The 57671-nt window shown below is 62.9% G+C and carries 52 protein-coding genes and 2 tRNA genes (1 of these 54 running past the window's edge); 16 read left to right on the plus strand and 38 right to left on the minus strand.

Annotated elements, in window-relative coordinates; all coding sequences use genetic code 11:
- Window positions 1–142: 142 nt before the first annotated feature.
- Window positions 143–1402, minus strand: coding sequence for a UDP-N-acetylglucosamine 1-carboxyvinyltransferase (gene murA, locus DBV08_RS27095; RefSeq protein ID WP_095971611.1), 1260 nt, complete (start codon window positions 1400–1402; stop codon window positions 143–145).
- Between the two features lie 54 nt (window positions 1403–1456).
- On the opposite strand from murA, the gene DBV08_RS27100 reads away from it, so the two are divergent.
- A complete protein-coding gene (locus DBV08_RS27100; protein WP_095971610.1) occupies window positions 1457–2029 on the plus strand; it encodes a cob(I)yrinic acid a,c-diamide adenosyltransferase in 573 nt (190 codons plus the stop codon).
- 10 nt (window positions 2030–2039) lie between these two features.
- On the opposite strand, the gene DBV08_RS27105 is transcribed toward DBV08_RS27100, so the two are convergent.
- The 22 genes from DBV08_RS27105 to argS form a co-directional block, all read right to left on the minus strand.
- A complete protein-coding gene (locus DBV08_RS27105) occupies window positions 2040–2462 on the minus strand; it encodes a DUF2550 domain-containing protein (protein WP_166812995.1) in 423 nt (140 codons plus the stop codon).
- A 49-nt stretch (window positions 2463–2511) separates the two neighbouring features.
- The gene (locus tag DBV08_RS27110; protein ID WP_003941287.1) at window positions 2512–2880 is read right to left on the minus strand and encodes a F0F1 ATP synthase subunit epsilon; all 369 of its coding nucleotides are present in this window, start codon (window positions 2878–2880) and stop codon (window positions 2512–2514) included.
- 6 nt (window positions 2881–2886) lie between these two features.
- Window positions 2887–4338, minus strand: coding sequence for a F0F1 ATP synthase subunit beta (gene atpD, locus DBV08_RS27115; RefSeq protein ID WP_003941349.1), 1452 nt, complete (start codon window positions 4336–4338; stop codon window positions 2887–2889).
- 3 nt (window positions 4339–4341) lie between these two features.
- The gene (locus tag DBV08_RS27120; protein WP_003941320.1) at window positions 4342–5325 is read right to left on the minus strand and encodes a F0F1 ATP synthase subunit gamma; all 984 of its coding nucleotides are present in this window, start codon (window positions 5323–5325) and stop codon (window positions 4342–4344) included.
- 48 nt (window positions 5326–5373) lie between these two features.
- Window positions 5374–7017 (minus strand): F0F1 ATP synthase subunit alpha, encoded by a 1644-nt coding sequence (gene atpA / locus DBV08_RS27125; protein ID WP_007726218.1) that lies wholly within the window; start codon window positions 7015–7017, stop codon window positions 5374–5376.
- 62 nt (window positions 7018–7079) lie between these two features.
- Entirely contained in the window at window positions 7080–7904 is an 825-nt protein-coding gene (locus DBV08_RS27130; protein ID WP_003941304.1) for a F0F1 ATP synthase subunit delta, read from the minus strand.
- Between the two features lie 5 nt (window positions 7905–7909).
- On the minus strand, window positions 7910–8467 hold the full coding sequence (locus DBV08_RS27135; protein WP_019749173.1) for a F0F1 ATP synthase subunit B: 558 nt from the start codon (window positions 8465–8467) through the stop codon (window positions 7910–7912).
- A 7-nt stretch (window positions 8468–8474) separates the two neighbouring features.
- Window positions 8475–8717 carry an ATP synthase F0 subunit C gene (locus DBV08_RS27140; protein ID WP_003941327.1) on the minus strand — a complete coding sequence of 81 codons (243 nt, stop codon included), beginning with the start codon at window positions 8715–8717 and terminating at the stop codon, window positions 8475–8477.
- 82 nt (window positions 8718–8799) lie between these two features.
- Window positions 8800–9627, minus strand: a complete 828-nt coding sequence (gene atpB, locus DBV08_RS27145; RefSeq protein WP_030537337.1) for a F0F1 ATP synthase subunit A — start codon at window positions 9625–9627, stop codon at window positions 8800–8802.
- 280 nt (window positions 9628–9907) lie between these two features.
- Window positions 9908–10378: a glycine zipper family protein gene (locus DBV08_RS27150; protein WP_019749175.1), complete on the minus strand. Its 471-nt coding sequence runs from the start codon at window positions 10376–10378 to the stop codon at window positions 9908–9910.
- Between the two features lie 32 nt (window positions 10379–10410).
- A complete protein-coding gene (locus DBV08_RS27155) occupies window positions 10411–11598 on the minus strand; it encodes a glycosyltransferase family 4 protein (RefSeq protein ID WP_080726516.1) in 1188 nt (395 codons plus the stop codon).
- Window positions 11595–12920 carry a serine hydroxymethyltransferase gene (gene glyA, locus DBV08_RS27160; protein WP_124569466.1) on the minus strand — a complete coding sequence of 442 codons (1326 nt, stop codon included), beginning with the start codon at window positions 12918–12920 and terminating at the stop codon, window positions 11595–11597. Before glyA ends, DBV08_RS27155 begins: the two co-directional genes overlap by 4 nt.
- 2 nt (window positions 12921–12922) lie before the next feature.
- Window positions 12923–13585, minus strand: coding sequence for an L-threonylcarbamoyladenylate synthase (locus DBV08_RS27165; protein ID WP_124569467.1), 663 nt, complete (start codon window positions 13583–13585; stop codon window positions 12923–12925).
- Window positions 13582–14514, minus strand: coding sequence for a peptide chain release factor N(5)-glutamine methyltransferase (gene prmC, locus DBV08_RS27170; protein ID WP_095971607.1), 933 nt, complete (start codon window positions 14512–14514; stop codon window positions 13582–13584). Before prmC ends, DBV08_RS27165 begins: the two co-directional genes overlap by 4 nt.
- A 77-nt stretch (window positions 14515–14591) precedes the next feature.
- Window positions 14592–15671, minus strand: coding sequence for a peptide chain release factor 1 (gene prfA, locus DBV08_RS27175; protein ID WP_003941341.1), 1080 nt, complete (start codon window positions 15669–15671; stop codon window positions 14592–14594).
- Between the two features lie 146 nt (window positions 15672–15817).
- Window positions 15818–16054: a 50S ribosomal protein L31 gene (gene rpmE, locus DBV08_RS27180; protein WP_003941310.1), complete on the minus strand. Its 237-nt coding sequence runs from the start codon at window positions 16052–16054 to the stop codon at window positions 15818–15820.
- Window positions 16055–16280: 226 nt separating this feature from the next.
- Window positions 16281–18428 carry a transcription termination factor Rho gene (gene rho / locus DBV08_RS27185; RefSeq protein WP_124569468.1) on the minus strand — a complete coding sequence of 716 codons (2148 nt, stop codon included), beginning with the start codon at window positions 18426–18428 and terminating at the stop codon, window positions 16281–16283.
- A gap of 488 nt (window positions 18429–18916) precedes the next feature.
- Window positions 18917–19861, minus strand: a complete 945-nt coding sequence (thrB, locus tag DBV08_RS27190; protein WP_124569469.1) for a homoserine kinase — start codon at window positions 19859–19861, stop codon at window positions 18917–18919.
- Between the two features lie 44 nt (window positions 19862–19905).
- Window positions 19906–20988 carry a threonine synthase gene (gene thrC / locus DBV08_RS27195; protein ID WP_124569470.1) on the minus strand — a complete coding sequence of 361 codons (1083 nt, stop codon included), beginning with the start codon at window positions 20986–20988 and terminating at the stop codon, window positions 19906–19908.
- The gene (locus DBV08_RS27200; protein WP_007726192.1) at window positions 20985–22298 is read right to left on the minus strand and encodes a homoserine dehydrogenase; all 1314 of its coding nucleotides are present in this window, start codon (window positions 22296–22298) and stop codon (window positions 20985–20987) included. The genes thrC and DBV08_RS27200 overlap by 4 nt, the downstream gene beginning before the upstream one ends.
- Window positions 22295–23716: a diaminopimelate decarboxylase gene (gene lysA, locus DBV08_RS27205; protein ID WP_124569471.1), complete on the minus strand. Its 1422-nt coding sequence runs from the start codon at window positions 23714–23716 to the stop codon at window positions 22295–22297. The genes DBV08_RS27200 and lysA overlap by 4 nt, the downstream gene beginning before the upstream one ends.
- On the minus strand, window positions 23713–25365 hold the full coding sequence (gene argS, locus DBV08_RS27210) for an arginine--tRNA ligase (protein ID WP_003941360.1): 1653 nt from the start codon (window positions 25363–25365) through the stop codon (window positions 23713–23715). The genes lysA and argS overlap by 4 nt, the downstream gene beginning before the upstream one ends.
- 216 nt (window positions 25366–25581) lie before the next feature.
- Between argS and DBV08_RS27215 the strand changes: the two genes are divergently transcribed.
- Both DBV08_RS27215 and DBV08_RS27220 read left to right on the plus strand, forming a co-directional pair.
- Window positions 25582–26409: a DUF3105 domain-containing protein gene (locus DBV08_RS27215; RefSeq protein ID WP_095971602.1), complete on the plus strand. Its 828-nt coding sequence runs from the start codon at window positions 25582–25584 to the stop codon at window positions 26407–26409.
- A gap of 4 nt (window positions 26410–26413) precedes the next feature.
- Window positions 26414–27133, plus strand: a complete 720-nt coding sequence (locus DBV08_RS27220) for a DUF305 domain-containing protein (RefSeq protein ID WP_124569472.1) — start codon at window positions 26414–26416, stop codon at window positions 27131–27133.
- A 39-nt stretch (window positions 27134–27172) separates the two neighbouring features.
- Here the strand turns inward: DBV08_RS27220 and DBV08_RS27225 are convergent, their stop codons facing one another.
- Window positions 27173–29542 (minus strand): phosphoketolase, encoded by a 2370-nt coding sequence (locus DBV08_RS27225; RefSeq protein ID WP_124569473.1) that lies wholly within the window; start codon window positions 29540–29542, stop codon window positions 27173–27175.
- 243 nt (window positions 29543–29785) lie between these two features.
- On the opposite strand from DBV08_RS27225, the gene DBV08_RS27230 reads away from it, so the two are divergent.
- From DBV08_RS27230 to DBV08_RS27245, 4 genes are all read left to right on the plus strand, one after another.
- Window positions 29786–29861: transfer RNA gene (locus DBV08_RS27230), tRNA-Arg, on the plus strand.
- A gap of 89 nt (window positions 29862–29950) precedes the next feature.
- Complete coding sequence (locus DBV08_RS27235; protein ID WP_124569474.1) at window positions 29951–30877, plus strand: LysR substrate-binding domain-containing protein; 927 nt, start codon at window positions 29951–29953, stop codon at window positions 30875–30877.
- 128 nt (window positions 30878–31005) lie between these two features.
- Entirely contained in the window at window positions 31006–32334 is a 1329-nt protein-coding gene (locus DBV08_RS27240) for an MFS transporter (protein ID WP_124569475.1), read from the plus strand.
- A gap of 2 nt (window positions 32335–32336) precedes the next feature.
- Window positions 32337–34229, plus strand: coding sequence for an FAD-dependent monooxygenase (locus DBV08_RS27245; RefSeq protein WP_124569550.1), 1893 nt, complete (start codon window positions 32337–32339; stop codon window positions 34227–34229).
- Window positions 34230–34302: 73 nt separating this feature from the next.
- On the opposite strand, the gene DBV08_RS27250 is transcribed toward DBV08_RS27245, so the two are convergent.
- Entirely contained in the window at window positions 34303–35832 is a 1530-nt protein-coding gene (locus tag DBV08_RS27250) for an MFS transporter (RefSeq protein WP_124569476.1), read from the minus strand.
- An 85-nt stretch (window positions 35833–35917) separates the two neighbouring features.
- Here DBV08_RS27250 and DBV08_RS27255 point away from each other — a divergent pair, with 85 nt between their 5' ends.
- A complete protein-coding gene (locus tag DBV08_RS27255; protein ID WP_003941367.1) occupies window positions 35918–36295 on the plus strand; it encodes a MarR family winged helix-turn-helix transcriptional regulator in 378 nt (125 codons plus the stop codon).
- 233 nt (window positions 36296–36528) lie between these two features.
- Window positions 36529–37680 (plus strand): N(5)-(carboxyethyl)ornithine synthase, encoded by a 1152-nt coding sequence (locus DBV08_RS27260; RefSeq protein ID WP_095971591.1) that lies wholly within the window; start codon window positions 36529–36531, stop codon window positions 37678–37680.
- 9 nt (window positions 37681–37689) lie between these two features.
- Here the strand turns inward: DBV08_RS27260 and DBV08_RS27265 are convergent, their stop codons facing one another.
- The 5 genes from DBV08_RS27265 to DBV08_RS27285 all read right to left on the minus strand — a co-directional run bounded on the left by DBV08_RS27265 (window position 37690) and on the right by DBV08_RS27285 (window position 43058).
- Window positions 37690–38061: a nuclear transport factor 2 family protein gene (locus tag DBV08_RS27265; protein ID WP_124569477.1), complete on the minus strand. Its 372-nt coding sequence runs from the start codon at window positions 38059–38061 to the stop codon at window positions 37690–37692.
- Window positions 38058–39212, minus strand: a complete 1155-nt coding sequence (locus tag DBV08_RS27270) for a 3'(2'),5'-bisphosphate nucleotidase CysQ (RefSeq protein ID WP_124569478.1) — start codon at window positions 39210–39212, stop codon at window positions 38058–38060. Before DBV08_RS27270 ends, DBV08_RS27265 begins: the two co-directional genes overlap by 4 nt.
- Window positions 39209–41053, minus strand: coding sequence for an adenylyl-sulfate kinase (cysC, locus tag DBV08_RS27275; protein ID WP_124569479.1), 1845 nt, complete (start codon window positions 41051–41053; stop codon window positions 39209–39211). Before cysC ends, DBV08_RS27270 begins: the two co-directional genes overlap by 4 nt.
- Complete coding sequence (cysD, locus tag DBV08_RS27280) at window positions 41053–41979, minus strand: sulfate adenylyltransferase subunit CysD (protein WP_095971587.1); 927 nt, start codon at window positions 41977–41979, stop codon at window positions 41053–41055. Before cysD ends, cysC begins: the two co-directional genes overlap by 1 nt.
- A 143-nt stretch (window positions 41980–42122) precedes the next feature.
- Window positions 42123–43058 (minus strand): helix-turn-helix domain-containing protein, encoded by a 936-nt coding sequence (locus DBV08_RS27285; RefSeq protein ID WP_095971586.1) that lies wholly within the window; start codon window positions 43056–43058, stop codon window positions 42123–42125.
- Between the two features lie 116 nt (window positions 43059–43174).
- Between DBV08_RS27285 and DBV08_RS27290 the strand changes: the two genes are divergently transcribed.
- Genes DBV08_RS27290 through DBV08_RS27300 form a run of 3 tightly spaced genes read left to right on the plus strand, consistent with a single transcriptional unit; the run spans window position 43175 to window position 46273 of the window.
- The gene (locus DBV08_RS27290) at window positions 43175–44341 is read left to right on the plus strand and encodes a hypothetical protein (RefSeq protein WP_095971585.1); all 1167 of its coding nucleotides are present in this window, start codon (window positions 43175–43177) and stop codon (window positions 44339–44341) included.
- A gap of 2 nt (window positions 44342–44343) precedes the next feature.
- Entirely contained in the window at window positions 44344–45126 is a 783-nt protein-coding gene (locus tag DBV08_RS27295; RefSeq protein ID WP_124569480.1) for an SDR family oxidoreductase, read from the plus strand.
- A gap of 7 nt (window positions 45127–45133) precedes the next feature.
- A complete protein-coding gene (locus DBV08_RS27300; protein ID WP_124569481.1) occupies window positions 45134–46273 on the plus strand; it encodes a sulfotransferase in 1140 nt (379 codons plus the stop codon).
- Window positions 46274–46346: 73 nt separating this feature from the next.
- On the opposite strand, the gene DBV08_RS27305 is transcribed toward DBV08_RS27300, so the two are convergent.
- Window positions 46347–47192, minus strand: a complete 846-nt coding sequence (locus tag DBV08_RS27305) for an alpha/beta fold hydrolase (protein ID WP_124569482.1) — start codon at window positions 47190–47192, stop codon at window positions 46347–46349.
- On the minus strand, window positions 47189–48979 hold the full coding sequence (locus DBV08_RS27310; RefSeq protein WP_124569483.1) for an amidohydrolase family protein: 1791 nt from the start codon (window positions 48977–48979) through the stop codon (window positions 47189–47191). Before DBV08_RS27310 ends, DBV08_RS27305 begins: the two co-directional genes overlap by 4 nt.
- A 97-nt stretch (window positions 48980–49076) precedes the next feature.
- Between DBV08_RS27310 and DBV08_RS27315 the strand changes: the two genes are divergently transcribed.
- On the plus strand, window positions 49077–49724 hold the full coding sequence (locus DBV08_RS27315) for a TetR/AcrR family transcriptional regulator (RefSeq protein WP_124569484.1): 648 nt from the start codon (window positions 49077–49079) through the stop codon (window positions 49722–49724).
- Window positions 49725–50118: 394 nt separating this feature from the next.
- Window positions 50119–50244: a hypothetical protein gene (locus DBV08_RS33045; RefSeq protein WP_255246884.1), complete on the plus strand. Its 126-nt coding sequence runs from the start codon at window positions 50119–50121 to the stop codon at window positions 50242–50244.
- 82 nt (window positions 50245–50326) lie between these two features.
- Here the strand turns inward: DBV08_RS33045 and dcm are convergent, their stop codons facing one another.
- Entirely contained in the window at window positions 50327–51661 is a 1335-nt protein-coding gene (dcm, locus tag DBV08_RS27320; RefSeq protein ID WP_260395781.1) for a DNA (cytosine-5-)-methyltransferase, read from the minus strand.
- A 120-nt stretch (window positions 51662–51781) separates the two neighbouring features.
- Window positions 51782–51852, minus strand: a tRNA-Cys gene (locus tag DBV08_RS27325).
- Between the two features lie 234 nt (window positions 51853–52086).
- Between DBV08_RS27325 and DBV08_RS27330 the strand changes: the two genes are divergently transcribed.
- Complete coding sequence (locus DBV08_RS27330) at window positions 52087–53391, plus strand: multidrug effflux MFS transporter (RefSeq protein ID WP_124569485.1); 1305 nt, start codon at window positions 52087–52089, stop codon at window positions 53389–53391.
- On the opposite strand, the gene mraY is transcribed toward DBV08_RS27330, so the two are convergent.
- Window positions 53388–54464, minus strand: a complete 1077-nt coding sequence (gene mraY, locus DBV08_RS27335) for a phospho-N-acetylmuramoyl-pentapeptide-transferase (protein ID WP_003941316.1) — start codon at window positions 54462–54464, stop codon at window positions 53388–53390. The genes DBV08_RS27330 and mraY overlap by 4 nt on opposite strands.
- An 85-nt stretch (window positions 54465–54549) precedes the next feature.
- Here mraY and DBV08_RS27340 point away from each other — a divergent pair, with 85 nt between their 5' ends.
- A complete protein-coding gene (locus DBV08_RS27340) occupies window positions 54550–55083 on the plus strand; it encodes a MarR family winged helix-turn-helix transcriptional regulator (RefSeq protein WP_054825961.1) in 534 nt (177 codons plus the stop codon).
- A gap of 93 nt (window positions 55084–55176) precedes the next feature.
- Here DBV08_RS27340 and DBV08_RS27345 read toward each other — a convergent pair whose 3' ends face one another.
- The 3 genes in view from DBV08_RS27345 to DBV08_RS27355 are tightly spaced (at most 23 nt apart) and all read right to left on the minus strand, a layout consistent with a single transcriptional unit that may run on beyond the window.
- Window positions 55177–55953 (minus strand): enoyl-CoA hydratase, encoded by a 777-nt coding sequence (locus DBV08_RS27345; protein ID WP_003941374.1) that lies wholly within the window; start codon window positions 55951–55953, stop codon window positions 55177–55179.
- A complete protein-coding gene (mmsB, locus tag DBV08_RS27350) occupies window positions 55950–56846 on the minus strand; it encodes a 3-hydroxyisobutyrate dehydrogenase (protein WP_095971578.1) in 897 nt (298 codons plus the stop codon). Before mmsB ends, DBV08_RS27345 begins: the two co-directional genes overlap by 4 nt.
- A gap of 23 nt (window positions 56847–56869) precedes the next feature.
- On the minus strand, window positions 56870–57671 hold the 3' portion of the coding sequence (locus DBV08_RS27355; RefSeq protein ID WP_124569486.1) for an enoyl-CoA hydratase/isomerase family protein. It continues 257 nt past the right edge of the window; the window shows 802 of its 1059 coding nt (coding positions 258–1059); its start codon lies beyond the right edge, outside the window; the stop codon is at window positions 56870–56872.

The raw sequence follows: 57671 nt of genomic DNA on the forward strand, positions 1-57671 counted from the left end.
ACTTGGAATAAGTTACGCGAACCTTCAATCAATTCACAAATCGCCTGGTCACCACACCGATTTCGGCAGCCAACGCCAGGTCATACAGTTTTGTCATTCCACCACCGGCTATAAGACGCGAGTGTGACGCCGAGCACCGAGCTTATTCGGTGCCCACCCGCTCGATCACTCCCCCGAGTCCACGGAGATTCTCGACAAAACGCGGGTAACCACGGTCGATGTGGAAGATGTCGTGGACTTCGGTGGTTCCGTCCGCGACCAACCCAGCAAGCACGAGCCCGGCGCCGGCTCGAATATCCGAGGACCACACCGGTGCACTCGACAACACTGGAACTCCGCGGATAACAGCATGGTGACCGTCAGTACGAGCGTCGGCCCCGAGTCGGATCATTTCCTCGACAAATCGGAAACGCGATTCGAAGACGTTCTCGGTGATCATCGACGTGCCCTCCGCAACCGCGGCCAGACCGATTGCCATCGGCTGCAGGTCGGTCGGGAATCCCGGGTACGGCAATGTTGCGAAATTGACCGCTTTAGGTCGTTCGCGCTGGATGACACGGAAGCCGTCGACCTCGGGCGTCACCTCAGCGCCGGCTGTCCGAAGCTTGTCGAGGACCAGTCCGAGATGCTTGTGGTTCACCCCGCGAACACGGACGTCACCCCTGGTCATGGATGCAGCGACACCCCATGTCGCAGCAACGATCCGATCGCCGATGACACGGTGGGTAGTCGGTTCCAACTTGCGGACGCCTTGAATGGTGAGCGTCGAACTTCCGCCGCCCGATACCTTGGCGCCCATCTCGTTGAGCATGTTGCACAGATCCACGATCTCGGGCTCACGTGCAGCGTTGTCGATCACCGTTTCGCCACGGGCGAGCACAGCCGCCATCAAGATGTTCTCGGTTGCACCCACCGACGGGAAGACTAGGCGAATGTTCGCTCCGTGCAGGTCATCTGCCTCGGCAACGACACAACCGTGTTCGATTTCGCTACGCGCACCCAACAGTCGGAGTCCGGATTGGTGCATGTCGAGCGGTCTCGAGCCGATCGCATCGCCACCAGGAAGTGCGACAACAGCGCGTCGACAACGCGCGACCAGCGGACCGAGCACACACACCGAGGCGCGGAACTGTTTCACCGCATCGAAGTCAGCGTGATACTTCGGCTCGGCCGGCGTCGTGATCCGCACTTCGGAATCTTCGAGTTCGACTTCGCAGCCCAGACCTCGCAGAACGTCCGCCATCAGGGGTACGTCGAGAATGTCCGGGCAGTTGGTCACGACAGTGGTGCCTTCGGCCAACAGCGCCGCGGCCATCAGCTTCAGCACACTGTTCTTGGCCCCTCCCACCAGTACTTCACCTTCGAGGCGGTTACCCCCGGTCACAAGAAAGTGCTCACTCACGGTTCACAGCCTAGAGCCACAACCTCGTCGGCACCGCGCCGGTACCGTAGCCCTATGTCTGTTCACCTGACGAAGATCTACACCCGGACCGGCGACGACGGGACCACCGGCCTCAGCGATTTTTCGCGAGTCTCCAAGAACGATCCGCGTCTGGTCGCCTACGCGGATTGCGACGAGACCAACGCGGCGATCGGTGTGGCCGTTGCCCTCGGTACTCCCCCACCGAATCTGCTCGTGATGCTGCGACAGATCCAGAACGACCTTTTCGACGCAGGTGCCGACTTGTCCACCCCCGTGGTCGAGAACCCGAAGTACCCGCCGCTGCGAGTGACGCAGGCCTACATCGATCGACTCGAAGGATGGTGCGATGAGCTCAATGAGCAACTGGCACCGTTGAATTCGTTCATTCTGCCGGGCGGAACTGCCTTGGGTGCCCTGCTTCACGTAGCAAGAACCGTCTCGCGGCGTGCGGAGCGTGCGGCGTGGTCCGCGATCGATGCGAACCCGGAAGACACGAGCGTCCTCCCCGCGAAATACCTCAACAGATTGTCGGATCTTCTCTTCATCATGGGAAGAGTGGCAAACCCGGAAGGCGATGTGCTCTGGAAGCCCGGCGCCGGGGCTTGAGCGATACCGGTCAGGCGGTGCGACGCCTACGGGCGCGCCCGTCTGGTCGCGATTCGACCCAGGACAGGAACGCTGTCAATGCTCCACTGTCCAAGGCGATTTCGTAGGCCGACGATCCGTCGTTGACCTTGACCACGACGATGTCGTCGCTCATGATGTCGAATTCGGTACCCGAGGGAGAGCGACGGCTCTCGACCTCGACACCTTGACGATCAATCCTGGAGTCCGGGCCTGGCCGCAGACTCGACAGTTTGAAAAAGACGAATGTGCTTTCGCCGTAGCGAATGATCCCGTGCCGCCACCCGCTGTCCCCTGGGGATGGCAGAACACGAAGCAGTGCAGCAGTACCGCCGCGACGTAGAACGAGCAGACGATACAGAAAAGCCGCGACGAGAACCGCGAGCAGCACAACCAGAATGATCAACACAGTCATTCCGAATGTCACTGTTCGTCGGCTCCCGTCGCGGCTTTACTCGAGTAACTTACGCGCGCTCGACGGCCCGGAGCTGACCCTTGGCGACCGCAATCGCTTCGAGATCGCCCGAGTTCTCGGCCAAGACAGCCTTGGCTGCCTCGACGTCGATGTCCTGTGCCATGTCCGCGGACTCGGCAAGGATCGTCACCGTCGTCGCAGTGACGGAGAGGAACCCTCCGTGTACTGCAGCAACGATACGCTCGCCGTCGACCGAGGTGATCGACACGGTTCCGCCCTCGATCAGCTGACCGAGGACCGGCTCATGCCCAGGCATGATGCCGATTTCACCCTCGGTGGTCTGAGCGCTGACCAGCGTCGCCGAACCAGACCACAAGCGCTGCTCGACGGCAACGAGTTCTACGGTCATCTCAGCCATCGTGGACTACTTCCCGGCCATCTTCTTGGCTGCGGCCTCGACGTCGTCGAGTCCACCGCAGCTGTTGAATGCCTGCTCGGGCAGGTGATCGAACTCGCCCTTGCAGACGCGGTCGAAGGCTTCGATCGTGTCGCGGAGCGGCACGACGGAGCCGGGCTCACCGGTGAACTTCTCGGCGACGATGAAGTTCTGGCCGAGGAACTTCTGGATACGACGGGCGCGGCCGACGAGGACCTTGTCCTCTTCCTGAAGCTCGTCCATACCGAGGATGGCGATGATGTCCTGCAGTTCCTTGTACTTCTGCAGAATGCGCTTGACCTCGTTGGCAACGCGGAAGTGCTCGGCACCGACGATGCCGGGCTCCAGGATGCGGGAGGTCGAGCTCAGCGGATCCACAGCGGGGTAGATACCCATCTGCGAAATCGGGCGCGAGAGCTCGGTGGTGGCATCGAGGTGCGCGAACGTCGTAGCCGGCGCGGGGTCGGTGTAGTCGTCGGCGGGCACGTAAATAGCCTGCAGCGAGGTGATCGAGCGACCGCGTGTCGAGGTGATGCGCTCCTGGAGTTCACCCATCTCGTCCGCCAGCGTGGGCTGGTAGCCCACTGCCGAAGGCATACGGCCGAGGAGGGTGGAAACCTCGGAGCCTGCCTGCGTGAAGCGGAAGATGTTGTCGATGAACAGCAGAACGTCCTGGCCCTGAACGTCGCGGAAGTACTCCGCCATCGTCAGTGCGGACAGGGCGACGCGCATACGCGTTCCGGGCGGCTCGTCCATCTGTCCGAAGACAAGGGCGGTGTCCTGGAGGACGCCCATCTCTTCCATTTCCAGGTGGAGGTCGGTGCCCTCACGGGTACGCTCACCGACGCCTGCGAACACCGAGGTGCCCGAGAACTCGCGAGCGATACGCGTGATCATTTCCTGGATCAGAACGGTCTTGCCGACGCCGGCGCCACCGAACAGGCCGATCTTTCCACCCTTGACGTACGGGGTGAGGAGGTCGATGACCTTGATGCCGGTCTCGAGGATCTCGGTCTTACCTTCGAGCTGATCGAAGGCTGGTGGCTTGCGGTGGATGCCCCACTGCTCGCCGTCGCGGCCGAGGCCCGGGGTGTCGAGGCAATCGCCCAGTGCATTGAACACGTGGCCCTTGACGACGTCACCGACGGGAACCGAGATCGGCTTGCCCGAGTCGGTCACTGCAGTGCCGCGGACGAGGCCGTCGGTGGGCTGCATGGAGACGGTGCGGACCAGGTTGTCACCGAGGTGCTGTGCAACCTCGAGCGTCAGCGTCTTGGCGACCGAGGGAAGCGTGATCTCGGCGTTCAGGGCGTTGAACAGTTCAGGAACAGCGCCACGCGGGAATTCAACGTCCACGACGGGACCGATGACCCGCACGACGCGGCCGGCTACGGCCGAAGCCGAACCTGCCCCGTTGTTTTCGGTTACTGCTGCGGTCATGTGCTAGTCACTTCCTGCGCTCGAGGCGAGCGCGTTGGCGCCGCCGACGATCTCGCTGATTTCCTGGGTGATCTGGGCCTGGCGAGCCTGGTTGGCCTGACGGCTCAACGTGTTCACCAGTTCGTTTGCGTTGTCCGTCGCGGCCTTCATGGCGGTACGACGGGCTGCCGACTCCGATGCCGCAGCATCGAGAAGCGACGAGAAGATACGAGTGCTGACGTACTTCGGGAGAAGAGCACCGAGAAGCTTCTCGGGCTCGGGCTCGAAGCTGAAGTCCGCGACGGGTCCATTGTCATGGTCGTCGTCGTGGCCGTTGGTCAGCATGTCGTCACCGAGTTCGATGCGCTCTTCCGACACGAAGACCTCGAGAGGAGCCATACGGCGAACCTCGGGAGTCTGCGTCAGCATCGACACGAAGCGGGTGTAGACGATATGGAGTTCGTCGACGCCCTCGATCGTGCCTTCACCGTTCGGAGCGGCAACCTGGTTACCCGAACCAGCCATGAACAGCTCCACCAGGTGGCGGCTGGCCTTCGCTGCATCCGAGTATCCCGGATCCTGCGAGAAGCCCGTCCACGCAGCACCGATGTCGCGGCCGCGGAACGTGTAGTAGCCGAGTCCCTTGGAACCGAGCACGTACACGACCGGCTCCTTGCCCTCGCTGCGGAGGAGAGCCATGAGCTCTTCTGCCTGCTTGAGGACGTTGGAGTTGTAGCCACCACACATGCCGCGGTCACTGGTGACAACGAGCACCGCAGCCCGCTTGGGCTCCGGACGCTCGTTGAGCAACGGGTGATCGAGCGAAGCAGACGCACTCGCCAATTCGGTGAGTACCTTCGTGATCTCCTCGGCATACGGCTTGGACGCGGCGACGCGAATCTGAGCCTTGGTGATACGCGAAGTCGCGATCAGTTCCTGTGCCTTGGTGATCTTCTTGGTCGAGTTGACCGACTTGATACGAGACCGCAATTCGAGAATGCTCGCCATCGATCAATCACTCTCCCTTCGGAATTCGCAGTGTCATGGGCGCGTACGTCACTTGCTGACGGTCTTGCGCTTGACGTTGATCTGCTCGTTCGCGACCTCGTCGGCGCCCAAAGCGTCAGCCTCGGCCTCGTTCACGACCCGGCTTCCGTCGGATGCGATGAAGCCTTCCTTGAACTTGTTCGTTGCAGCGATCAGCTCAGCAGCGTTGTCGGCATCGAGTGCCTTGCCGCCGTTGATGCTGGAGTAGACGCCAGCAGCCGAGTGCTTGAGGTCTTCGAGCAGTTCCTTCTCGAAGCGACGGACGTCGCCGATCGGAACGCTGTCGAAGATGCCTTCGCCGGCCAGGTAGATCGAGACGATCTGGTCCTCGACGGGGATCGGGCTGTACTGATCCTGCTTGAGCAGCTCGACCAGACGGGCACCGCGCTCGAGCTGAGCCTTGGAGGCAGCGTCGAGGTCGGATGCGAAGGCGGAGAACGCTTCGAGCTCACGGAACTGAGCCAGTTCCAGACGCAGCGAACCGGAAACCTTCTTCATGCCCTTGGTCTGTGCAGCGCCACCGACGCGGGAGACCGAGATACCGACGTTGATCGCGGGGCGAACGCCCTTGTTGAACAGGTCGGACTCGAGGAACACCTGACCGTCGGTGATGGAGATGACGTTGGTCGGGATGTAAGCCGAGACGTCGTTCGCCTTGGTCTCGATGATCGGCAGAGCCGTCAGCGAGCCACCGCCGAGAGCGTCGGACAGCTTCGCCGAGCGCTCCAGCAGACGGGAGTGCAAGTAGAAGACGTCACCGGGGTAAGCCTCGCGTCCCGGCGGACGACGCAGCAGCAGTGAGATGGCGCGGTACGCCTCTGCCTGCTTGGTCAGGTCGTCGAACACGACCAGAACGTGCTTGCCCTGGTACATCCAGTGCTGGCCGATGGCCGAGCCGGTGTACGGTGCGAGCCACTTGAAGCCTGCGGAATCAGATGCCGGAGCAGCAACGATGGTGGTGTACTCCATCGCGCCCTTCTCCTCGAGGGCAGCCTTGACGCCCGCGATGGTGGAACCCTTCTGACCGATGGCAACGTAGATGCAGCGCACCTGCTTGTTGACATCGCCGGAATCCCAGTTGGCCTTCTGGTTCAGGATGGCGTCGATGCAGACCGCGGTCTTGCCGGTCTTGCGGTCGCCGATGATGAGCTGGCGCTGGCCGCGGCCGATCGGGGTCATGGCGTCGATAGCCTTGATACCGGTCTGGAGCGGCTCTTCGACCGGCTGGCGCTCGAGCACCGAAGCGGCCTGGAGCTCGAGTGCACGGTTCTCGGTGCTCTCGATCTCGCCGAGACCGTCGATGGGCGCACCCAGCGGGTCGATGACGCGGCCGAGGAAAGCATCGCCGACGGGAACCGACAGAACGTCGCCCGTGCGCTTTACTTCCTGGCCTTCTTGAATGTTCTGGTAATCGCCAAGGATGACGGCACCGATTTCGGTGGCATCCAGGTTGAGCGCGACGCCGACGATTCCACCGGGGAACTCCAACAGCTCGTTGGACATAGCCGAAGGCAGGCCAGAGACGTGCGCAATGCCGTCACTGGTGTCGGTCACTGTGCCGACCTCCTCACGGGAGGCCTCCGGGGAGTAGCTCGCGGTGTAGTTGTCGATCGCGCTACGGATCTCGTCGGAGGAGATCGTCAGCTCCGCCATGTTTTTCCTGCTCTCGGTGTCTGGTCTTCGAAAAGATCTGGAGTATGTGTTCGGCTGAAGGACTACTTGAGGTTCTTCCGCAGTGCTGCGAGTCGACCCGCTGCGCTGCCGTCGATAACCTCGTCGCCCACCCGGACGACCAAGCCGCTGAGGAGTTCTGGATCGACCTCGACGTGTACTGCTACCGGCTTCCCGTAGGTGCGGGTAAGAGTGCTGGCCAAGCGATCCGACTGCTCCGAGCTCAACGCCGAGGCGCTGCGAACGTGAGCAACGGTGGTATCGCGCTGCGCTGCGGCAAGATTCGACAGCTGATCGAAAGTGTCTGCGGGTGCAGACTTCAACCGGCCGACGGCCTGTCCGGCGAGTGCCTCGGTGACCGCGGTGACCTTGCCGTAGAGCAAGCGAGAGAGGAACTCGCGCTTGCGGGCTGCGGGAACCGACAGATCCGAGAGCGTCTGCTCCAGGCTGGGGTCCCCTGCCACGATGCGACCGAGACGGAAGAGCTCGTCCTCAACGGTGTCCAACTGGCTCTGATCGGCTGCGGCGCGGAGCAGAGCTTCGCGTCCGAGCAATTCGAGCGAGTTGACCAAGTCGCGGGCCGCAGACCAGTCCTGGCCTGCAGCTGCCTTCACGGTGGCGAGCGCCTCGGCGCCGACCTTTCCGGAGAACAACTGCTCTGCCAAAGCCTGGCGACCAGCGGCCGGTGCCGAAGCGTCAGCCAGCGCGCTGCGAAGAGCGCGCTGGCCGTCGAGTACCTCGACCACCGAGAAGAGCTCGGACCCAGCCTGAGCAGAAGCAGCAGTTGCGGCTCCTGCAGAGACGGCGCCCAGGGCACTGCTCAGCGCAGAACGAGTCTGCGCCAAGGCTTCACGGCTCGCTGCGTACATGTTGCTCACTTCCTGGCTGAATCAGCGCTGACGGTGTCGAGCTCGTTGAGGAAACGATCAACCGTTCCGGCGCGCTTCACGTCGTCGGCGAGGGACTCCCCGATGACCTTCTCGGCCAGGTCTACAGCGGTCTTGCCGAGATCCGAGCGGAGCTCAGCGACGATCTGCTGACGCTGGGCGACGAGCTGGCTGTGGCCTGCGGCCACGATGCGGTCGCTCTCGTCCTGCGCCTGAACCTTCATGTCAGCGATGATCTGCTGACCCTGGGTACGCGCTTCCTCACGGATCTGCGCTGCCTCGGTACGAGCTTCGGCGAGCTGCGCGCGGTACTGCTCGAGCGCGGCCGCTGCCTCTGCCTGTGCGTCTTCGGCCTTCTTGATGCCGCCCTCGATCTGCTCGGTGCGTTCGGCCAAGACCTTCTGGAACTTCGGAAGAACGAGCTTCCAGAAGACGAAACCGACTACGACGAGCGCAACCGCGGACCACACGATGTCGTATGTCTCGGGCAAGAGAGGATTGTGTGTCTCCTCTGTTGCCGCGAGCACTGCGAAGGTGGCTCCCATGTCGGTCTTAGAAAATGAAACCGGCGACAAGGCCGATCAATGCGAGGGCCTCGGTGAATGCAATACCGAGGAACATGGTGGTACGAACCTGGCCGGCCATCTCGGGCTGGCGGACCATGCCTTCGATTGCCTTGCCCACAACGATGCCCACGCCGATGCCGGGGCCGATTGCTGCGAGGCCGTAGCCGATGGCTCCGTAGCCGCGCGACTTGGTCTCGACAACTTCCTGAGCGAGGTAAGCGATGCTCATGGTGTTCCATTCCCTTTCTGTTGACCTCTGCCGGATTCGGCAAGAGGCTCAGTTCTTGGTGTAGCTGGTGAGGAGGTAAAGGTCAGTGCTCGTCGGCGTGGAGCGCCAGTTCGATGTACACCGCGGTCAGCAACGCGAACACGTAAGCCTGCAGGAAGATGACCAGCAGCTCGAAGAACGTGAATGCGATACCGGCGATGATCGACGGAACGCCGAAGATCGCCTGGAATCCGCCGGACACGAAGAAGAAGTAGTTCGTCGCGCTGAAGAACAGCACCAGCAGGATGTGGCCGGCCAACATGTTGGCCATGAGACGAACCATCAGCGTGAACGGGCGCAGGATGAAGGTCGAGATGAACTCGATGGGCACCAACAAGAAGTGCAGGGGCAGCGGGACGCCGGGAACGACGATGCTGCTCTTGACGTACTTGAAGAAGCCGTACTTCTTGATTCCGACGTAGTTGAACACGATGTAGGCGAGCGCCGCGAGGACCAGGGGCATACCGATTCGTGCGTTCGGCGAGATGTTCAGGAAAGGAATGATGCTGGCTAGGTTGCTGGCGACCACGATGAAGAAGATCGTCGTGATGACCGGCAGGAAGCGCTTGCCCTGTTCCTTGCCCAGGATCTCCTCGGCGATGTTGATCCGAACGAAGTCGAGCGCAAGCTCAGCGGCGTTCTGCATCCCACGGGGAACCAATCGAGGGCTGCGCATCGCGATCACGAAGAAGGCTGCGACCAGCACCGACATCAGCAGACGAATCAGCATCAGACGGTCGAGCTCGAAGGGGCCCGCGTGAATCAACACGGAGGGCGGGAAAAAATCGTCTAGTGACGGCGCATGGAATTCATCCGCGGCCAGGGTGGTGACGCTCAGCGTTCTCTCCCGTAGTCGGTCCGCAGCCATCATTGACTGCGGTTCGATCGGACATTGACGATCTACAAGTCGACAAGTTCGACTCGCGCATTCGTCAGCAGCTGGAGAACCCTTGAGGGACCTGGCGTCTGTCGGTGTCGGCGACTCTCGTCGACTCAGTGGTCAGAATTTCGACCACCTGCGAGCACATGGCATCGTCGGCTGAGTGTTACTCGGCCCACCATTGCTCTCGCTTGAACCGAACCTTATCAAGTCATCTACGACATTGTGTAGATGGGGTACCTGGAAGTCCGATTAGTTACCTCTTGTAGTACTACTCGTCGTCGTCGACGTTGCTGCTGGGAGTGGGATCGACGTACGGAGTTTTGGTTCCGAGAACGCCGTACGTCTCCGCTCCGAGCACCACGACCAGCGACATGATGATGACCAGGACGAGGGCGGTCTTGTTGTAGAAATCCATGTCCGAGAGGACGAAGAGAACCACCATCGCGAGAATCATCTTGAGCAGCCACGTGCCGAGCAGAACTGCACCGGCCGTGAGCGCGGGCAGCTTTGCCGTGAGCAACACGCCCAGCGCGGTGAACAGGATGAACCCGCCGCCGACGGCTGCGCCGATCAAAGCGCCGTAGACGCCTTCCTTGCCGGCGAACAGCCCGCCCAGGAGCGCGCCGACCACGGCCAGCGCGATCAGCCCCATCACACCCCACTTCACGGCCGACTTCATCGCGGCGGTCGAATCAGGGATGGGTTGCGAGGCAGGTACAGGCTGCGGCGTGTTCGTCACGATGCCCAAGGGTAATGGATCGGAAAACGTGGCTAGCGCCGCTGCTGCTTGCGATCGATCAAAGACGGCACGGCAGTGAAGAACAACGCAAGGACCAAACCGGCCGCGACGAGTACGACAACCAGCTGACGATTGAGCAGTGAGGATCCGACGGCACCGAAAGCCAGAACGCTGACCCACAGGTAGATGACCAGCACGACTCGTCGATGCGTGTGCCCGATCTGCAAGAGCCGGTGGTGCAGGTGCATCTTGTCCGGACTGAACGGACTCACGCCCGCTTTCGTTCGGCGGATCACGGCCAGGAGCATGTCCAGCATCGGGATGAACATCACAGCTCCGACCAGCAACAACGGCGCGAGAAGGCCGACGAGGTCGCGGGTTCCGTAGGCGGTCAGTGGAATACGACCGGATGCGCTGGTGGAGATCGCAGCCAGCATCAGACCGATCAACATCGAACCGGAGTCGCCCATGAAGATGCGTGCCGGATTGAAGTTGTGCGGAAGAAATCCGAGACAAGCACCTGCCAACGCCGCGGCGATCATCGCGGGTGGATAGACGCTGGCGTCACCGCCCTGATCGTGGAGCAGACCGATCGAGAAGATGAGGATTGCCAGGGCCGCGATCAGCCCCAAACCGGCGGCCAATCCGTCGAGACCGTCGACGAAATTCATGGCGTTGATGGTCGCGACGGCAACAGCCACCGTGAACAGTCCCGATTGAATCTGATCGAGGATGATGGTGGACCCACCGTCACCGCCGAACGGGTTGTAGATGATGAACCAACTGACGCCCATCACCACGAGAACTCCGGCAGCAGTCACCTGACCCACGAACTTGGTGAGCGCGTCGAGACCCCATCTGTCGTCGATCACACCCACGAGGACGATGACGGCTCCCGCAACGAGCGCAGCGTGTACGTCCGGACTACCGAAGCCGAAACCTCTTGTGAGCGCGGGTAATTGCTGCGCAAACAGCAGGCCGACAGCCATTCCGATGTACATTCCGACGCCACCGAGGCGCGGAATCGGCTCGACATGAACGTCCCGATCACGCGGAATCGCAACGGCGCCGAACCGCAGCGCCAACAACCGGACTGCTCCGGTCGCCAGGTAGGTCACCACCGCAGCCGTACACAGCACGAGCAACAGTTCACGGATGGGAACACCCGCTCCCCCGCCACCCTGTGCCAGATATGTGGTCGCCTCGTAGGAAGTGATCACTGCGCGAGATCACCCGTCTGGCGGGGGTAGGCGGGCTTTGCCCGGACCAATTCGCGAACGCCGTCGGCAACTGATGCCAACTCGGCCTCCCCGGACGTGGTGGCGGGATCCGCGACGACTGCACGCGTAATCAACTCCCCCACGACGCTCATGTCGGCACGGTTGAATCCCTGCGTCGTCACGGCCGCGGATCCGACGCGGATTCCGGACGTGACGGCCGGCGACTGCGGATCGAACGGAATCGCATTCTTGTTGAGCGTGATCGAAGCCAGTCCGCACCTACGCTCGGCGTCGACTCCGGTGACCCCGCTTGCGCGCAGGTCGAGAAGTGCCAGATGCGTGTCGGTTCCACCGGACACGGTACGCAGGCCGCGAGCTTCCAACGACTGCGCGAGCGCCGACGCATTGGCGACCACTTCCTGTGCATACCAACGATATTCCGGCGTCGATGCTTCTTTGAAGGCAACCGCCTTCGCGGCGATCGCATGCATCATCGGACCGCCTTGGATGAAGGGGAACACCGCGCGATCGACAACCGAGGCGTGCTCGCTGCGGCACAAGATCATTCCGCCGCGCGGGCCTCTGAGGACCTTGTGCGTCGTCGCGGAGACCACGTCGGCATACGGAACACACGACGGTATCGCTCGGCCTGCGACGAGTCCGATGAAGTGGGCGGCGTCGACCCACAGGATCGCACCGACCTCGTCAGCGATCGAGCGGAAGGCTGCGAAGTCGATGGTGCGGGAGTATGCCGTCGCGCCGGCGACGATGATTTTCGGCTTGTGCGCCAGAGCCAGGGTGCGAACCTCGTCGTAGTCGATCAATTCGGTGGCCGAATCGACGTGATAGGGAACGGTGGTGAACCACTGCCCCGAAAAGCTGACCCGAGACCCGTGAGTCAGATGCCCACCGTGCGGCAGACTCATCGCCAGCACGGTGTCGCCGGGCTTGGCGAATGCGGCGTACACCGCGAGATTTGCAGTGGCTCCCGAATGCGGTTGGACGTTGACGTGCTCAGCGCCGAAGAGTGCTTTCGCCCGGTCGATCGCCAGATTCTCGGCTGCGTCGACGTACTCGCACCCGCCGTAGTAACGCCGACCCGGATAGCCCTCGGCGTACTTGTTGCTCAGGGTCGAACCCAAGGCGGCCAGTACGGCGGGGCTGGTGAAGTTCTCGCTCGCGATGAGTTGAAGTCCGCCGCGCTGACGCTCGAGTTCGGCCAGCGCAATAGCCGCGATCTCGGGGTCTGCCGTGGCAAGCTCACCGAAATCCGGTCCCCAGTACGTGGATTCCCCCGCGCGCTCGCCGCCGGCGCCGACCATCGTTACGAAACTCCCTCTACGAGGCTTTCCGGACTGGTGCCCAATACCTCGGCGATGGCTTCTGCCGAGACGGCACCCACTCGCAAGATACGCGGTGAATTGCCGGTCAGGTCGACGATCGTGGAAGCAACGGCGTGTTCGGCCTTGCCCCCGTCGAGATACACGCTGGCAGATCCACCGAGCTGATCTCGAGCTTCCTCGACGGTAGTCGCCGGCGGACGCCCCGAAATGTTGGCACTCGAGACGGCAAGCGGTCCGACATCACGCAACAATTCAAGAGCAACCGGGTGCAAGGGCATGCGGAGCATGACGGTTCCGCGGGTATCGCCGAGGTCCCAGGCAAGTGACGGCGCCTGCTCGACGACCAAGCTCAGTCCGCCGGGCCAGAACGCGCGGATCAGATCCCGTGCCTGCGGGCGCACGCTGTAGACGAGCCCGTCGATGGTGTTCCACGATCCGACCAGTACCGGGACGGGCATGTCTCGCCCGCGTCCCTTGGCGCGCAACAAACTCGTGACAGCTTCGCTGTCGAACGCGTCGGCGGCGAGTCCGTACAGGGTGTCGGTGGGGAGAACTACGAGTCGGCCGGCCTTGAGCGCGTTCTTCGCGGCGGCCAAGCCTGCGGTTCGGGAATCTGTCTGACTGCAGTCGTACACGGTGCTCACTCAGCCATCCTTTCACTCTGCACTTCGGGCGTTCGATTCCGCTGGGCTTCGACGTCGGTGGCGACACGTCTGGCGACGACGAATCGCGGACGACCGGCAAGATCGGGATGCTGCGCGACCTCGCCGAATACCCGGCGCGCCGAGAACAGCGCAGCGACGCCGTCGCCGTTGGTGTCGTCGTGCTCGATGCCCGCCGCGCCGCCGATGCGAAGCCACCGCGCGATGTTGCTGATCATCGGTTTGATGACGGATAGACCGTCGGCACCGCCGAACAGCGCGGTGTGTGGGTCGTAGTCCATGACCTCAGGCTGCAATTGCGCGCCTTCGGGGATGTACGGCGGATTGGAGACGACAAGATCGACGCCGCCCTCGAGCCCCGGCAACAAGTTCCGATCGGTGACGTCGCCCTGATGCAGATGGATCGGTGTATCACCGGCGGCCTCGCGGTCGGCGGCATTACGACGCGCCCACGCCAGCGCGGCGGGTTCCTTCTCCACGGCGTGAACGACGGCGTCGGGACGGGCCTCGGCGATGGACAGCGCGAGTACACCCGATCCCGTGCACAGGTCCAGCACTACCGGCGGCTTGCTTCCGCAACCTTCGAGGAACGAGAGCGCCCAACCCATGAGCAATTCGGTTTCGGGCCGCGGAATGAAGACACCCGGACCGACGGCGACGTCGATGTTGCCCATCGATGCGACTCCGATGATGTGCTGCAAAGGAATCCGCTTCACGCGTTGCGCAACCAACTCGTCGAACGCCGCGATGACCTCGGGATCGACCAACGGAATCAGCCCGAGACGCGTGCGTTCGACGCCGAGCAGGTGGGATGCCAACAACTCGGCGTCGGTGCGTGGGCTGGGCACACCTGCGGCGTCGAGCTGTTTTGCAGCTTCGATCAGCGCCAAACGAAGTGGAAGTCGACTCACGGGTACAGCCTGCCACGCTCGACCGACACGCGGTTCACCGAGTTCCCAGCAGTATGGAGGTCAGTCATCGTCTGCATCTACTCGGCCGCGAGACGCGCCTCTCGGTCCGCCTTGCCCAATGCGTCGAGAAGTGCGTCGAGCTCACCGTCGAGCACCGCGTCGAGGTTGTGCGACTTGAACCCGATGCGGTGATCGGTGATGCGGTTCTCCGGGAAGTTGTAGGTGCGGATGCGCTCCGAACGGTCCACCGTCCGGACCTGACTCTGGCGACCTGCCGACGCTTCTGCGTCCGCGGCTTCCTCGGCGACTACCTGCAAGCGGGCGGCAAGGACCTGCATGGCGCGCGCCTTGTTCTGCAGCTGCGAACGCTCGTTCTGGCAGGTGACGACGATGCCGGTCGGAAGGTGCGTGATTCGGACAGCAGAGTCGGTCGTGTTGACGCCCTGACCACCCTTGCCCGACGAACGGTAGACGTCGATGCGCAGGTCACTCTCGTCGATCTGGACCTGCTCGACCTCTTCCGGCTCCGGGTAGACCAGCACGCCGGCGGCCGAAGTGTGAACGCGTCCCTGGGATTCGGTGACGGGCACTCGCTGGACGCGGTGAACACCGCCCTCGAACTTCAGCCTCGCCCACACTCCGTCCGGGGTATCTGACTTGCTCTTGATCGACAGCGTTGCTTCCTTGTATCCGCCGAGATCGGAAACCGTCGCGTCGAGGATCTCGACGCGCCAGCCGTGCCGTTCCGCGTAGCGGACGTACATGCGGGCCAGGTCCGAGGCGAAGAGCGCGGATTCTTCGCCGCCCTCACCGGACTTCACTTCGAGGACGATGTCGTCGCCGTCATGCGGATCACGCGGCGCCAACTGATCGGTCAGCGTCTGCTCGAGCTGCGCGACCTCGGCTTCGAGATCGGGGATCTCGGCGGCGAAGCTGGAATCGTCGGCAGCGAGTTCGCGCGCGGCTTCCAGATCGTCCTGCGCAGCCGTGAGCTTGTTGTACGTCGACATGATCGGCGAGAGCTCGGAGAACCGCTTACCGACGCGCCTGGCAGCGGCAGGGTCGTTGTGCAGCGCCGGATCGGACATCTGTGCTTCGAGACCGGCGTGCTCCGCCAAGATGTCGTCGATGGCCGAGGGCTGGGTTGCGCCTGCCATGGTTCGCTCCGCTCTGAGTTTCGATTCCTACGGTGCGCGCTTGAAGGTATTTCGACGCCGGGACCCGGGAAACGCGCAAACCGAGTGCAGGCACAAAAAAGCCGACGCCCGATCTGCGCATGGCAGATCGGGCGTCGGCGGAACAGCTAGGACTCGGTGGCCGGGACCTTGCTGTCTGCGCGCTTGCCGTAGCGAGCCTCGAAGCGAGCGACGCGTCCACCGGTGTCGAGAATCTTCTGCTTGCCCGTGTAGAACGGGTGGCACTGCGAGCAAACCTCGACGTTGATGCGTCCGGACTCCTTGGTGCTGTGGGTCTCGAACGTGTTACCGCAACCGCAGACGACGGTGGTCGCTACGTAAGTTGGGTGGATTCCTGCCTTCATGGTGTCCCTTTCAATGGTCGCCGGGTCGACGTCGCCAATCGACATCGTGAACCGGAACCGGACTCGGCCGTTCAGTATGCCAGATGCGGTACCTCACCGGATAATCCGCGTCTCGCACGCCTCGGGGTGGCTATACGAAGTTGTCAACGCACTGCCCTTCGGTTTTGTTCCGCCCATGCAAAAGGCCCACAACCAGCTGGTTGTGGGCCTTTTGACGTCGAGTCGATCAGTCGTCGATCGCACCCGGTGCGGTCTTGGAGACCTGCATCAGGAACTCGAGGTTGTTCTTGCTCTTCTTCAGTCGATCGATCAGCAGATCGATGGCCTGATGCGAGTCCAGACCGGACAGGACGCGGCGGAGCTTGTGCAGCACCGCAGCCTCGTCCGGGCTCAGGAGCAGCTCGTCCTTACGCGTACTGGACGGGTTGACGTCCACGGCCGGGAACACGCGGCGTTCGGCGATCTTGCGATCGAGCTTGAGCTCGGCGTTGCCGGTGCCCTTGAACTCTTCGAAGATCACGGTGTCGCCGGTGGATCCGGTCTCGACCATTGCGGTAGCGATGATGGTGAGCGATCCACCGTTCTCGATGTTGCGGGCAGCACCGAGGAAACGCTTCGGCGGGTACAGCGCTGTCGAGTCGACGCCACCGGAGAGGATGCGTCCGGACGCCGGCGAGGAGTTGTTGTACGCACGACCCAGACGCGTGATGGAGTCGAGCAGTACGACGACGTCCTTACCCATCTCGACCAGGCGCTTCGCACGCTCGATTGCCAGCTCGGCAACTGCGGTGTGATCTCCCGGCGGGCGGTCGAAGGTGGAGGAAATGACCTCGCCCTTCACGCTGCGCTGCATGTCGGTCACTTCCTCGGGACGCTCGTCCACGAGGATGACCATCAGGTAGCACTCAGGATTGTTGGTGGCGACAGCATTCGCGATCGCCTGCAACACGCTGGTCTTACCCGCCTTGGGCGGGCTCACGATGAGGGCGCGCTGGCCCTTACCGATGGGCATCACCAGGTCGATGACACGCGTGGTGAGAATGTGCTGCTCGGTCTCGAGGCGCAGACGCTGGTTCGGGTACAGCGGCGTGAGCTTGTTGAACTCGGGGCGCTTCTTCGCGGCCTCGACGTCGCCGCCGTTGACCGTGTCGATGCGGACCAGCGGGTTGAACTTCTGACGCTGGCTGCCCTGTTCACCGTCACGCGAGACCCGGACGGCACCGGTGATGGCGTCGCCACGGCGAAGACCGTTCTTGCGGATCAGGTTCATGGAGACGTAGACGTCGTTGGGACCGGCGAGGTACCCGGACGTACGCACGAAGGCGTAATTGTCGAGGACGTCGAGGATGCCGGCAACCGGCTGAAGGACGTCGTCCTCGCGGATTTCGGTCTCACGCGAATCGTTGGGTGCGCCACCCTCACCGCGGTCGCGACCACGGCCACGGCGCTCGCGGAAACGGCGTCCGCGGCGTCCACGTCCACCCTCTTCGTCGTCGTCCGGTCCGTTGTTGCGGTTGTCCGTGCGCGGACCGGCATTGTTCTGGCCGGCGTTGTTCTGATTGCCACGGTCCTGACGGTCCTGGCGATCCTGGTTGCCCCGGTTGCCCTGGTTGTCCCGCTGGCTCTGGTTGTCTCGCTGGCCCTGGTTGTCTCGCTGGCCCTGGTTGTCTCGCTGGCCCTGGTTGTCGCGGTTTCGCTCGCGGCGGGGACGCTCGTTGCCCTGCTCGGCAGGAGCCTGCTCAGCGTCCGACTTGCCCTCGGCGCCTGAAGAACGCTCGGCCGGAGCCTCTGTCTTCGCAGCTTCGGCGGCCTTCGAGGTGTCCGAGTCGGACTTTGCCGAAGGAGTGTCCTGCTCGATGCTCAGTTCACCCTGGTCGGGTGAACCTGCTCGACGTGCGGCGCCGCGACGCTGACGTCCACGACGGGGTGCAGCCTGATCGGCGTCCTCGGCGGATTCGGTACGTGCCGGCGCGGCCTCGGCAGGAGCCGATTCGGCCGCCGGAGCTGTTTCGGCTGCGGGGGTTTCGGTTCGTGCGGCGCGAGTGCTCTTGGCACGAGTGCGCGCAACGGGTGCGTCGTCGAGAGTGAGTTCACTCTGTGCGGGTGCAGCCTTTGCGCTGCCGCCCTGGCGCTCCTTGATGGCTGCGATCAGGTCACCCTTGCGCATGCCGGAAGTGCCTTTGATGCCCAGTTCACCCGCAAGAGTGCGGAGTTCGGTGAGCACCATGCCGGAGAGTCCGGCACCACGGCGCGTTTCGGCACGCTTCGTGGAGGTCGCCACCGCACCGTTCGATGCTGAAGATGACGCCTGAGAATTGTCGCCTGATTCCGACCCGGCGGGTGCAGAAGTGGCGATGAGGTCCGTATCGGTCACGGAGGTCCTTTCCTTCCCTCACTCGCACTGCGCAAAGTCGAGGGTTCGTCCCGCAGTTCGATTGAATACCGAACTCGGTGGTGCCGTACGTGGTTGCTGTCCAGAACTGCCGGCTTGTCCGCCGTCACATGATTGTCGGAAACTCTCGCCTCAAACTTTTCATGCGCTCGCAAACCTGCCCAACGCGCCTTCGTCGACGATTCACTCCCCCGTGTGCTGAACCCCAGAGTCATGGAACCTCTGAGTGTTCGATCCGCGGAGGATTCAAACCTTCGGAGAAGGTACAAGCGCGAGAATCATGCCAAGGACTGTGGACCCCGATTGGGAAGGAGTTTTGCCCCCTGGTGATGCACCGGCGACTGACGCGCACGATGTACGGACATAGCCCAGGATAGCGTCCAAACCTGAGTCCGGCAAGAATTTGGACGACTGGGTGTGTCAGTTCACTACCGATCGGTAGCGGGCAATCACCAGGACCAAGGCAGGGATCAGACGGTCGTCGTGACTACTTCCACACCGTCGGCGATATCCAATTCGAGTACACGGAGCCCGTCGGCCCGCGCAGCTTCGGCGAGTTCGACGGGGAAAGGCTCTGTGCTGAGCGCCAACACGGTGGGGCCGGCGCCGGAAACGGTCGCGGCGATACCCGCCTGACGCAGAATGCCGATCCACCGAGTCGTGAGCGGCAGAGCGGGCGCGCGTTGCGCCTGATGCAGACGATCTTCGGTGGCTGCCATCAGCAGATCCGGGCGCGCGGTGAGCGCGACGACGGCCAGGGCGCTGCGGCTCGCGTTGAACGACGCATCCTGGTGCGGAACCAATTCGGGCAGAAGCCCGCGGGTGTGCGCGGTGGACGAGCGCTCCTCGGGAACCAGTGCCACGGCACGGATGTCGGGATGCACGTCGAGTTTCGCCGCGGAGTAGATCGGCTCGTCTCCTTCGACGGCCGGCGGGCAACTCCACGAGACGACTGCGCCACCGAGAACACTGGCGGACGCATTGTCCGGGTGACCTTCGAACTCGGACGAGAGTTGAACCAACTGCTCTTGCGTCAAACCGATCTCGGCATCGAGCGCGCGTGCCAGACCGTTGGCCGCAGCCAGTCCACCGACGGCCGCGGAAGCCGAGGAACCCAACCCGCGCGAATGCGGGATCGCGTTGCGGCACAACACGTCCAGGCCGCTGGCCCACACTCCCGCAGCTTCGAGGCCACGCTCGATGGCGCGAACCACGAGATGCGAAGGACCCCAAGGCACGTCGGCAGCACCTTCGCCTTCGACGCGAATCTGCAGACCCGAATCCGTTGTGGTGACCACGATTTCGTCGTACAACCCCAACGCCAGACCGAGGGTGTCGAACCCCGGCCCCAAGTTTGCACTCGAGGCCGGGACGCGAGCAGTCACCGAAAGGCCGATAGGCAGGGTTATAGTCATGTCAGACACCGGATTCCGCGGAGTGGTCGATGAATCCACGGACACTATGCAAGCTCGAGGGCAGCCGCGACGGCAACGGGATCGACACCGATGGGCTCGACGTTCGGCATCCCCTTCAATGCGGTGTCAGGATCCTTGAGACCGTTACCGGTCACCGTGCACACGACGGTCAGGCCAGGCTCGAGCCAGCCCTCTGCACGTGCGGCGAGCAGGCCCGCGACGCTGGCGGCCGATGCCGGTTCGACGAAGACGCCCTCGGTAGCGGCGATCAGTCGGTACGCCTCGAGGATCTTCTCGTCGGTGGCGGCACGGAATGCACCGTTGGACTCTTCCTTCGCCGCGACTGCGCCGTTCCAGGAAGCGGGGGAACCGATTCGGATTGCGGTGGCGATGGTTTCGGGATCCTTGACGGGTGCGCCATTGACCAACGGCGCCGCTCCGGCAGCCTGGACTCCGAGCATGCGGGGCTTGACCGTGGTCAGGCCGTCTGCGAAGTACTCGGAGTACCCGCGCCAGTACGCGGTGATGTTTCCGGCATTGCCGACCGGGAGAGCGTGTACGTCGGGAGCCTTGCCGAGGACGTCCATGATCTCGAATGCCGCGGTCTTCTGACCTTCGATGCGCACCGGGTTGACCGAGTTGACCAGACCGATGGTGGGGAATTCGGCCGTGGTCTTGCGTGCCAGCTCCAGGCAGTCGTCGAAGTTGCCCTGCACCTGAATGATCTTGGCGCCGTGCATGACTGCCTGCGCGAGCTTGCCCATGGCGATCTTGCCCTGCGGGATGAGCACGGCGCAGGTCATGCCGGCCTTGGCTGCATACGCAGCGGCCGAGGCGGAGGTGTTGCCGGTGGACGCGCACAGAACTGCGCGCTGGCCGCGAGCCAAGGCGTCGGTGACGGCCATCGTCATGCCGCGGTCCTTGAAGGAACCAGTGGGGTTGAGGCCCTCGACCTTGAGGTAGACGTCGCAACCGGTGATCTCGGAGAGGTGGCCGGCCGGCAGGAGCGGGGTGCCGCCCTCGCGCAGGGTGACGGTCTTCCAGTTGTCACCGATCGCGAGACGGTCCCGGTATGCCTCGATGAGACCCGGCCATGCCTTGTGGACGGGGTTGACGATGCCGGTCATTGTTCAGTGCCTTCCAGTCGCAGCACGCTGGTCACAGCGGTGACGAATTCGAGTTCGTTGAGGGCCGCCACGGTCTCGGACAGAGCCGCGTCGGTTGCTACATGAGTGACGACCACCAGACGCGCGCCGGCGCCGGCGCCCTCCTGGCGGACGACGGAAATGCTCACGCCGTGCTTGGCGAACTCGGCGGCGACTGCGGACAGCACGCCTTCCTTGTCCGCGACCTCCATGTTCACGTAGTAGCGGGTGAGGATGTCGCCCATCGGCGCGACCTTGAGCTTGGCGTACTTGGACTCGCGGGGGCCGCGACCGCCGTGAACCTTGTTGCGCGCCGCCATCACCAGGTCACCCATGACCGCGGACGCGGTGGGGGCGCCGCCTGCGCCCTGGCCGTAGAACATGAGCCGGCCGGCGTTCTCTGCTTCCACGACAACGGCGTTGAATGCGCCGTTGACCGAAGCGAGCGGGTGGCTGAGCGGAACCAGCGCCGGGTACACGCGAGCGGAAATCCGCTCCTTGCCCTTGGGCGTGACGATGCGCTCGCAGATCGAGAGCAACTTGATGGTGCAGTCGAGTGCCTTCGCCGACGCCAGGTCGGCGGAGGTGATCGTGGAGATTCCTTCGCGGTACACGTCCGCGGCAGTGACGCGGGTGTGGAACGCGATCGACGCGAGGATCGCAGCCTTTGCCGCGGCGTCGTAGCCTTCGACGTCGGCGGTCGGATCTGCTTCCGCGTATCCGAGGCGTCCGGCCTCGGCGAGGGTCTCCTCGTAGTCGGCCCCGGTCTCGTCCATCGCGGAGAGGATGAAGTTGGTGGTGCCGTTCACGATTCCGGCGACCTTGTTGACGCGGTCTCCGGCCAGGGACTGCGTGAGCGGGCGGATCACGGGGATCGCACCGGCAACAGCGGCCTCGAAGTACAGGTCGACAGAATTGGCCTCTGCAGCCTCCGCCAACTCACCGGTGTGGTCCGCGAGCAGCGCCTTGTTGGCGGTCACGACCGACTTGCCGGAGTTGAGGGAGGAGAGAATCAGCTTGCGAGGGAGTTCGATTCCGCCGATCACCTCGACCACGATGTCGACGTCGTCACGACCGACCAGGGACTCGGCGTCCGTCGTCTGCAGTTCCTCGGGAATTCCGCGGTCCGAGCCGATACGGCGAACGGCAACTCCCCGCAGTTCCAACGGGGCACCGACGCGAGCTTCGAGTTCCTCGGCCTGCTCACGAATGATCCGGACGACCTCGCTCCCGACGTTGCCGAGGCCGAGAACGGCCACACCGATAGCGCGATGCGCCGATTCGCTCGTCACTGCGATACCTCCAAGCTGAGCAGATCTTCCACTGTTTCCCTCCGCAGAATCACGCGTGAGACTCCGTCACGCACCGCCACCACGGCTGGGCGGGTGAGCAGGTTGTACCTGCTCGACATCGAATAGCAGTATGCACCGGTCGCTGCTACCGCTAGTAAATCACCGGGCCCGACGTCCTCGGGCATCCAGGTGTCCCGAATGACCACGTCACCGGACTCGCAGTGCTTACCGACGATACGTGCAACGACGGGATCAGCCTCGGAAGTTCGCGAAACCAACTTGGCTTCGTACTCCGCACCGTAGAGGGACGTGCGGATGTTGTCGCTCATCCCGCCGTCGACGCTGATGTAGCGGCGTGTCAGCGCGCTACCCACCGTGACGTCCTTGATGGTGCCGACCTCGTAGAGCGTCACCGTGCCAGGTCCGGCGATGGCGCGGCCGGGTTCGACGGCAAGCGTCGGCTCCGGCAATCCGGCCAGGGCGGACTCGTTGCGCACGATGTGACCGAGCTTTGCTGCCAGTTCGTCGACGGGCGGCGGGTCGTCGGACGGGATGTACGAGATCCCCATGCCGCCGCCGAGGTCGATGATCGAAATCTGCTTGGTCTTCTCGACTCCGAACTCGGTGACGACGTCGCGGAGCAAACCGATCACGCGGTGCGCTGCCACCTCGAAACCGTCGACGTCGAAGATCTGCGAACCGATGTGGCTGTGCAGTCCGACCAGTCGCAAGTTGTCGGCAGCGAAGACGCGGCGGACCGCGTCGATTGCCGCTCCCCCGGCCAGCGAGAAACCGAACTTCTGGTCCTCGTGTGCGGTGGAGATGAATTCGTGGGTATGCGCTTCGACGCCGACGGTCAGGCGGATCAACACGTCCTGAACGACACCGGCCTCACCGGCGACACGATCGAGTCGGTCGATCTCGATCGCCGAGTCGAGCACGACGTGCCCGACACCTGCGGCGACACCGGCGGCCAGTTCGGCGACCGACTTGTTGTTGCCGTGCATCGCAATTCGCTCAGCCGGGAAATCGGCATGCAACGCAATCGCAAGTTCGCCGCCGGAGCAGACGTCGAGCGAAAGACCTTCGTCGGCAACCCAGCGTGCGATCTCGCCGCAGAGGAACGCCTTGGATGCGTAGTGCACCTTGGCATCCGGACCGAAGGCACGGGCCATGTCACGGCAGCGCGAGCGGAAGTCGTCCTCGTCGATGACGAACAGCGGGGTGCCGTACTTCTCGGCAAGTTCACTGACCTTGACACCGGCAAGCGTCACTTCACCGTCGTCGCCGCGAGAAGCGTTGCGCGGCCACACCTGCGGCGAGAGTTCACCGAAGGCTTCGGGGCTGGTCGGACGGTCGGGCAAGCCGGGGGCCTGCAACTGCTCGGCATGCTTGGGGCCGGCGGGGTGCGCGTTCACATTTGCTCCGGTGCGGTGACGCCGAGCAGTTCGAGGCCGTTGGCCAGGACCTGTCGGGTGGCGGCGCAGAGAGCCAGACGCGCGCGGTGCACGTCGGTGGCGTCTTCGTCGCCTTGCGGAAGGATGCGGCACGCGCCGTAGAAGCGGTGGTACGCACCCGCGAGCTCTTCGAGATAGCGGGCAATACGGTGCGGCTCACGCAGATTCGCTGCGCTCGACACGACGCGTGGGTACTCGCCGATCGTGCGGATGAGGTCACCCTCCTGCTCGACAGTGAGCAGGGCGAGGTTGCTCGCGTCGGCGGACAGGCCGAGGTCTGCGGCGTTGCGAGCGATCGCCGAGAGACGTGCGTGCGCGTACTGGACGTAGTAGACGGGGTTCTCGCTGCTGGTCTTGGTCCACAGGTCGAGGTCGATGTCGATGCTCGAGTCGACCGACGAGCGGATCATCACGTAGCGCGAGGCGTCGACGCCGATTGCCTCGACCAGGTCGTCGAGGGTGATGACGGTGCCTGCGCGCTTGCTCATCTTGACGGCAGTGCCGTCCTTGACGAGGTTGACCATCTGGCCGATCAACACCTCGACGGTGTCCGGATCGTCGCCGAAAGCGGCAGCGGCAGCCTTGAGGCGGCCGATGTATCCGTGATGGTCGGCGCCGAGCATGTAGATACAGAGGTCGAACCCGCGGGCACGCTTGTTCTGGAAGTAGGCGATGTCACCGGCGATGTAGGCGGCGTTGCCGTCGCTCTTGATGACGACGCGGTCCTTGTCGTCGCCGTAGTCGGTGCTCTTGAGCCACCACGCACCGTCTTCGTGGAAGAGGTTGCCCGAACCCTTGAGGGATTCGACGGCCTTCTCGACCGCACCGGATTCGAAGAGCGAGTTCTCGTGGAAGTAGACGTCGAAGTCGACGCCGAAGTCGTGGAGTGTCTGCTTGATGTGCGTGAACATCAATTCGACGCCGATGGCGCGGAAGGTTTCCTGCTGCTCGTCGGCAGGCAGGTCCATGACGTCGGGACGCTGCTTCAGAACCGAGGCGGCGATGTCGGCGATGTATGCACCGGCGTAGCCGTCTTCGGGAGCAGGTTCACCCTTCGCCGCAGCGATCAGCGAACGCGAGAAGCGGTCGATCTGGGCACCGTGGTCGTTGAAGTAGTACTCACGGGTGACCAGTCCGCCCTGCGCGGACAGAATGCGTCCGAGCGCGTCTCCGACTGCGGCCCAACGGGTTCCACCGAGGTGAATGGGGCCGGTGGGGTTGGCCGAGACGAATTCGAGGTTGATCTTCTTGCCGGCGAGGGAATCACCCGAGCCGTACGACGCACCGGCTTCGAGTACCGACACGACGATCGCGCCCTGGGCATCCTTGTCCAACCGGATGTTGAGGAAGCCGGGTCCGGCGATCTCGGCGGATTCGATTCCGTCGGCAGCGGTGAGGGCTTCGGCGATCCAGCCCGCCAGCTCGCGGGGATTCGTGCCGACCTTCTTGGCTACCTGCATGGCAATGTTGGTGGCGTAATCGCCGTGCTCGGGGTTGCGTGGTCGCTCGACGGTGAGGGTTTCGGGTAGCACGGATACGTCGAGGCCACGATCGGCAAGGACGCTCGCTGCGGTTCCGCGGAGCAGTTCGGCAAGGTCAGCTGGAGTCACAGGTATTCATCCTATTGCCTGTACACCGGAAGTGGAGACTCGCCTCACGCCTCACTCTCCGTGAACCTGTCCGAGGCCGCTGTGGCGTGTCGCACGCCACTCTCAAAGTTTGCCCTCAGACTCGGAAAGTACAGTGGTAATGCCCGAGCTACCACCGCGTACCTTCATGCGCGGGCGCGCTACACCTCAAGCCCACACACCGAAAGAGCCCAATCGATGCCAAGCGGTTCCGATAGTCGCGGTCCCAACAAGAACTCCGGGGCCAAATCAGCCAAGGCCATCAAGGCCGCCAACAAGAACAGTCGGCCGGCCAAGAAGGGCAAGGGTGGCGTCCCCGCTCCCCGCCAGATCCCCTGGCTGTCGATCGGTGCCGGTGTGGCTGTGCTCGCACTCATCGCCGTGCTCGGTATCAATCTGTGGCCCAAGGTCGAGGAGCGGCAGGCGCTCGAGCCGTACAAGTACAGCTCGGAGAACAAGGATCCGTCGGACAAGATCGACGGCGTCCTCAAGATCGAGTACCCGGCCGGCCAGCACGTCGATTCCACTCAGCGCGTGGCGTACGACCAGACTCCGCCGTTCGGTGGCCCGCACGACGCCACCTGGGCTAACTGCACCGGAACGGTGTACGCCGACCCGATCCGCACCGAGAACGCCGTTCACTCGCTCGAGCACGGCGCCATCTGGATCACGTACAACCCCGATCTCGTCGACCAGGACCAGATCGACAGCCTCGCCGGACGCGTCAACGGCAAGTCCTACATGCTGATGTCGCCGTTCCCCGGCCAGAGCAGCCCCATTTCTCTGCAGTCGTGGGGCCATCGCCTCGAGATCGACAAGGCCGACGACGATCGCATCGATCAGTTCATCACCGCGCTGAACCAGAATCCGAACGTCTACCCCGAGGTCGGCGCGAGCTGCACCAACCCGCTGTTCACTCCGTCGACGTCGCCGTTCGACCCGACTCCTCCGGGTCCCGACGCCATCCAGATGGACGGCACGGGCGCTACCCCGGCCACCGACGAACAGATTCCCGCCGGTGGATAGTCCGGTGAACAGTTCAGAGAACACCGATCAGTCTTCGAAGCCGAGTCAGCGCACCGCACTGCTGATCATCGGTCTGATCGGCGCGATCGCCGTCGGCTTTGCGCTCGGCGCACTGACCAATCTTCTGGGACCCGACGCGAAGTCGTCCCTGACGGTTCCGGCATCGGATTCGGTGGACGTCGGCTTCGCGCAGGACATGAGCGTGCATCACAGCCAGGCTGTGGACATGGCGTCCATCGCCCTGACGAAGTCCACCGACAACGACGTACGCACGCTGGCGTTCGACATCTTGACCACGCAGCAGAACCAGCTCGGTCAGATGCAGGCGTGGCTGACCATGTGGGATCAGCCGCTGTCCAAGGTGGGTCCGTACATGGAGTGGATGTCGTCCGATTCGGGTTCCGGTCACGGATCGCACGGGACTTCGGCCACGATGGACATGGATCATTCCGGTCCGGTCGACACCATGCCCGGCATGGCGTCCCCCGAGGACCTTGCGGCTCTCCGCGCGGCGGAAGGCCTGCAACTCGACACCTTGTTCCTGCAGCTGATGCTTCGTCACCACGAAGGTGGGCTTCCGATGATGGAGTACGCAGCAGCCGACGCCACCGAGGGTCCGGTGCGCAGCCTGGCACAGACCATGGTCAACACGCAGCAGAGCGAGTCCAAGCTGATGACCGACATGTTGGCAGCTCGCGGCGCAGCGCCGCTGCCCATGAACTGAACTGAGAACTCGGACCCGACTGGGCCTGGTCCTGAATTTTCAGGACCAGGTCCAGTTTTCTACCTCCGGCATGTCTTCGAGGTGCTCGACGATGTAACGCGAGTGCTTTTCGAGCTGTGTGCGGCAGAACTCCGCCAACTCGGACGCCCCGGCCGGCCGGCGCTTGGAGCGTCGTAGCGCCTCGATCACGAGGTGGTAGCGGCTCATCTTGTTGAGGACAACCATGTCGAACGGTGTTGTGGTTGTTCCCTGTTCACTGAATCCGCGGACGTGGAAGCGCTCGGGACTCGGACGCCCGTGAATCAGTTCGTGCACCGCACGCGAGTATCCGTGGAATGCGAACACGACGTCGGTCTGCGCGGTGAACAAATCGAGGAAGACCCGCTCCCCGAATCCGTGGGGATGCTCGGTGGGGGTCAGCAGGGCCATCAGGTCGACGACGTTGACGACACGGGTGATCAACTCCGGCGTGTGATCGCGCAGCAACTGTGCAGCAGCCAGGATCTCCTGTGTCGGTACGTCTCCGGCCGCGGCCAGGACCACGTCCGGTTCCTGTCCGCGAGCTTCGGTTCCGGCCCATTCCCAGACCGAAGCGCCCGCCGCACAGTGCTCGTGCGCTTGCTCGAGCGTGAGGTATTGCAGGTGCGGTTGCTTGTCCACGACTATCAGATTGACGTGGTCGGTACTACGCAGGCAGTGATCCGAGATCGAGAGCAAGGTGTTGGAGTCCGGCGGTAGCCACACGCGGATCACACTGGGGGCCAAGGGAATAACGGCGTCGATCATGCCGGGTCCCTGATGACTGAATCCGTTGTGATCGTTGCGCCAGCATGTACTGGTCAACAGCACGTTGAGCGAAGCAACGGATGCCCGCCACGGCAGGTCGACAGAATGTTGGAGCCACTTGGCGTGCTGGATGAGCATCGAGACACTCACCATGGCAAACGCTTCGTAGCTCGCGAACATCCCGTGTCGGCCGGACAGCAGATAGCCCTCGAGCCAACCCTCACAGAGGTGCTCACTGAGGACCTCCATGACACGACCGTCCGCGGACAGTCCGTCGTCGTAGTCGGTGATCGGCAGTTGCCAGCAGCGGTCGGTTGTCTCGAACACGGCCCCGAGTCGATTGCTCGACGTCTCGTCCGGACAGAAGAGTCGGAAGATCCCGCCGCTGTCCTCGGTTTCGGTGGCGGCGTAGATGTCGCGTAGAAGCTCGCCGAGCACTCGCGTCGTCTCGTGGAAGGTCGAGCCCGGGGATTGAATGGGAAGCGCGTACTTTTCGAGCGGCGGCATCGGGAGATCGACGCGAAGTCGTCCACCGTTCGCGTAGGGAGTGCTCCCCATGCGCTTGTCCCCCGCCGGCGAGAGCGCCGCGAGTTCCGCGACCAGTGATCCGTTGGCGTCGAACAACTCGTCCGGACGGTACGACCGCATCCACTCCTCGAGTTGCCGCAGATGTGATTCGTTGGTTCGCACGCCGGACAACGGCACCTGGTGCGCACGATGTGTGCCCTCGACCAGGATTCCGTCGACGGTGTGTGGACCGGTCCATCCCTTCGGCGTTCGCAAGACGATTGCCGGCCACGAACCCGTCCACTCCTCGCCGCGGCGTGCGGCACCCTGCATCTCGCGGATCTTCTCGTGTGCCTGCGAGATCGCTTGATACAACTGAGGAAACACCGCGTCGGGATCGTCACCGGAGACGACGATCGGCGCCCACCCCTGGCCGCCGAGGTAGGCCTGGATGTCTTCGTCGCTGCTGCGTCCGTACACGGTCGGGCCAGCGATCTTGGCGCCGTTCACGTGCAGGATCGGCAGCACCGCGCCGTCGCGTCGTGGATTCAAGAATGCCGGTAGCTTCCACGAGCCGGACAACGGCCCGGTCTCCGCTTCGCCGTCGCCGATCACACAGGCCACCACGAGATTCGGATGATCGAAGGCAGCGCCGGCCGCATGGGCAAGGGCGTAGCCGAGTTCGCCGCCTTCGTGGATGCTTCCGGGTGTCTGCACGCTCACGTGGCTGGGCACCCCGCCGGGAGCCGAGAATCGCCGACACATCCGATGGATGCCCTCGGCGTCGTCCGACACTTCCGGATAGATCTCCGAATACGTTCCCTCGAGATACGTCGACGCGACCAGCGCCGGTCCCCCGTGACCCGGACCTGTGACGTACAGCCAGTCCGCACCGGTGGCGACGATGTGCCGATTGAGGAGCGTGTAGATCATCGACAGGCCGGGGCTGGTCCCCCAGTGCCCGAGCAATCGAGGCTTGATGTGCTCTGCACGCAACGGTTCACGCAGGAGCGTGTTGTCCTTCAGATAGATCTGCGCAACGGTCAGGTAGTTGGCCGCTGCCCACCACTTCAGGTCGAGCGCGAGCTGGTCTTCGGAATAGTGGTGATCGGTCATCAACGACTCCCGTACCTCACGAGGGTGCCCGAGCAGTCCGCCCGAGCCTGTGCTCAGAGCCGAGCCTAGGCGTAAAAAGCATCCGAGTCAGTCGGTACAGATGATTCGACGACCATGGTCCCCGGTCGCATCCTCGACTGCCTCCCGCGACGACGCCATGCCGAGACGGGGACCGGTTTGGTCTTGTCCCCCCGTGATGCGCTACGCTAACGCAGCCCAATCGGCACACCGAGTATTCGGTGCGCCCCCGTAGCTCAGGGGATAGAGCGTTCGCCTCCGGAGCGAAAGGTCGCAGGTTCGAATCCTGCCGGGGGCACCACGAAAAAGCAGGTCGGCGACAGATTTTCGACCTCGTTACGGTGCCATGCCAACAGATCCAGAGTCTTCTCCCCGACTACTGTCGATCTCATGCCTCGCGTCGATCCCGCTCCCACGTACACGATGCGTCAGCTGGCTGCGTTTGTCGCGGTGGCCGAGACCGGAACGATCAGTGCCGCAGCCGAGCGCCTGCACCTCTCCCCTTCCGCTCTGTCCTCGGCGCTCACCGAACTCGAACGCGCGCTCAAAGTTCAACTGTGCGTTCGCCGTCGCTCATTCGGCATTCAACTGACCCGCACCGGCGAATCCGTTCTGGTGCGCGCCCGCGCGCTACTTCAGCAAGCCGGGGAACTCGAGTCCGACGCACTCGGAACCGGCGGAAGCGTGTCAGGGCCCATTGCGATCGGCTGTTATCCCGCTCTGGGGCCGACGGTTCTGCCGTCGATGATCGCCGGGTTCACCCGTGAGAATCCCGACGCGCAGGTGGAGTTCCGCGAGGACACTCAGAATCGACTCCAGACACATCTCGAGAACGGCGAGTTGGACCTCGCGATCGCGTACGACCTGGACCTCTCGCCACAATTGCGCACGGTTCCGTTGGCCGTCCGCGAACCCTTGATCGTCCTGGGTGCCGAACATCCGCTCGCGCGGTCCGAGCGACCGATCCATCTTCCGGACCTCGCGGAACACCCGATGGTTCTCCTCGACGCTCCGCCGAGCACCGAACACGCGCTCGATGTCTGTCGCGCAGGCGGATTCATCCCGAAGGTTGCATACAGAACCGCGAACTTCGAGACGGCGCGGGCATTTGTCGGGCGCGGACTCGGCTGGACGCTGTTACTCCAGCGCCCCAAGATGGACGTCACGTACGAGGGGCTCGAGGTGGTCGTCAAGACCATCGCTTCCCCTGTCGTGCCGTCGGTGCACGTAGTTCTCGCGTGGCACCAGAACACTCGTCTCAGCCGCGTCGCACGCGCTTTCATAGAATTCGTTTCACCCTCGGAACCTGCCCAATAGTCCCACTACCAGGCAGCGGAGCTGATTCCACGTATTTTCCGTGCAAGAACCTCCAATTCTTTCGCTTTTCAATTGTTGTGGCGCACGTCATTGTTTCTTCAAGCCACATTCATCTCGAAAGGCAATTCATGACCTCCATCGCCTCACCGACCGCTACGCGCACCGCCGCGACGGTCAAGGCGCGCAAGGCCGCCCTCGGCAGCTTTGTCGGCACCGCCATCGAGTGGTACGACTTCTTCATCTACGGCACCGCCGCCGCGCTCGTGCTCGGCAAGCAGTTCTTCCCCGGCACGTCCGATCTGGCCGGCACCCTGGCCGCCTTCGCCACCCTCGCCGTCGGATTCGTCGCGCGACCCATCGGCGGAATCGTGATGGGACACTTCGGCGACCGCATCGGACGCAAATCCATGTTGGTCACCTCGTTGATGCTGATGGGCTGCGCCACCGTTGCCATCGGCCTGCTACCCAACTACGCCGCCATCGGCGTCTTTGCCCCCATACTCCTGGTGGCTTTGCGATTCGTTCAGGGACTCGGCGTCGGCGGCGAGTGGGGCGGCGCAGTTCTGGTCGCCACCGAAAACGCACCGGAGGGCAAGAAGGGGCTGTACGGCAGCGCACCACAAATCGGTGTTCCCGCAGGCGTACTGGTGGCCAATCTCGTCTACCTCCCCCTCGCCGCCTTCATGGACGACGATGCATTCAACTCCTGGGGATGGCGACTCCCGTTCCTGCTCAGCGCAGTTCTCGTAGGTGTTGCGATGTGGATCCGTCTCGGCCTCGAGGAAAGTGACGAGTTCACCGCTTCGAAGTCCGAAGCACCGGCGGAGTCCATGCCGATTCTCGAGGTTCTCACCAGACACTGGAAGACAGTGCTCCTCGCCGGCGGAACCTTCATCGCCACCAACGGAATTGCGTACGCGTACATGGTGTACGTCCTCAAGTACGGCGAGACCGAACTCGGCTTCGGCAAAACCACGATGCTCTTCCTCCTCATCGCATCCTGCCCGTTCTGGATGGCGGGAATGGCTTTCAGCGCTCACAAGTCGGACACTCTCGGACGCCGAACCGTCTACATCCGCAGTTCGATCGCGCTGGTAGTGGCGGCAGCGGTGTTCTTTCCGCTGATCGACACGGCAATCGTCCCGGTGATGCTCGTATCGATGATCGCCCTCGGCTTCACGCTCGGCTGCTGCGCCGGGCCACAAGCGGCACTGTTCGCCGAGTTGTTTCCCGCACATATCCGCTACAGCGGAGCGTCACTCGGATACCAGATCGGCGCAATCCTCGGCGGCGGTCTGGCCCCGATGATCGCGACTGCGCTCTACGCCGCCTTCGACACCTCGTTCGCCATCACCGTCTACTTCGTGATCATTGCCGTGATCAGTCTGGTTTCCATCCTGCTACTCCCGGAACCTCAACTGATCCCGAAAACCACTGCCGCACAGAAAGCCTCGTGACCATGTCGACCTACTTTCATCCGAAGAAGTACGCACCCGAGGATTTCGCTTCCACGGCGCCTTCGGCCGACGCACTTCCCGTCGTGATCGTCGGAGCCGGCCCCGTCGGCATGGGCGTAGCCATGGGCTTGGCACAGCGCGGCATTGCCGTCACGATTCTCGAAGCGGCCGATCAGGTCTCGTTCGGCAGTCGCGCGATCTGCGTGTCACGGCACAGCCTCGAAGTTGCCGAGCGTCTCGGCTTCGGCGCCGAGCTGGAAGACATCGTTCTGCCGTGGGTGGGTGGCCGGAGCTACTACCGTGATCAGGAAGTGCTGCACTTCCGCATGGCGTCCGCCGATCACGACGCACGCGGTCCGATGGTCAACGTGTCGCAGTCCGAGTTCGAGCAGATCATGACGGACAAGTTGCTCGCTCACCCTCTGGTGAACTTCCACTGGTCGTCGTCGATCGCGGGCATCGTGGCCGGCGATGACGAGGTGACGCTGACCGTCGACACCGCGTTCGGAACTCGCGAACTGCGTGCGGCCTGGGTCGTTGCCGCCGACGGTGGCCGTAGCAAGATGCGCGAACTCAGCGGAATCCGCTTGCAGGGCAACAGCTACGAGGGCAACTACGTCATCGCGGACATTCATTGGGAATCGGAACTACCGGCCGAGCGTCTGGTGTGGTTCGACGCGCCCAGCAACCCGGGGTCCACGATCATCATGCACCGCCAACCGCGGGACATCTGGCGCATCGACTACCAGCTCGACGCGTCGGACGATCCCGAGGCAGAGACGCAAGAAGATCGCATCCGCGACCGCATCACCCGCCACCTCGAATGGCTGCAGAGCGATATCCCCTGGACCCTGGAATGGTTCGGTTTCTACCGCGCCCATGCACTCGCCCTGGAAGATTTCACTCACGGCCGTGTGCTCTTTGCCGGCGACGCCGCGCATCTTGTTCCGATCTTCGGTGTTCGCGGCCTCAACTCGGGTATGGAAGACGCCGAGACCTTGGTGTGGCAACTGGCCGCCGTCATCAACGGAGCTGCCGATACCGCCATCCTCGACGCGTATTCGAAGGAACGTCGCAGCGCGTGGCAGCAGAACGTCGACAACGCAGGCAAATCGACGCTCATCATGTCGCCCGGCAGTCACGGCTACCGAACCACCCGCGACGCCGTACTCGAACTCGCCACCAAGCGAAGCGAATTCGCGCACCTCATCAACCCGCGCCAGTCGAGTGCAACGCATGCCCGTCTCTCGCCGCTGACGTGGCCCACAGCTGCGGGCACCGAGGGCGTCCTACCCGGGGATCCGTTGGAAGACAGAGTCGTCCAGGTCTCGGTCGACGGTTCGAAAACCTCCTTGAACAGTCTGCGCGGTACTGGATTCGGCCTGCTGGCTTTCGGACTGTCAGCTGAGCTGGTATCCGAACTCGACACGCAAGCCGAAATCCTTGGTCAGGCGATTGCTCCGGAAACCGTACGGGTGATCACCGCGGGAACTACCGACTCCACGATTCCCGATGCCGAAGGCAATCTCGCATCTACCCTCGGTGCTCGTGTCGGCGAGATCATCGTGATTCGGCCCGACGGATTGGTGCTCTGCCGCATCAGCGATCCCACGCAATTGAACGACGTGGCCAAGCACCTGGCGGCCGGTACTGCGCCCACGCACTTCGATGCAGCACCGTCGGCGACTACGGCGGTGATCGACGACGAGGGCCGCCGCGAACACGTCTGGTTGGCACTGTCGAACGCACTTGATCAGGCTGATCCGTCCGACCGCGAAGCCATGTTGGTGCGGCTGGCGCTGATTCTCGGTTCGCAAGCTACGTCGACAAGCTTCGATGCGGCCTTGAAAGACGCAGCCCCGAAAGACGCAGCCCCGAAATCTGCTGCTCGCTAGTTCAGACACAGCAACTCGGCCGCGCAGGATTGTCTCCTACGCGGCCGAGCGCATTCGCGGATGAAGCGAGTATTCAGTTGACCTCGGCCAATTCCTTTTCTTCCTCAGCGCGCCTGTCACTCGCCGAGTTTCCCCGCAGCGACCTTCCACGTACCAGCGGCGAGACGGTGATCGCCAAGCCCACCAGCGCGACTCCGGTAACCAGGATCAGTCCGGGATGGAATTGTTCGAATCCGGCGGTACCGGCACCGGATGCGGTGTGCGATCCGGCGGTCACGAGGGCGGTAGTCAGAGCGAGTACGAGCGCCGCACCGACCTGAGCGGACGTGTTCACCAGCCCGGACGCCAAACCCTGCTCCGAATCGTCGACGCCGGAGGTGGCCTGGGCCATGATCGAGGTGTACCCCAAGGCGAATCCGAGTCCGAGCAGGATGACGCTCGGCAGAATCGCCACGACGTACGACGGTGAATCGCTGCCCGCGAAGAGGAACCAGAGGTACCCGACGCTGAGCGACGTCAGTGCCGCGATGATGAGCTTGGCACTGCCGTACAGGTCGACCAGCCGTCCGACGAACGGCGATCCGAATGCGACGATGATGCCCGCGGGGAGCAATGCCATCGCCATCTTCAGGGGCGACCAGCCGAGGGCCGACTGCAGGAAGATCGTCATCATGAACTGGAAGCTCAGGTAGGAACCGAAGAGAGCGATGATGGCCAGATTCGCACGAACGATGGTGCCGACGCGCAGAAGCCCAAGTCGCACAAGTGGATGAGCCACCTTCTTCTCCACGAAGAAGAACGTCGCCAGAAGCACGGCTGCGACGGCGAACGAACCCAGCGTCATCGGGTGTGCCCACCCACGGGTCGGAGCCGAGACCATCGTGTAGACCGTGAGAAGCATTCCCGTCACCAGGGTTACGGCGCCGACGAGGTCGTGTCCCCCGGTATCTGCGGGACGGTCCCGCGGAATGAGGAAGTACCCACCGATCAGTGCGATGACGGCGAACGGAACCGGCATCAGGAACGTGAATCGCCAACCGGCACTGGTCAACAGCCCGCCAAGGATCAGGCCCGACGAGTAACCACTGGCACCGAACACGGAGAACACCGACAGCGCACGGTTACGGGCCGGGCCCTCTTTGAACGTCGTGGTGAGAATGGACATTGCGGTCGGAGCGGTGAAGGCCGCAGCCAACCCCTTCACGAATCGTGATGCGATCAGCAGTGTTCCGTTGTCGACAAGGCCACCTACCAGCGAGGCGATGGCGAACACGGTCAGTGCGATCAGGAAGACCTTCCTGCGTCCGAGAAGATCGGCGGTACGTCCACCGAGTAGCAACAAGCCGCCGAACCCGAGGACGTAGCCGTTGATGATCCACTGCAGCGAAGTAGTGGACAGGCCCAGTTCATTGCCGATGGACGGTAGAGCGACGCCCACCATCGACACATCGAGACCGTCGAGGAACAACACGAGGCAGAGCACCGCGAGGATGCCCCACAGCTTGAGGGACCAGCCCTCCCCTGTGGCCGGGTCCGTGGATTCCGTAGAACCCGGGGTTTCCGGCGAATCGAATGGTTTGAGTGTCGAGTCTGTGCAAGTCACGTCAGCGAGAATAGATGCACATGCACATAATGCACAAGCATTTAATGCAATTGCACGTAATCGAGTCTTCAACTAGAATGCGGTCGTGACGTCGGAATCCGAATTGCGCAACACCTGGCGCTCGCTGTCGACCAGCTACAACGACATCGCGTGCGAACTCGATCGCCAGATGCAGTCGGCGCATGGGCTGAGCATGAGCGACTTCGAGGCTCTCGACCGGCTCATGGACGCCACGTGCGAACGTCCACGCATGCAGGAGCTTGCCTCGGAGATGTACCTGAGTCCCAGCGCGCTCTCCCGTAGCGTCGCCCGTCTCGAGAAGGCCGGACTGGTTCAGCGAGCACTGTGCGAAGCCGACCGGCGCGGGGTGTTCGTCGACGTCACCGACAAAGGACGTCAGGTACACGCGGACGCCAGCAAAATCCAACTGGCCGTACTGGATTCACGCCTGCGCGAGCAATAGCCGTACGGCGGAGGAGCACCGCACCGCGCCCGGCCACCGGGCACGGACCGTTCCGGACTAGACTGAGCACATACCGACGCGCCTTTCTGTTGCCGTCGGCGATCGACAGCAGCGCAGCCGGCACGCTTTCACGCGATCCTGGCCGAGGCAATCTGCCAGCGTTCCTGCGGCTTCTGCTAGTCCCTCAGGCGCCTGCCTGACATCTCTACCTGCTCCTATCGAGAGATACACAATTGAACAACGCACGCACCCTTGGAGTCATCGGACAGTCGAGCAAACCGGCAGAACGCCGGTTGCCGATCCATCCTGCGCATTTCGATCGCATCGATGCCGAACTACGTTCTCGGATCTACCTCGAAGAAGGCTACGGCCACCCCTTCGGTTACTCCGACGACTACCTCTCGCGCCTGGTGGCCGGAATCCGCACGCGCAAGCAGATTTTGGCGGAAACCGATGTGGTTCTGCTACCGAAGCCGTTGGTGCGTGACCTCGCCGAACTCCGATCGGGTCAAGTGCTCTGGGGCTGGCCCCACTGTGTCCAGGACACCGAGCTGACACAGATCGCGATCGACAAGAAACTGACCCTCATCGCCTTCGAAGCCATGAACTTCTGGCACAGCGACGGATCGTTCAATCTGCATGTGTTCCACAAGAACAACGAGTTGGCCGGCTATTGCTCGGTACTGCACGCCCTGCAGTTGATCGGTTCCACCGGAGACTACGGCCGCCGTCTCACTGCTGCCGTGATCGGTTTCGGTGCCACTGCACGCGGCGCCGTCACTGCACTCAAGGCGCACGGTATCCATGAAGTCGACGTACTGACTCAGCGCGGCGTCACCGCCGTCAGCTCCCCTATCCACTCGGCGCGAATGGTTTCTTTCGACAACGACAACGGTGACGTCCGCGGCAGCCACGTCATGCTCGACAATCACAGCGTGCCGGTGCCGGGTTTCCTGGCCGAGCACGACATCGTCGTCAACTGCGTACTGCAGAACACGGATGCCCCGCTGACGTTCCTGACCGAGGAAGATCTCATGGACTTCCAACCGGGAAGCCTCATCGTGGACGTCTCGTGCGACGAAGGCATGGGGTTCAGCTGGGCTCGTCCCACCTCGTTCGCGGATCCGACCTTCATTGTCGGCGACAACATCACTTACTACGGCGTCGACCACAGCCCGTCGTACCTGTGGAACTCGGCGTCATGGGAGATCAGCGAATCACTTCTTCCCTACTTGCCCACTGTGATGGCAGGAGAGACGGCTTGGAAGGCAGACGAGACCGTCGACCGCGCCATCGAAATCCGTGACGGCGTCATCGTGAATCCGGCCATTACGCGTTTCCAGCACCGCTCGGCGGACTACCCGCACGCTGTCATCGCGGAGTAGGCGCCTCGATCAGGCCTGGCCGGCTGCCGCGTTGATCGGCGCCATGTCGAAATAGTCGCGCCAGGCACTGATCTTTCCGTCCTCGACTTCGAATACCCCCATGACCGGGAGTGCTACCTCGGCACCGTTGATGGTGAAGACGTCGACGCGCTCGTTCATGACGGTGTTGCCGTCCGCAACCTGATGCGTGATCTGAAAGTCGATGTTGCCGAAGGCACCGACGAATTGCTCGATGAACGCCCGGACAGCCTCGCGACCGACCACGGGCTCCATCGGGATGTTGTGATAAACGACGTCATCGGTGAAGTAGTCGACGATCTTCGCGACGTCGGCGTTCGCCCAGAGTGCACAGAATTCGGTGATCAGCTTGTCCGGTGTCATTGCGTGCCAGCCTCTTTCGAATCGTTTTCGTGGGGTTCGATGATTGCCAGGATGCTTTCGATCTCGCCTGCCGGTATCCCGAAGTACTCGGTGACGAAAACCGTACTGGCCGGGGCTTGGCCAGGTGTTCCGAGGTCGAGCAGGTACCGCGCCACGACGCTCTCGCCCCACTCACGCAGCGCGAGTTCACGTATCGCCACGATTCCGCGATATTGCTGCCCCTGTTCGAGTTCGTTGCTGATGAAAGCGCCGGTATCACCCGTTCGCTGTCCGTTCTCGACCCGCCAGGCGTCGGCGGCGAATCGGACCTTCGTTGCGTCGTGAGTGAGCAATGCGTTCACGTATTCACGCGCCATGGCGACGCGTCCGCTGACCGCAGACTCCGTGGAGTGCTTGGCAATTGCGCCCAGGATCGACTCTGACAACTCCGGTCGGCAGATCACGAGATCCGGTAGGTAGGGATGTGATTCGTTGTAGAGCAGCGGCGAACCGTCGATGCGGCTGCAATGCAGCCCGGCCGCCTGCGCAACTCCGACCGGTGCCGCCGAATCCCATTCCCACTGCCCACCGGCATGCAGGTACGCGTCGACCTCTCCGCGCACCACCGCCATCGCCTTGGCGCCGGCCGATCCCATGTGCACGACGTCTGCGCCGAGTTCGGACGTCACGGCTTCGGTGAATGCGGGCGGGCGCGAGCCACTGACGACTACTCGGAGCGGCGAGTTGGCAGCAACCGAGACTGCCTCGTCGCCACTGGAGTACACCGCTCCGAGCGCCGGCTGCGACACCGCGGCTGCGGTAATTCCACGACCGCGTTCCCAAAGCGCCACGTGCACTGCCCAATCCGCATGATCCGGCAGGCCGTATTCCTTGGAGCCGTCCAGCGGATCGATGATCCAGACCCGGGATGCCTCCAGACGATTGCGATCATCGGCCGACTCTTCCGAGAGCACGGAATCTTCCGGGCGCTCGGCGGCCAACCGGTCGAGGATGTAGGAATCGGCTGCCTTGTCGCCTCGTCGGCCCAGCTCACGACCGTCGTCGACGCCCAGGCCTTCGGCTCGGATCCCCAGGAGGATCGCACCAGCGGCCTGCGCCAATTCCGCCGCGAGTGCCTCGTCGGCGATTCTGCTGTGTGTGGATTCGCTCACCGGTCCAACACTTCCATAATTCGCAGCGCAAGTTCGGTAGGCGTTCCGTCTTCGGGTCTGATCACCAGCTCGGGGCTGGCTGGAGCCTCGTAAGGATCGTCGACCCCGGTGAAACCCTTGATTTCCCCGGCCCTGGCCTTGGCGTACATACCCTTGGGGTCTCGGGCTTCACATTGCTCGATCGGGGTGTCGACATAGACCTCGACGAACTTCAGTCCAGCAGCCTCGTGGGCCGCCCGAACTCGATCGCGGTCCTCGCGGTACGGACTGATCAGGCAAGCCACTGCCACTGCACCTGAATCAGCGAACAACTGCGCCACGGCGCCGACTCTGCGAACGTTTTCCGCTCGGTCCTCGGCACTGAACCCGAGATCCGCATTCAGGCCGTGCCGGAGGTTGTCGCCGTCGAGTCGGTACGCCGGGATACCCGCGGCCACCAACCGGCGCTCGAGTTCCACCGCGATCGTCGACTTACCCGAGGCCGAGAGTCCGGTGAGCCACACAGTCCCACCTGTGGTCGCACGCTCCTCGCGAGAGACCTCCGAACTGTGCCAGACGACGCGCGACTCCTTGAGCGTCGGACCGTTGATCATTCCAGCAGCAACGGTATTGCCCGTGGTCTCGTCCACGAGAATGAAGCTGCCCGTCACCCGGTTGCGGCGGTAAGGATCGAACATCAACGGTTGCTGCGTCTTGATCGAGATGCGTCCGATCTCGTTGAGGGACAGAGATTCTGCCTTCTCGTCGCGGTGCAGAGAATTGACGTCCAGGCGATAGTCGAGCTTGACGATCTGCGCTTTCGTGGAGCGCGTGGTGTGCAGCAACGAGTAGCGGTTGTTCTCCGACAGGGTGGTCTGTTCAGTCAACCAACAGACCATCGCATCGATTTCCTGCCCGACCTGCGGCCGGTTGTTGAGCCGACACAATTGGTCCCCGCGGCTGACGTCGAGATCGTCGGTCAGCTCGATACATACGGCCGACGGCGCAAATGCCTCGTCGATCACGTCACCGCCCGGCCCGTGGACTGCCTTCACCGTCGAGGTGAATCCTGAAGGTAACGCCACGATTTCGTCACCAGGCTTGAAGACACCACTGGCAACCGTTCCGGCGTATCCACGGAAATCGTGGAGGTCGGCATCTGTTTGCTTCTGCGGACGGATCACGTACTGCACCGGAAACCGAGCGTCGATCAAGTTGCGATCCGAAGCAATGTGCACCTGCTCGAGATGGTGCAGCAGAGAAGGCCCGTCGTACCAGGACATGTTCTCGGTCCGGGCAACGATGTTGTCTCCCAACAGCGCCGACACCGGAATGAACGTCAGGTCGTGGACGTCCAACTTGATCGCGAACTGTCGAAACTCTTCCTTGATCTCCTCGAACCGTTCCTGAGACCAGCCCACCAGATCCATCTTGTTCACGCACAGCACGAGGTGCGGAATCCCCAGGAGCGTGGAGAGGAATGCGTGCCGCCGCGTCTGTTCGAGCACGCCCTTCCGTGCGTCCACCAGGATCAGGGCAAGATCGGCCGTAGACGCGCCGGTCACCATGTTGCGGGTGTACTGCTCGTGCCCGGGAGTGTCGGCGATGATGAACTTCCGGTGAGGGGTCGCGAAATACCGATGTGCCACGTCGATCGTGATGCCCTGTTCACGCTCAGCGCGCAATCCGTCGGTCAGTAGCGCGAGGTTGGCGTACTCGTCTCCGCGCTCTCGACTGCTCCGCTCCACGGCCTCGAGTTGGTCCTCGAAGATCGACTTGGAGTCGTAGAGCAACCGGCCGATGAGTGTCGATTTTCCGTCGTCGACGCTGCCCGCCGTGGCGACTCTCAGCAGTTGCGGCATCAGAAGTACCCCTCTTTCTTACGATCTTCCATGCCGGCTTCGGAAATTCGGTCATCAGCTCTGGTTGCGCCACGTTCCGTAATACGGCTCGCTGCAACTTCTTCCACGACAGCAGCCGGCGTTTCGGCCGACGATTCGACGCATCCGGTACACGTTGCGTCGCCGACCGTACGGAAGCGCACCAACGCCTCGTAGGACTCTTCGCCGTCGCGAAGTTCGAGGAAGCGGGTGCGTGCCAACAACATTCCGTCGCGCGGAACCACGTCGCGACGATGGGCGTAGTAGATGCCGGGAAGGTCGATCTGTTCGCTCTCGATGTACTGCCAGATGTCGAGCTCTGTCCAGTTGGAGAGCGGGAAGATCCGAATATGTTCGCCCTTACGGTGTTTGCCGTTGTACAGGTTCCACAGTTCGGGTCGCTGCACCTTGGGATCCCACTGCCCGAACTCGTCCCGGAAGCTGAACACCCGCTCCTTGGCGCGTGCCTTCTCCTCGTCTCGGCGAGCACCACCGAACACCGCGTCGAACTTGTTGTCGCGAATTCCGCGCAGCAACGCGTGTGTCTGCAGGCGATTGCGACTGGAACCGACTCCGGTGTCCTCGATGACGCGACCGGCGTCGATGTCGTCCTGCACGCTGGAGACGACAAGACGCAGGTTGAAGCGATCGACCGTGCGGTCGCGAAATTCGATCACCTCGTCGAAATTGTGACCGGTGTCGACGTGCATCACGGCGAACGGCAATGGGGCAGGCCAGAATGCCTTGGCCGCTACGTGCAGCATCACGACGGAATCCTTACCTCCGGAGAACAGGAGGACCGGCTTTTCGAAAGTCGCTGCGACTTCGCGGAATATATGGACCGCCTCCGCTTCGAGTGCTCGCAGATGCGACAACTCGTAGGCGGGCGGGGTCTGGAGTGTTGCCATGTCTTTCGCTCCTGAGCATCACGTACTCCGTGCGGAACACCATTTCCGCATCGGTACATTTATGTACCGGACTGGTTCTAATTTGAACGCAATCACAGAATAGAACTCGTTCTACCCAAAGGTCAATGACCGGCAATCAGACGTCACAGACCGCGAACCGGACTCCGGCCACCAACTTCCGCCGTCACCGCATCCGCTGCCGCAACCAGCGCCGCGGCCCTTCGCTCGATCTCGGCGCCCGTAATCGCCCCACCCACATACAGCGTCAACACAAGCGCCTGATGCCCCTCGGCGTCGTAGGTCGGGGCAGCGATGAGACTGACGGGATGCTCGTCGTCGGAACTGATGTCGCGTCCGAGGTACACCCTCTCGCCCAGGCTCGACACCATCTCACCGAGCAGTTCACGCACCTCGGGCGGGAGATCATGCGTCGCAACACCCGCCATCAGCGTGTGAAGTCGCTGCCCGACGGGGTCCAGACTCTCGACCAGGTACCCCGCGGCGCGGCACTCGCGGACCACGTTCCACAGACGCTCGCGATCCAAGCGCACCGGCAGACTCGGCTCCTTGCTCAGCCAACTATCCATGTCGTGATCCGAACCCCAGAGGACGTACATCAGTCCGACCGGCGGAGCGAACGGATACACCTGCCCGACCTTGGCAGCGCGACGTGCTCCGACCGGTCCGGTCACCTCGAGAACACTGATCTGGTCACCGATCACGCCGGACGCCGTGCACGTCGTCCCGAACTCCGCACTCACCTTCGCCAGATGGGTGCGGGCAATAGGGCCGACGGCAAATCCGCGCTGAGCTGCACGTCCGGCCGCAATCAAGGCCGGACCGAGCCCGTAGGTCTTCGACACCTCGTCCCGAGTCAGGTATCCACGATCAGCCAGTGCCGTGAGGATTCCCAGGCAGGTGGGCTTGCTGATCTCGAGCGCGCGGGCCAGTTCCGACAGCCCGAACCGCTGATCAGGGCGGCCGACGAGGTAATCGAGTACCTGAACCACCCGCTCGGTGGGAGGCGATTGCCTCCCCCTCGGGCGACCATCTTCAGGCGCCTTCTCCGGTCCACCCATTGACCACTCCCTAGAACGCGTTCTATTGTCGGAATACCCAACATCTACCAAATAGGTACATATTTGTACCACGACGCTCTGGACCGGCGACATAGTCGGAACTGTGAGGAGCCAGCGTGCTGACGGACCCGTTTGCCGAGGCGATCGCCGAAGCCGAGAAATTGATCGAGACTGCGCCGCACATCAGATCCGAACAGGATCTACTGGAGGGATACCAATATCTGGCCGGCGGAATCATCGCGACGACGCATGCCGCCTGGGCCAGCGAAAAGACTCATCCGAGTTTCATCCAGGGCACCGGGCCGTTCACCAAGATGGGTCTCGACAACCCGGACACCCTCTACTTCGGCGCCCGTATCAACGACGACAAAGAATACAAGGTCACCGGAAAGCGCGGCACCACAGCCGATCTCAGCTTCCAGGTGTTGAGCGGGAACTACACCAACTCGAATGTCCCCGGAAGCGAGATCGCCTTCGACGACCGCGAACTCGAGATAGACGACGACGGAAACTTCGTCGCCTGGTTCGGCCCCGGCCCTGCCGACGGCCGAGCCAACTACTACACCCTGGCGCCCGGTTCCTCGCAGTTGGTCGTTCGCGAGGTCTACAGCGACTGGAGTCAGCAGCGCGGCGTGATCCGAATCGAGCGCACCGATTCGATCGGAATCGCACCGCCACCGCTGACCGCCGAAGAGACCGAGAAGCGGTACGCACGGGCCGGAAAGGCACTGGTCACGCGGGTCAAGACGTGGCTGCAGTTTCCGGAGTGGTTCTACCTCAAGCTCACGGTCAACACCATGACCGAACCACGTCTGACGCCGGGCGGACTGGCGACGCAGTACTCGTCGGTGGGACATTACGAACTGACCGACGAGCAGGCGATGATCATCACGGTTCCGGCGTCGGACGCACCGTATCTCGGCTTCCAACTCGGTAGCCTCTGGTACATCTCACTCGACTACGTCAATCATCAGACCTCCCTCAACAACGGCCAGGCACAGGTGGATCCGGACGGGATGGTCCGAATGGTGGTCAGCGAGAAGAACCCCGGTGTCACCAACTGGATCGAAACCGTCGGGCACCCGCGCGGCATTCTTCAGTTCCGGTGGCAGCGGGTCTCGCGCGAGCTGACGCCCGAGGACGGCCCCACCGTCGAGATCGTTCCAGTGGAAGACATTGCGAAGCACCTGCCGCATTTCGACACCAACGCCATCAGCGCCGAGGACTGGGCAGCGCGAATTGCCCAGCGCCAGGCCGCCATCGACAACCGAATGCTGGGGTAAACATGACCGCCTTGCTCGAAGACCGTGTAGTAGTCATCTCCGGGGTCGGCCCCGCTCTCGGCCGCGCTCTGGCGCTTCGCTGTGCGTCAGCCGGCGCGAGTCTTGTTCTCGCAGCGCGCACGCAATCGCGGCTCGACGACGTCGCGAAGGAAATAGTCGATGCCGGTGGGCGCGCCGTCACCGTTGCCACCGACATCACCGACCAGGCTTCCGCCGAGAATCTGGTGGCCGAGTCCATTGCCGCCTACGGCAAAGTCGACACTCTGATCAACAATGCCTTCTCGATTCCGTCGATGAAACCATTGGCTCGCACCGATTACCAGCACATCCGCGACAGCATCGAACTGACCGTACTGGGTGCGCTGCGCCTGACTCAGCTGTTCACGCCGGCACTTGCCGAGTCGAACGGCTCCGTGGTGAACATCAATTCGATGGTGTTGCGGCATTCGCAAGAGCGTTACGGCAGCTACAAGATGGCGAAGTCGGCCCTGCTCGCCATGTCGCAGTCCCTGGCCACCGAACTCGGCCCGCAGGGAATTCGTGTCAATTCGATTGCACCCGGCTATATCTGGGGCGACACCCTCAAGGGTTACTTCGCGCACCAGGCGGAGAAGTTCGGCATGACCGTCGAGCAGATCTACGAGCACACCGCGTCGAACACCGACCTCAAGCGCCTGCCGACGACGGATGAAGTATCCGATGCGGCGATCTTCCTGGCGTCCCCGATGTCCAGCGCGATCACCGGCCAATGCATCGACGTCAACTGCGGCGAATTCCATCACTAGGAGCACCATGACTGAACGCACTCACGTCGGCACCGTCGAGGATCTCCATGCCTCGGCGACGCGGATGACCGGCCTGACGGACTTCGGCGTCGACGATTACACCGAAGCTCTGTCGGTCCTGCTCGAGTCTTACGACCGCGACGAGGATCTGACACCCTTCGGCAGCAAGATCTCTCGGGTATTCCTACGCGGCGCCCTGGTGGCACGTCTGCTCAGCGAATCCGCATGGAAGGAACATCCGGAACACGCCGACGTCAAGATCGAGCGGCCGATCTTCGTCACCGGATTGCCACGCACCGGCACCACAGCGCTACACCGCCTCCTCACGGTCGACCCGGCTCACCAGGGTCTCGAGATGTGGCTGACCGAGTTCCCCCAGCCGCGTCCACCTCGCGATACCTGGGAATCGAACCCGGTCTTCGCCAAGATCGAGGAGACGTTCGGCCAACACCACGTCGAGCATCCCGAATTCATGGGCGTGCACTACATGTCCGCCAGTGAAGTCGAAGAATGTTGGCAACTCTTGCGTCAGACGTTCAAGTCCGTGTCGTACGAGTGCCTGGCAAATCTACCCACGTACTCCGCATGGCTGAAGGACCAGGAGTGGTCGAACGCCTATGCACGACACAAGAAGAACCTGCAGCTGATCGGTCTGCCCGATCAGGATCGACGGTGGGTCCTCAAGAACCCGAGCCACCTGTTCGCGCTCGACGAATTGATGGAGGCGTACCCCGACGCTCTCGTCATCCAGACTCACCGCTCCCCCACGACAATCATTCCGTCGGTATGCAGCCTGGCCGCCCAGGCGACAGAGGGTTGGTCGAACACGTTCACCGACAAGGTGATCGGCGAAAGTCAGCTCGAATTGTGGGCCAGGGGACTCGAGCAGTTCGACAGTGCACGCGCACACCACAATCCGGCTCAGTTCATCGACGTCGACTATCAGGACTTCGTCACCGATCCGCTGGGAACCGTCGAGAACATCTACGCGCACTTCGACATCCCGTTGACCTCTACAGCGCAGCAGTCGATGGAGGCCATGCACGAGGAAAGCCGCTCGGGTGCTCGCAAACCTTCGCACAAGTACACGCTCGAGGAGTTCGGTCTGACGAAGGAGCAGGTGGAAGAGCGATTCGGAACTCGTTGAGAACCGCTGGCCGACGACCTTGCTGACAACTGAAGCCCCGCCGATCGGCGGGGCTTCAGTGATCGAAACGCGGTCAGCTGCCGAGATGCTCGCCCAGCAGTCGGTCCAACTCGTCCGGCGCCTCGTCCGGAATCCAGTGGCTCACGCCGCTGAGAACCTCGAACCGGTACGGACCGTCGACAAACGCGGGGGTGAGCGCAGAACCCTTGGGCCCGATGGCAGCATCGCCATCACTCCAGACGTGCATGGTCGGCACGGTGACCCGGGCAGTTGCGGGGTTCGGCTTGGTCATCCACATCGCGCGATACCAGTTCAGACCACCCCGCAGGCGGCCGGGAGCCAGCATGGCATTCAGATCGCGCCGTGCGTTCTCCGGCGTCTGCCCGCTCGAGATCAGGAACTTCTCACCCGCCGACGTGGAGGACAGAACCTTCTCGGGAACGAACGGCAATTGGAACACCCCCATGTACCACGATTTCAGTCCCTGCGTGCTGGTCACCATCGCCTTGACGAACGCCAGTGGATGCGGAACCGACACCGCGGTAACGGTGTTGAGCAAATCGGCCCGCTCGGCAGCGACCTGCCATGCGACTGCGGCACCCCAGTCGTGGCCGACCAGGTGCACCTTGCCCACCGCGAGCGCGTCGATCAGTGCGACAGTGTCAGCGGCGAGTTCGGACCCGCGGTACGCCCAGCGCGCTTTCGGCCTGGCGCCGGGTGAGTACCCTCGCTGATCCGGCGCCACCGTGCGGAAGCCGCGGGTGTGCAGCAGCGGTGCGAGCTGATCCCACGAGCTCGAATCCTGCGGAAAACCGTGCAGGAGGACCACCACCGGACCGTCTGCCGGCCCTTCGTCGCGTACGTCGAAGGTCAGCCCGGACCGGGAGTACGAGGTGAGGCGATCCGCCGGTGTAGTCATAGCGCCACGCTAGCCTTCGTGACCCCTGTGATCGGAGCCTTTTCACCAGCGCGCAGGAACTGGCCTGTCTTTTCGATTCCGAATCCCGGGGCGAATTCGCCGTCCCGGTAGACGAGTCGGCCGTTGATCACCGTCGCGACGGCGGCGTCGTCGCTGCGGTTGACCATTCGGCTGATCCCACCGTACTCGGGGACCTTTGCCTCGAACAGGCCGTCCACCGACTCGTCGAGCCCGGCCGGATCGATGACAACGAAGTCCGCGCGGTCACCCTGGCGTAGATGCCCGGCATCGATGCCGTACCAATCCGCCAGTTCGCCGGTCAGGCGATGAATTGCCCGTTCGACGGTGAGGAACGGTTTGCGGTCACTCTGGGCGTCCTTGACACGCTTGAGGAGTCGCACCGGATAGTTGTAGAACGCCATGTTGCGCAGATGCGCACCCGCATCGCCGAAGCCCATCTGCACGCCGGAACTCGCGGCGAGTTTCTTGGCGAACTTGGGACGATGATTGGCAATAGTGGTGCGCCAGCGAAGTTCTCGTCCGTACTTCACCACCAGATCGAGGTATGCGTCCACGGGGTGCACTCCCCGGACGTCGCCGACCTGACCGAAGTTCTTGCCGATCAACGTCTCGTCCGGGCAACCGACGATCACGGCGTCGTAGAAATTGCGGTGCCAGATGCGAGGTGAGAACTTGTTGTCGTAGTCCTTGCGGAATGCGCGGCGGTACGACTCGTCCTGGAGCAGTTCGTTGCGCTCCACCTGGTCCTTGAGGTGCAACGCGGCGGCGCCGGCACCGAACTCCTCGAATACGACGAGGTCGATTCCGTCTGCATAGACGGTGAACGGAACCGGAAGGTGCTGCCACTTGAAATCGGTCTTGGCGAAGCGGTTGAGCAGCGGGGCCGCAGCAAGCATGAAGTACACGATCACCGGGTAGGCCTTCGAATCCGCACCGGAGAGCAGCGACGTCTTGAGCGGCTTCTTGCGTCCGATGGCGGAGCTTTCGGCGAAGAACGCCGCGACGTTCGGATGCAGGTTGATGGTCGGAGCGCTCTGCAAGATCTTGCCGCGATCACGAAGGATGCGGTTGAGGAATCGGAACTCCTTCCACCGTGCATACGTCGACGGCAAAGAGCGAGAACGGTATTCGTCGCCGTCGATCTTGTCGAGGGCGTTGGTCATCGACGACAGGCCCAACATCCCCGCATCGATGGCGTCCTCGAGCATCGAGCCCATCCGGCCGAGTTCCGAGCGGGTCGGCTTGACCTTCTTGTCGGTGCCGCGCCCCAATCCGAGTACGTGCGTGCGAATGTCGGAATGGCCGATGAAGGCCGCGACGTTCGGTCCGAGGGGAAGGGCTTCGAGTGCAGCGGTGTAGGCCGCGGGACCGGTCCAGGTCTTGTTCGCTTCGAGGATGCGCAGCACCGCGTCGTGGGGCACTGCTTCGACCCGGCTGAACAGGTCCGCAATTTCGCGCGGGGTCGAATACACCGTCGACAACGAGCAATTACCGAGCACGACCGTCGTGACGCCGTGGCGAACCGATTCCGGAAGCCCTGGACTGACCAAGGCCTCGGCGTCGTAGTGCGTGTGGACGTCGACAAAACCCGGGAGCACCCACTTGCCGGCCGCATCGATCACCTCGGTGTCCGGCCCGATCTCGAGGCCCGTCGTGGACACCTCCACGACCACGCCGTCTCGAATTCCGAGATTACGACGCAGACCTGGAGCCCCCGTCCCGTCGAACCACAACCCGTCGTTGACCACGATGTCGAAAGCAGACACTGTCGGACTCCTCGCCTCACGTATGTGTTACCTCACGTTATAGACAGCGTTGAGTAAAAGTCAATGAACCTTCGGAGCCAATACATAAGATGTCGGAATGGCTGCAGTCCCTCGCTCCCCCGAAGACCGTCAGAGGCAAATCCTCGAGGTGGCAGTACACATGTTGCGGACCGAGCCTTTCGACCAACTGTCGATGGACCGAGTTGCCGCCGAGGCCGGCGTCTCACCGCCACTGCTGTTCCATTACTTCAAGAACAAAAAGGGCTTCCAGAACGCCATCCTCGAGGCTGCCTCGGCAGATCTCGAAGATCGAATGCGACCTGACCCCGAGCTACCCATCACGTCCCAGCTGCGTTCAGGTATCGAAACTTTCGTCGACGCCGTTATCGAGCACCCCACCATTTACCTCGCCGTGATGCGGATGGCCGGCAGTGGCGACGTCCGGATGCGCACGATCTACCGTGGGATGCGCCGCACTTTCACCACGTGGATCGTCGCTGCGCTCACTAATCTGGGCATCGAATCGAACGCGACCGTGGAGGCGACAATCGCCGGGTGGCAGGCATTCATGGAGGAAATCGTCGTCAACTGGATCGACGAGCCGACGCTCGAGCGAGGCGAGATGGTCGACCTCTGTGAACGAATTTTCTACCACTGCCTACCGGCAGCAGGCATCAGCGTGGAGCAAATAGTGGCAGCCACCGTCGTCGCGACGGCCAGTGAGTCCGGCGCAACACAACCGTGATCTTCGCGCCGGGGTTTCACAGGTGGTCACGATTGGGTATCTTGCTTGCAGTGGCACTGGACCACGACCCCAACACATGAAGGATCCAACATGGAGTCTGTCGAAAACGTATTGCCCGCTGGCGTCAAGCTCGAAGACGTCTTGAGTGTCCTCAAGGTCGCAGTTGCGGGCATCGGCCTCATCAGCGCACTTTCGGCATTCAGCTGATCGCAAAGCGTCATCGACAGGCCGGACTTCGGGGAGTCCGGCCTGTTTTTTGTTTCCCTTCCTGAACAAACCGTGAACTTTTCAGCAACTTCAGCGCAAAGCGGTCATTTCGACCCAAACAAGCGTCCAGTTTGCTAACTTGTGTCTGCGACACAAGGTCGTACAGAAACACCACGCAGACACAACCTTGTACATACAAACCTGTACATACGACACGGAGGACCGAAACATGGGTTCCATCAACACCCTCAGCGCCGTCATCGACATCATCAAGGTCGTCCAGCCGTTGATCGCCAAGCTCAACCTCAGCTGATTCGCTTGCACCACACCCCTGCCAGGGCGTAACTCGAAATGGGGCCGACATTGTCGGCCCCATTTTCCATAGGTGCACTATCTCAGCCGAGGGCCTTCTTGATCTCTCCTGCCAGTACCGACGCCAACTGCGGCGGCACCGCATTGCCGATCATCGTGCGCACCGCTCCCCACTTGCCTTCGAATACGTAGTCGTCGGGAAAAGTCTGGAGGCGAGCAGCTTCTCGAACGGTCAACGACCGCGTGTGTTTCGGGTGCACGTTGCGGGAAGCCGAGATCATCCCGAAGGTGGTTCCGACCGTCGACGCCGGCTCGTCCCACCGCAATCGCTTGTACGTCGTGTTGTATCCGGACGACGGTCGCATGGCCGGATCTTCGTTGTCGTGAGCCGACATTCCTTCCGGCACATCACGCAGCCACCGCAGGACGTGCTCGGGATGCTCGACGGCCCAGTGCAGCGGGTCGGTTTCGCAGGCCTGTCCGGATTCCAGCGGAGCCAGGTCGACGGTGGCATCGCGGAAAGTCTTCAGCGGCGCAATACCATTCACGCCGTGAGTCTTCGGCGGAAAACGCAGCGGACCGATACCACTGTCGCGGCGGGTCGCCACGATGAACACTCGTTCCCGGAACTGCGGGACGCCGTAATCCTGCGCATTGACCGTGTTGACCGACGCGTCGTAACCGCGTGCAGCCATCTCGCCGAGTATCCGGTCGACGACCATCCCACCGTCCGGGTCCTTCATGCTGAGCAGCAATCGCACGTTTTCCATCACCACGACCTTCGGCTTCACCAGGTCGGCGAGCTCGAGCAGGTTCCGGAAGAGATGGTTGCGCGGATCGTCGCGGTCGCGTCGGCCGGCGAGGCTGAAACCCTGACACGGCGGCCCCCCGGCCAACACATCGATGTCCACTTGTGCCAGAAGGTCTTTCACACGGGCTTCATCGATTGCCCGGATGTCCTCGCCGAGGCACCTCGCGCCGGGGAAGTTCCGATCGAAGGTCGCGCGAGCCTCAGGAACGACTTCGATGTATCCCTCCACCGAAAACCCCGCCATCCGAAAGCCTTCGGCCATACCCCCACAACCGGAGAACGCCGTCAGTACGGTGGGGGCTCCTCTTCCTGCCGCCGCGACCGCACGCCTGGCCACCGAGGCGGGGACGTTGACCGGTGTCGCTCGACGCGCACGGCTACTTCCACTCGATCGCTTCCGCGGGGCCGCGTACGTGCCCTCACGCTTTGCCGCTTCCAACGCGGAGAGGGCTGTGAGAACTGCGCGCGCCACCGGTGGCTTCGGATACGCCTTGTCGAGTTCCCACGCGGAGACGACGGCTGACGAGACTCCCGCTCGGCGGGCGAACTGGAACTGACTGATCCCCACGTCCAAGCGCCGCGATCGCAGGTCCTGTCCCGAAATCAATTCAGTGCCTCACTCAAGTGGTCCGCTCGCTCCGGCAGCCCAGACTATCGCAGCCGACACCGCGAACCAGGACCGCACAAGAGAGACCGGCAGGCGGTATGCCTGCCGGTCTCCGACACGAGCGGATGACGGGATTCGAACCCGTGTGAACGGCTTTGCAGGCCGGTGCCTAGCCACTCAGCCACACCCGCGTCAGTGAGTAATTCTGCCCCGAGTGACGGCGTCGAACCACAGTTCCGCTCAGCATGATTCGGATGCAATCCCACCAGGCGTTCCAGTCTCTGGGAAAACTGCGAGCCCTTCGGGAACAAATCGGTCAGTCTCGATGCTGACTCCCTCGGTGGGCGCAGGTCATACGAAGTGCGGCCCGAATTTCGCCCGAACGACCGAGCAGTTCGCCAGACCCAGACAACCCAGAAGGTTTCATGAGTGCCGAGAACACCGCCATCGCCCCGCCTGTGAAGGCCGCTCCGCCCTTGGAGGCGGCCCCGCTGGAAACGAGCAGTGTCAACCGCAAGCCGAGTGTCGGAAAGATCCTGGCCCTCGGTTCCATGACGGCACTCGGACCCTTCACCATCGACATGTACCTGCCTGCACTACCGGATATCGGCGCCGATCTCGGAGTCTCGTCGTCAACGGTTCAGCTGACGATCACCGGAACCCTCGTGGGCCTCGCGCTCGGCCAACTGTTGGTCGGGCCGCTCTCGGACACGCTCGGCCGCAAGAAGCCGCTGCTGGCCGGAATCGGCGTCCACATCCTGGCTTCGCTGCTGGCGGTCTTCGCACCGAGCATTGCGGTCCTCGGAATCCTGCGGGTCTTCCAGGGCATGGGCGCGGCGGCCGCGGCAGTGGTCACCATGGCGATCGTCCGCGACCTCTACAGCGGCAACACCGTTGCCGTCGTGATGAGCCGGCTGATGCTCGTGCTCGGCGTTGCGCCGATCCTGGCGCCCAGCATCGGTGGCGCCCTCCTCGTCGCCCTCGACTGGCGCGGGATCTTCGTCGTCCTGGCACTGATCGGCGTCGGCACGGCGATGATCGGTGCGTTCGGACTGTCCGAAACACTGCCGAAGGAAAAGCGTCGCCCGAGCGGATTGACGTCGGTTCTCCGCACCTACGGCTCGCTCCTCGGCGACCGCACGTTCATGGTCCTGACGCTCGTCTCCAGCGTCGGAATGGCGTCGTTGTTCGCGTATGTCTCCGGGGCGTCGTTTGTCTATCAGGACCAGTACGGCCTCAATCAACAGGAGTTCGCGCTGCTCTTCAGCGCGGGCGCGATCGCGTTGATCGGTGCTTCGCAGGTCAACGTCCGACTGCTCGACCGGTGGACTCCTCAGCAGATCACCAAGTGGGCCCTCGTGGCTGCGGTTGTCTCCGGCGCTGTAGTCATTACTGTCGCGGTCCTGGAACTGGGCGGGCTCGCCGGATTCGTGATCGCACTCTGGGTCATGGCCGGCGCAATCGGGTTCGTTCTCCCCAACGCCCCGGCACTGGCTCTCGCTCGTCACGGCGAGGCGGCCGGTACTGCGGCGGCGATGCTCGGTGCATTCCAGTTCGGCGTCGGTGCGGCCATCGCGCCGGCCGTCGGCCTGCTGGGAAACACGAGCACAGCCCTGGCCGTCACGATGACGGCGTGTGTGTCGCTCGGTCTGATCGCTCTTCTGGCTACGACCCGAAAAAGCGATCGGACCCGAAAGAGCGATCCGACCCGAACGAGCGAATCGGTCTAACCGGCAGCGGAGAACCACTCGCTGTAGAAGGTGGCAAGTCCCAGCACGCACGAGATCGCGACGAAGATCCAGAATCTTGCGATCACGACGGTTTCCGGCCAGCCGAGTAACTCGAAGTGGTGGTGGATCGGGGCCATCTTGAATACGCGTCGACCGGACGATCGGAACACCAGAACCTGGATGATCACCGACAGGATCTCAGCCACGAACAGGGCTCCGATGATGACCATCAGAAGCTCGGTGTGCGTCGTGACGGACAGGCCGACCACCAGGCCGCCGAGCGCCAAGGAGCCGGTGTCGCCCATGAAGATCTGAGCCGGAGCGGCATTCCACCAGAGGAAGCCCAGGCACGCCCCGCCTGCCGCAGCAGCGACGATAGCGAGATCCAGGGGGTCACGAACGTCGTAGCAACCGGCGGCAGGCTCGAGGACACACGAGTTCCGGTACTGCCAACCGGCGATGACGACGTAGGTCCCCAGGATCATGCCCATCGAACCGGCCGCGAGACCGTCGAGGCCGTCGGTGAAATTGACGGCGTTGGACCAGGCGAACACCAGAATGCAGAAGAAAACCACGAATCCAATGGCACCCATCGAGAACACCGAGATGTCACGAACATGGGACAGGTACTGGCTTCCGGGAGTGACTCCGTTGTTGTTGGAGAACTGCAGAAACAGAATGCCGAAGATGATGGCGCTCGCCAGCTGACCGACAGTCTTTGCCGTCTTGTTCAGCCCGAGATTGCGCTTCTTGCGGATCTTGATGAAGTCGTCGAGAAAGCCGACGATTCCCAGTGACGTCGCCAGCGCGAGAACCAGCCAACCGGATGCAGACAACCGCGGTAGCCGCGAGCCGAAACCGATGATGTGTGCCGCCAGGTAGCCCGCCCACATGCCTGCGATGATCGCGATGCCGCCCATCGACGGGGTGCCACGCTTGCCCTGATGGCTCTGCGGACCCTCGATCCGAATCTCGTGCCCGAGCCCCTGCCGCGAAAGCACACGAATGAGAAACGGAGTCAGGAAGAGCGCGACGAACAACGAGACGCCACCCGCTACGAGGATTGAAATCACCCGTGGGACTCTACAGACGTAAGCGGCTGCGACACACAATCAGACAAGGCACCCGACCGCTTCGCAGCATGGGATGATCGAACCTATGTCTCCCCCCGCGCCGCTCCCCCTCGACCCCATCGAAGAGGCGCATCGTCAGTGGACGGAGCACGGTTGGAGCGATGTCGCCGACGGCATGGCTGCGGTCACGTCGGTGATGCGTGCGCAGCAGATCATGATGGCGCGGGTCGAAGAGGTACTCAAGCCTCTCGGGCTGACCTTCGCCCGCTACGAACTGCTGACGCTTCTCACCTTCACCAGGTCGGGCGCACTCCCGATGGCCAAGGCCAGTGCCCGCCTCCAGGTTCACCCCACCAGCGTCACCAATGCCGTCGACCGCTTGGAGAAAGCCGAGCTGGTTCGGCGGGTCCCCCATCCCAGCGATCGACGTGCGACGCTCATCGAGATCTCCGACGCGGGTCGCGCGCTCGCCCTCGAAGCCACCGAAATGCTCAACAGCAAGGTGTTCGCACACCCCGGACTCCAGCAGGACAAGCTCGAGCAATTGGTGACGATCCTCACTGAACTTCGCAAGACTGCGGGTGACTTCGACACCGGCGGCGCACCCACCAAGTGGTGAACCGACCACCCGTACACACAAAAAAACTGCCCTCACACTCTCGACGAGTGTGAGGGCAGTTTCAGCTGTTTCGGAACTCAGCGGTACCCGAATTCAGCGGTGCTTGAATTCTGCCGACCGCTTCTCCACGAACGCGGTCATGCCTTCCTTCTGATCCTCCGTCGCGAAGGTCGAGTGGAACACCCGACGCTCGAAGCGGACGCCCTCGGCGAGGGTGGTCTCGAAGGAGCGGTTGACTGCTTCCTTGGCCATCATCGCAATCGGCAGCGACATCTCGGCGATGGTGGTTGCGGTCTTCAATGCGTCGTCGAGCAGATCGGCAGCCGGAACGATCCGAGCCACCAAGCCGGCGCGCTCGGCTTCTTCTGCATCCATGTTGCGGCCGGTGAGGCACAGTTCCATGGCCTTGGCCTTGCCCACCGCGCGCGTAAGACGCTGCGAGCCACCGATACCCGGAATGACACCGAGCTTGATCTCGGGCTGGCCGAACTTCGCGGTATCCGAAGCGATGATGAAATCGCAGAGCATCGCCAGCTCGCAGCCACCACCGAGCGCGTACCCGGAGACGGCGGCGATCAGCGGCTTACGAGCTGCTGCGACGCGGTCCCACGGGGTGAAGAAATCTTCGACGTATGCGTCCATGTACGTCTTGGACTGCATTTCCTTGATGTCGGCGCCGGCGGCGAAGGCGCGCTCGGAGCCTGTGATCAGGATGGCTCCGATGCCGTTGTCCGCTTCGAGGTCGGCGACCGCGGCGACGACCTCGTTCATCAGCTCGGAGTTCAGCGCGTTGAGAGCCTTCGGCCGGTTGAGCGTGATGACGCCGACGCGACCCTTACGCTCGAGGATGATGGTGTTGAAGTCGGTCACTGCTGTCCTTCGGTCGAACGGTCACGGATGTCGTTGATGATGGCAGAGAAGTCCTGACCGCCACCGCCCGCGGCATGGAAGCGACTGTAGAGTTCGGCGGCCTTGAGCCCGATCTCTGCATCGACGCCATTGGTGCGCAGCGCATTTGCAGCCAGACCGAGGTCCTTGTCCATCAGTGCGACGGCAAAGCCAGGCTGGTAGTCGTTGTTGGCCGGGCTGGTGGGCACCGGTCCAGGCACCGGGCAGTTGGTGGTCAGTGCCCAGCACTGTCCCGAAGCGTTGGACGCCACGTCGAAGAGCGCCTGATTGCTCAGGCCGAGCTTCTCGCCCAGCACGAACGCCTCGCTGATCGCGATCATCGAAATGCCGAGGATCATGTTGTTGCAGATCTTCGCAGCCTGGCCGACACCGGCGTCGCCGCAGTGAACGACCTTGCGGCCCATCACGTCCAGCAACGGTGATGCTGCCTGGAAGTCCGCTTCCGAGCCGCCGACCATGAAAGCCAGCGTGCCGGCTGTTGCTCCGACGACTCCACCGGAGACCGGTGCGTCGACGCTGCGGTGACCGGCTGCTTCGGCTTTGTCGTGTGCCTCGCGGGCATCGGCGACGTCGATGGTGGAACAGTCGATGAACAGCGTGCCTGGTGTCGCCACCGGCAGCAGTTCCTCGTACAGACCGAGAACGTGCTTACCGCTCGGCAGCATCGTGATCACGACGTCGGCACCGCGAACGGCGTCGACCGCCGAATCCGCTACCGATGCACCGTCTTTGACTGCCTGCTCCAGCGCCGCAGGTGCAAGGTCGAAACCGACGACCTTGTGTCCGGCCTTGACGAGGTTGGCCGCCATCGGGCCACCCATGTGACCGAGTCCGATAAATCCAATGGTGCTCATTAGTGATGCTCCTTCGGCGGTGATCAGTTGCCTTGCGGTTGGGGGGTGAGTCCGAGCTCGTTGTCGCCCAGCGGGGCGAAGTAGGCATCGACGGATTCTGCCGTGACCTCGTCGAGAGTTGCCGGCGACCACTTCGGGTTTCGGTCCTTCTCGACGACCTGAGCGCGAATGCCCTCGACCAGATCGTGTGAGGCGAGCGCAGCCGTCGAGACCCGGAACTCCTCGTTGAGGACCTCCTCCAGGCCTGCCGCTTCTTTGGCGTGTCGCAGGGATCGCAGGGTCACCGACAGTGCGATCGGGGACTTGCCGAGAATCTGCTCTGCCGCCTTCTCCGCCTCGGGGATTCCACTCGCGCGAAGACGCTCGACGATGGTGGAGACGTCGTCGGCCGAGTACGCGGCGTCGATCCAGCTCTGCTGGGCCAACAGCTCCGACACCGGAGCCGGCTCCGCGTACTGCGCCACGGCGTCGGCAACCGAGGACGACGCGAGAGCGGCGATGAACGTCTCGATGTTCTCCGACGGGATGAAGTGATCCGCGAAGCCCGCTGCGATGGCATCCCCGGCGCTCAGTCGCGCCGTGGTGAGCGCGATGTGCGTTCCGAGTTCACCGGGAGCACGCGAGAGCAGGTACGTTCCGCCCACGTCAGGGATGAAACCGATTCCGGTCTCGGGCATTCCGATCATCGAACGCTCGGTCACGATGCGAATGTCGCCGTGTGCGGACACCCCGACGCCACCACCCATGACGATCCCGTCCATGATCGCGACGTACGGCTTCGGGTAGTTCGCGATCTCGGAGTTGAGGATGTACTCCTCACGCCAG

This window comes from Rhodococcus sp. KBW08, assembly GCF_003852455.1.
GTDB lineage: Bacteria > Actinomycetota > Actinomycetes > Mycobacteriales > Mycobacteriaceae > Rhodococcus_F > Rhodococcus_F baikonurensis.

Excerpts from the sequence above, each read along its gene's own strand:
- DBV08_RS27100 (WP_095971610.1), top strand. The coding sequence starts at position 1,457 with ATGTCTGTTCACCTGACGAAGATCTACACCCGGACCGGCGACGACGGG.
- DBV08_RS27105 (WP_166812995.1), bottom strand. The coding sequence starts at position 2,462 with ATGACTGTGTTGATCATTCTGGTTGTGCTGCTCGCGGTTCTCGTCGCG.
- DBV08_RS27110 (WP_003941287.1), bottom strand. The coding sequence starts at position 2,880 with ATGGCTGAGATGACCGTAGAACTCGTTGCCGTCGAGCAGCGCTTGTGG.
- atpD (WP_003941349.1), bottom strand. The coding sequence starts at position 4,338 with ATGACCGCAGCAGTAACCGAAAACAACGGGGCAGGTTCGGCTTCGGCC.
- DBV08_RS27120 (WP_003941320.1), bottom strand. The coding sequence starts at position 5,325 with ATGGCGAGCATTCTCGAATTGCGGTCTCGTATCAAGTCGGTCAACTCG.
- atpA (WP_007726218.1), bottom strand. The coding sequence starts at position 7,017 with ATGGCGGAGCTGACGATCTCCTCCGACGAGATCCGTAGCGCGATCGAC.
- DBV08_RS27130 (WP_003941304.1), bottom strand. The coding sequence starts at position 7,904 with ATGTACGCAGCGAGCCGTGAAGCCTTGGCGCAGACTCGTTCTGCGCTG.
- DBV08_RS27135 (WP_019749173.1), bottom strand. The coding sequence starts at position 8,467 with ATGGGAGCCACCTTCGCAGTGCTCGCGGCAACAGAGGAGACACACAAT.
- DBV08_RS27140 (WP_003941327.1), bottom strand. The coding sequence starts at position 8,717 with ATGAGCATCGCTTACCTCGCTCAGGAAGTTGTCGAGACCAAGTCGCGC.
- atpB (WP_030537337.1), bottom strand. The coding sequence starts at position 9,627 with ATGATGGCTGCGGACCGACTACGGGAGAGAACGCTGAGCGTCACCACC.
- glyA (WP_124569466.1), bottom strand. The coding sequence starts at position 12,920 with ATGGTCGGCGCCGGCGGCGAGCGCGCGGGGGAATCCACGTACTGGGGA.
- prfA (WP_003941341.1), bottom strand. The coding sequence starts at position 15,671 with ATGGCAGGCGCAACCCAGCCCTCGGCCATCGACGACATCTTGGCGGAG.
- rpmE (WP_003941310.1), bottom strand. The coding sequence starts at position 16,054 with ATGAAGGCAGGAATCCACCCAACTTACGTAGCGACCACCGTCGTCTGC.
- thrB (WP_124569469.1), bottom strand. The coding sequence starts at position 19,861 with ATGACTATAACCCTGCCTATCGGCCTTTCGGTGACTGCTCGCGTCCCG.
- thrC (WP_124569470.1), bottom strand. The coding sequence starts at position 20,988 with ATGACCGGCATCGTCAACCCCGTCCACAAGGCATGGCCGGGTCTCATC.
- DBV08_RS27215 (WP_095971602.1), top strand. The coding sequence starts at position 25,582 with ATGCCAAGCGGTTCCGATAGTCGCGGTCCCAACAAGAACTCCGGGGCC.
- DBV08_RS27225 (WP_124569473.1), bottom strand. The coding sequence starts at position 29,542 with ATGACCGATCACCACTATTCCGAAGACCAGCTCGCGCTCGACCTGAAG.
- DBV08_RS27235 (WP_124569474.1), top strand. The coding sequence starts at position 29,951 with ATGCCTCGCGTCGATCCCGCTCCCACGTACACGATGCGTCAGCTGGCT.
- DBV08_RS27240 (WP_124569475.1), top strand. The coding sequence starts at position 31,006 with ATGACCTCCATCGCCTCACCGACCGCTACGCGCACCGCCGCGACGGTC.
- DBV08_RS27245 (WP_124569550.1), top strand. The coding sequence starts at position 32,337 with ATGTCGACCTACTTTCATCCGAAGAAGTACGCACCCGAGGATTTCGCT.
- DBV08_RS27265 (WP_124569477.1), bottom strand. The coding sequence starts at position 38,061 with ATGACACCGGACAAGCTGATCACCGAATTCTGTGCACTCTGGGCGAAC.
- cysC (WP_124569479.1), bottom strand. The coding sequence starts at position 41,053 with ATGCCGCAACTGCTGAGAGTCGCCACGGCGGGCAGCGTCGACGACGGA.
- cysD (WP_095971587.1), bottom strand. The coding sequence starts at position 41,979 with ATGGCAACACTCCAGACCCCGCCCGCCTACGAGTTGTCGCATCTGCGA.
- DBV08_RS27285 (WP_095971586.1), bottom strand. The coding sequence starts at position 43,058 with ATGGGTGGACCGGAGAAGGCGCCTGAAGATGGTCGCCCGAGGGGGAGG.
- DBV08_RS27295 (WP_124569480.1), top strand. The coding sequence starts at position 44,344 with ATGACCGCCTTGCTCGAAGACCGTGTAGTAGTCATCTCCGGGGTCGGC.
- DBV08_RS27300 (WP_124569481.1), top strand. The coding sequence starts at position 45,134 with ATGACTGAACGCACTCACGTCGGCACCGTCGAGGATCTCCATGCCTCG.
- DBV08_RS27305 (WP_124569482.1), bottom strand. The coding sequence starts at position 47,192 with ATGACTACACCGGCGGATCGCCTCACCTCGTACTCCCGGTCCGGGCTG.
- DBV08_RS27315 (WP_124569484.1), top strand. The coding sequence starts at position 49,077 with ATGGCTGCAGTCCCTCGCTCCCCCGAAGACCGTCAGAGGCAAATCCTC.
- DBV08_RS27330 (WP_124569485.1), top strand. The coding sequence starts at position 52,087 with ATGAGTGCCGAGAACACCGCCATCGCCCCGCCTGTGAAGGCCGCTCCG.
- DBV08_RS27340 (WP_054825961.1), top strand. The coding sequence starts at position 54,550 with ATGTCTCCCCCCGCGCCGCTCCCCCTCGACCCCATCGAAGAGGCGCAT.
- mmsB (WP_095971578.1), bottom strand. The coding sequence starts at position 56,846 with ATGAGCACCATTGGATTTATCGGACTCGGTCACATGGGTGGCCCGATG.